This is a genomic window from Specibacter sp. NPDC078692 (assembly GCF_040686835.1).
Classification (GTDB): Bacteria; Actinomycetota; Actinomycetes; order Actinomycetales; family Micrococcaceae; genus Specibacter.
Genome location: NZ_JBFBLV010000004.1, coordinates 1 through 57,671, shown reverse-complemented (window position 1 = coordinate 57,671; position 57,671 = coordinate 1). Strand labels below are relative to the sequence as shown.

Annotated in this window: 49 protein-coding genes and 2 pseudogenes (1 of these 51 running past the window's edge); 28 read left to right on the top strand and 23 right to left on the bottom strand. The window is 61.8% G+C overall.

Annotated elements, in window-relative coordinates; translation table 11 throughout:
• Window positions 1-438: the 5' portion of a DUF998 domain-containing protein gene (locus tag AB0O97_RS04275; protein WP_363880295.1), read on the bottom strand. It extends 285 nt beyond the left edge of the window; the window shows 438 of its 723 coding nt (coding positions 1-438); it begins with the start codon at window positions 436-438; its stop codon lies beyond the left edge, outside the window.
• 245 nt (window positions 439-683) lie between these two features.
• Between AB0O97_RS04275 and AB0O97_RS04270 the strand changes: the two genes are divergently transcribed.
• Window positions 684-1,733 (top strand): NAD(P)-dependent alcohol dehydrogenase, encoded by a 1,050-nt coding sequence (locus AB0O97_RS04270; protein ID WP_363880292.1) that lies wholly within the window; start codon window positions 684-686, stop codon window positions 1,731-1,733.
• A 46-nt stretch (window positions 1,734-1,779) separates the two neighbouring features.
• Window positions 1,780-2,883 (top strand): PQQ-dependent sugar dehydrogenase, encoded by a 1,104-nt coding sequence (locus tag AB0O97_RS04265; protein ID WP_363880289.1) that lies wholly within the window; start codon window positions 1,780-1,782, stop codon window positions 2,881-2,883.
• 30 nt (window positions 2,884-2,913) lie between these two features.
• On the opposite strand, the gene AB0O97_RS04260 is transcribed toward AB0O97_RS04265, so the two are convergent.
• On the bottom strand, window positions 2,914-3,120 hold the full coding sequence (locus AB0O97_RS04260; protein WP_363880286.1) for a hypothetical protein: 207 nt from the start codon (window positions 3,118-3,120) through the stop codon (window positions 2,914-2,916).
• Window positions 3,121-4,167: 1,047 nt separating this feature from the next.
• Between AB0O97_RS04260 and AB0O97_RS04255 the strand changes: the two genes are divergently transcribed.
• From AB0O97_RS04255 to AB0O97_RS04245, 3 genes are all read left to right on the top strand, one after another.
• Window positions 4,168-5,049 carry a VOC family protein gene (locus AB0O97_RS04255; protein ID WP_363880283.1) on the top strand — a complete coding sequence of 294 codons (882 nt, stop codon included), beginning with the start codon at window positions 4,168-4,170 and terminating at the stop codon, window positions 5,047-5,049.
• 285 nt (window positions 5,050-5,334) lie between these two features.
• Window positions 5,335-6,180 carry a serine hydrolase domain-containing protein gene (locus AB0O97_RS04250; protein ID WP_363880280.1) on the top strand — a complete coding sequence of 282 codons (846 nt, stop codon included), beginning with the start codon at window positions 5,335-5,337 and terminating at the stop codon, window positions 6,178-6,180.
• A gap of 162 nt (window positions 6,181-6,342) precedes the next feature.
• Window positions 6,343-7,593, top strand: coding sequence for an alpha/beta fold hydrolase (locus AB0O97_RS04245; RefSeq protein WP_363880277.1), 1,251 nt, complete (start codon window positions 6,343-6,345; stop codon window positions 7,591-7,593).
• Between the two features lie 84 nt (window positions 7,594-7,677).
• Here the strand turns inward: AB0O97_RS04245 and AB0O97_RS04240 are convergent, their stop codons facing one another.
• A complete protein-coding gene (locus AB0O97_RS04240) occupies window positions 7,678-8,235 on the bottom strand; it encodes a DUF488 domain-containing protein (protein WP_363880274.1) in 558 nt (185 codons plus the stop codon).
• On the bottom strand, window positions 8,232-8,486 hold the full coding sequence (locus tag AB0O97_RS04235) for a DUF2945 domain-containing protein (RefSeq protein WP_363880271.1): 255 nt from the start codon (window positions 8,484-8,486) through the stop codon (window positions 8,232-8,234). The genes AB0O97_RS04240 and AB0O97_RS04235 overlap by 4 nt, the downstream gene beginning before the upstream one ends.
• Window positions 8,487-9,371: 885 nt before the next feature.
• Here AB0O97_RS04235 and AB0O97_RS04230 point away from each other — a divergent pair.
• Window positions 9,372-10,517, top strand: coding sequence for an AarF/UbiB family protein (locus tag AB0O97_RS04230; protein WP_363880268.1), 1,146 nt, complete (start codon window positions 9,372-9,374; stop codon window positions 10,515-10,517).
• A gap of 74 nt (window positions 10,518-10,591) precedes the next feature.
• Complete coding sequence (locus AB0O97_RS04225; RefSeq protein WP_363880265.1) at window positions 10,592-10,888, top strand: hypothetical protein; 297 nt, start codon at window positions 10,592-10,594, stop codon at window positions 10,886-10,888.
• Here the strand turns inward: AB0O97_RS04225 and AB0O97_RS04220 are convergent.
• On the bottom strand, window positions 10,882-11,268 hold the full coding sequence (locus AB0O97_RS04220) for a pyridoxamine 5'-phosphate oxidase family protein (protein ID WP_363880262.1): 387 nt from the start codon (window positions 11,266-11,268) through the stop codon (window positions 10,882-10,884). The two genes, AB0O97_RS04225 and AB0O97_RS04220, sit on opposite strands and share 7 nt — an antisense overlap.
• A 310-nt stretch (window positions 11,269-11,578) precedes the next feature.
• On the opposite strand from AB0O97_RS04220, the gene AB0O97_RS04215 reads away from it, so the two are divergent.
• Window positions 11,579-11,905 (top strand): DUF3040 domain-containing protein, encoded by a 327-nt coding sequence (locus AB0O97_RS04215; protein WP_363880259.1) that lies wholly within the window; start codon window positions 11,579-11,581, stop codon window positions 11,903-11,905.
• Between the two features lie 126 nt (window positions 11,906-12,031).
• Window positions 12,032-12,703: a response regulator transcription factor gene (locus tag AB0O97_RS04210; RefSeq protein WP_363880687.1), complete on the top strand. Its 672-nt coding sequence runs from the start codon at window positions 12,032-12,034 to the stop codon at window positions 12,701-12,703.
• Between the two features lie 35 nt (window positions 12,704-12,738).
• Here AB0O97_RS04210 and AB0O97_RS04205 read toward each other — a convergent pair whose 3' ends face one another.
• A complete protein-coding gene (locus AB0O97_RS04205) occupies window positions 12,739-14,430 on the bottom strand; it encodes a GAF domain-containing protein (protein WP_363880256.1) in 1,692 nt (563 codons plus the stop codon).
• 152 nt (window positions 14,431-14,582) lie between these two features.
• Between AB0O97_RS04205 and AB0O97_RS04200 the strand changes: the two genes are divergently transcribed.
• From AB0O97_RS04200 to AB0O97_RS04190, 3 genes and pseudogenes are all read left to right on the top strand, one after another.
• Window positions 14,583-15,053, top strand: coding sequence for a pyridoxamine 5'-phosphate oxidase family protein (locus AB0O97_RS04200; protein WP_256939587.1), 471 nt, complete (start codon window positions 14,583-14,585; stop codon window positions 15,051-15,053).
• Window positions 15,054-15,263: 210 nt separating this feature from the next.
• Complete coding sequence (locus AB0O97_RS04195) at window positions 15,264-15,719, top strand: universal stress protein (RefSeq protein WP_363880252.1); 456 nt, start codon at window positions 15,264-15,266, stop codon at window positions 15,717-15,719.
• A gap of 45 nt (window positions 15,720-15,764) precedes the next feature.
• Window positions 15,765-17,318, top strand: a pseudogene (locus AB0O97_RS04190) (heavy metal translocating P-type ATPase); the annotation flags it as partial.
• A gap of 30 nt (window positions 17,319-17,348) precedes the next feature.
• Here AB0O97_RS04190 and AB0O97_RS04185 read toward each other — a convergent pair.
• The 3 genes from AB0O97_RS04185 to AB0O97_RS04175 form a co-directional block, all read right to left on the bottom strand.
• Window positions 17,349-18,221, bottom strand: a complete 873-nt coding sequence (locus AB0O97_RS04185; protein ID WP_363880249.1) for a universal stress protein — start codon at window positions 18,219-18,221, stop codon at window positions 17,349-17,351.
• Window positions 18,222-18,430: 209 nt separating this feature from the next.
• Window positions 18,431-21,082, bottom strand: coding sequence for a magnesium-translocating P-type ATPase (gene mgtA, locus AB0O97_RS04180; protein ID WP_363880246.1), 2,652 nt, complete (start codon window positions 21,080-21,082; stop codon window positions 18,431-18,433).
• A complete protein-coding gene (locus AB0O97_RS04175; protein WP_363880243.1) occupies window positions 21,060-21,575 on the bottom strand; it encodes a universal stress protein in 516 nt (171 codons plus the stop codon). The genes mgtA and AB0O97_RS04175 overlap by 23 nt, the downstream gene beginning before the upstream one ends.
• A gap of 322 nt (window positions 21,576-21,897) precedes the next feature.
• Here AB0O97_RS04175 and AB0O97_RS04170 point away from each other — a divergent pair, with 322 nt between their 5' ends.
• The 3 genes from AB0O97_RS04170 to AB0O97_RS04160 all read left to right on the top strand — a co-directional run bounded on the left by AB0O97_RS04170 (window position 21,898) and on the right by AB0O97_RS04160 (window position 25,590).
• Window positions 21,898-24,351: a phosphoketolase family protein gene (locus tag AB0O97_RS04170; protein ID WP_363880684.1), complete on the top strand. Its 2,454-nt coding sequence runs from the start codon at window positions 21,898-21,900 to the stop codon at window positions 24,349-24,351.
• Complete coding sequence (locus tag AB0O97_RS04165; RefSeq protein ID WP_363880240.1) at window positions 24,348-24,803, top strand: universal stress protein; 456 nt, start codon at window positions 24,348-24,350, stop codon at window positions 24,801-24,803. The genes AB0O97_RS04170 and AB0O97_RS04165 overlap by 4 nt, the downstream gene beginning before the upstream one ends.
• Before the next feature lie 64 nt (window positions 24,804-24,867).
• Window positions 24,868-25,590 carry a VIT family protein gene (locus AB0O97_RS04160; RefSeq protein WP_363880237.1) on the top strand — a complete coding sequence of 241 codons (723 nt, stop codon included), beginning with the start codon at window positions 24,868-24,870 and terminating at the stop codon, window positions 25,588-25,590.
• Here AB0O97_RS04160 and AB0O97_RS04155 read toward each other — a convergent pair.
• Window positions 25,583-25,708, bottom strand: coding sequence for a hypothetical protein (locus tag AB0O97_RS04155; RefSeq protein WP_363880234.1), 126 nt, complete (start codon window positions 25,706-25,708; stop codon window positions 25,583-25,585). The genes AB0O97_RS04160 and AB0O97_RS04155 overlap by 8 nt on opposite strands.
• A gap of 359 nt (window positions 25,709-26,067) precedes the next feature.
• Here AB0O97_RS04155 and AB0O97_RS04150 point away from each other — a divergent pair, with 359 nt between their 5' ends.
• A complete protein-coding gene (locus AB0O97_RS04150; RefSeq protein WP_363880231.1) occupies window positions 26,068-26,538 on the top strand; it encodes a pyridoxamine 5'-phosphate oxidase family protein in 471 nt (156 codons plus the stop codon).
• A gap of 845 nt (window positions 26,539-27,383) precedes the next feature.
• On the opposite strand, the gene AB0O97_RS04145 is transcribed toward AB0O97_RS04150, so the two are convergent.
• From AB0O97_RS04145 to AB0O97_RS04135, 3 genes are all read right to left on the bottom strand, one after another.
• A complete protein-coding gene (locus tag AB0O97_RS04145; protein WP_363880229.1) occupies window positions 27,384-27,827 on the bottom strand; it encodes a hypothetical protein in 444 nt (147 codons plus the stop codon).
• Window positions 27,824-28,102 carry a hypothetical protein gene (locus AB0O97_RS04140; protein ID WP_363880227.1) on the bottom strand — a complete coding sequence of 93 codons (279 nt, stop codon included), beginning with the start codon at window positions 28,100-28,102 and terminating at the stop codon, window positions 27,824-27,826. Before AB0O97_RS04140 ends, AB0O97_RS04145 begins: the two co-directional genes overlap by 4 nt.
• A gap of 474 nt (window positions 28,103-28,576) precedes the next feature.
• Window positions 28,577-31,837 carry a beta-phosphoglucomutase family hydrolase gene (locus AB0O97_RS04135; RefSeq protein ID WP_363880225.1) on the bottom strand — a complete coding sequence of 1,087 codons (3,261 nt, stop codon included), beginning with the start codon at window positions 31,835-31,837 and terminating at the stop codon, window positions 28,577-28,579.
• A gap of 282 nt (window positions 31,838-32,119) precedes the next feature.
• On the opposite strand from AB0O97_RS04135, the gene AB0O97_RS04130 reads away from it, so the two are divergent.
• Both AB0O97_RS04130 and AB0O97_RS04125 read left to right on the top strand, forming a co-directional pair.
• Window positions 32,120-33,181 carry a zinc-dependent alcohol dehydrogenase family protein gene (locus AB0O97_RS04130; RefSeq protein ID WP_363880222.1) on the top strand — a complete coding sequence of 354 codons (1,062 nt, stop codon included), beginning with the start codon at window positions 32,120-32,122 and terminating at the stop codon, window positions 33,179-33,181.
• A 66-nt stretch (window positions 33,182-33,247) separates the two neighbouring features.
• The gene (locus AB0O97_RS04125) at window positions 33,248-33,889 is read left to right on the top strand and encodes an NAD(P)-binding domain-containing protein (RefSeq protein WP_363880219.1); all 642 of its coding nucleotides are present in this window, start codon (window positions 33,248-33,250) and stop codon (window positions 33,887-33,889) included.
• Between the two features lie 168 nt (window positions 33,890-34,057).
• Here AB0O97_RS04125 and AB0O97_RS04120 read toward each other — a convergent pair whose 3' ends face one another.
• The 5 genes from AB0O97_RS04120 to AB0O97_RS04100 form a co-directional block, all read right to left on the bottom strand.
• Window positions 34,058-35,443 (bottom strand): MBL fold metallo-hydrolase, encoded by a 1,386-nt coding sequence (locus AB0O97_RS04120; protein ID WP_363880216.1) that lies wholly within the window; start codon window positions 35,441-35,443, stop codon window positions 34,058-34,060.
• 137 nt (window positions 35,444-35,580) lie between these two features.
• On the bottom strand, window positions 35,581-37,998 hold the full coding sequence (gene ppsA, locus AB0O97_RS04115) for a phosphoenolpyruvate synthase (RefSeq protein ID WP_363880214.1): 2,418 nt from the start codon (window positions 37,996-37,998) through the stop codon (window positions 35,581-35,583).
• Between the two features lie 250 nt (window positions 37,999-38,248).
• Window positions 38,249-39,010: an SDR family NAD(P)-dependent oxidoreductase gene (locus AB0O97_RS04110; RefSeq protein WP_363880211.1), complete on the bottom strand. Its 762-nt coding sequence runs from the start codon at window positions 39,008-39,010 to the stop codon at window positions 38,249-38,251.
• Window positions 39,011-40,128: 1,118 nt separating this feature from the next.
• The gene (locus tag AB0O97_RS04105) at window positions 40,129-41,799 is read right to left on the bottom strand and encodes an ABC transporter permease (RefSeq protein WP_363880208.1); all 1,671 of its coding nucleotides are present in this window, start codon (window positions 41,797-41,799) and stop codon (window positions 40,129-40,131) included.
• The gene (locus AB0O97_RS04100) at window positions 41,796-42,731 is read right to left on the bottom strand and encodes an ABC transporter ATP-binding protein (RefSeq protein ID WP_363880205.1); all 936 of its coding nucleotides are present in this window, start codon (window positions 42,729-42,731) and stop codon (window positions 41,796-41,798) included. Before AB0O97_RS04100 ends, AB0O97_RS04105 begins: the two co-directional genes overlap by 4 nt.
• 590 nt (window positions 42,732-43,321) lie before the next feature.
• Between AB0O97_RS04100 and AB0O97_RS04095 the strand changes: the two genes are divergently transcribed.
• On the top strand, window positions 43,322-43,861 hold the full coding sequence (locus AB0O97_RS04095; RefSeq protein ID WP_363880202.1) for a hypothetical protein: 540 nt from the start codon (window positions 43,322-43,324) through the stop codon (window positions 43,859-43,861).
• A 571-nt stretch (window positions 43,862-44,432) separates the two neighbouring features.
• Here AB0O97_RS04095 and AB0O97_RS04090 read toward each other — a convergent pair.
• From AB0O97_RS04090 to AB0O97_RS04070, 5 genes are all read right to left on the bottom strand, one after another.
• Complete coding sequence (locus AB0O97_RS04090; protein ID WP_363880199.1) at window positions 44,433-45,182, bottom strand: ABC transporter permease subunit; 750 nt, start codon at window positions 45,180-45,182, stop codon at window positions 44,433-44,435.
• Between the two features lie 11 nt (window positions 45,183-45,193).
• Entirely contained in the window at window positions 45,194-46,123 is a 930-nt protein-coding gene (locus AB0O97_RS04085) for an ABC transporter ATP-binding protein (RefSeq protein ID WP_363880196.1), read from the bottom strand.
• Complete coding sequence (locus tag AB0O97_RS04080; RefSeq protein WP_363880194.1) at window positions 46,120-46,455, bottom strand: PLD nuclease N-terminal domain-containing protein; 336 nt, start codon at window positions 46,453-46,455, stop codon at window positions 46,120-46,122. The genes AB0O97_RS04085 and AB0O97_RS04080 overlap by 4 nt, the downstream gene beginning before the upstream one ends.
• A 144-nt stretch (window positions 46,456-46,599) precedes the next feature.
• Window positions 46,600-46,929 carry an SPW repeat protein gene (locus AB0O97_RS04075; protein ID WP_363880191.1) on the bottom strand — a complete coding sequence of 110 codons (330 nt, stop codon included), beginning with the start codon at window positions 46,927-46,929 and terminating at the stop codon, window positions 46,600-46,602.
• Window positions 46,930-47,112: 183 nt separating this feature from the next.
• On the bottom strand, window positions 47,113-47,955 hold the full coding sequence (locus AB0O97_RS04070) for a CPBP family intramembrane glutamic endopeptidase (RefSeq protein ID WP_363880189.1): 843 nt from the start codon (window positions 47,953-47,955) through the stop codon (window positions 47,113-47,115).
• Between the two features lie 189 nt (window positions 47,956-48,144).
• Here AB0O97_RS04070 and AB0O97_RS04065 point away from each other — a divergent pair, with 189 nt between their 5' ends.
• From AB0O97_RS04065 to AB0O97_RS04025, 9 genes and pseudogenes are all read left to right on the top strand, one after another.
• Window positions 48,145-49,629 (top strand): DUF4389 domain-containing protein, encoded by a 1,485-nt coding sequence (locus AB0O97_RS04065; protein ID WP_363880187.1) that lies wholly within the window; start codon window positions 48,145-48,147, stop codon window positions 49,627-49,629.
• A gap of 23 nt (window positions 49,630-49,652) precedes the next feature.
• Window positions 49,653-52,142, top strand: a complete 2,490-nt coding sequence (locus tag AB0O97_RS04060; RefSeq protein WP_363880185.1) for an HAD-IC family P-type ATPase — start codon at window positions 49,653-49,655, stop codon at window positions 52,140-52,142.
• A gap of 473 nt (window positions 52,143-52,615) precedes the next feature.
• Complete coding sequence (locus AB0O97_RS04055; protein WP_363880183.1) at window positions 52,616-52,810, top strand: hypothetical protein; 195 nt, start codon at window positions 52,616-52,618, stop codon at window positions 52,808-52,810.
• A gap of 57 nt (window positions 52,811-52,867) precedes the next feature.
• Entirely contained in the window at window positions 52,868-53,674 is an 807-nt protein-coding gene (locus AB0O97_RS04050) for a CPBP family intramembrane glutamic endopeptidase (protein ID WP_363880181.1), read from the top strand.
• Window positions 53,671-54,197, top strand: a pseudogene (locus AB0O97_RS04045) (ATP-binding cassette domain-containing protein); the annotation flags it as partial. The gene AB0O97_RS04050 and the pseudogene AB0O97_RS04045, both read left to right, overlap by 4 nt.
• Complete coding sequence (locus tag AB0O97_RS04040) at window positions 54,186-54,599, top strand: DUF4162 domain-containing protein (RefSeq protein ID WP_363880681.1); 414 nt, start codon at window positions 54,186-54,188, stop codon at window positions 54,597-54,599. The pseudogene AB0O97_RS04045 and the gene AB0O97_RS04040, both read left to right, overlap by 12 nt.
• 2 nt (window positions 54,600-54,601) lie before the next feature.
• Window positions 54,602-55,825, top strand: coding sequence for an ABC transporter permease (locus AB0O97_RS04035; RefSeq protein WP_363880179.1), 1,224 nt, complete (start codon window positions 54,602-54,604; stop codon window positions 55,823-55,825).
• Window positions 55,826-55,867: 42 nt separating this feature from the next.
• Window positions 55,868-56,800: an alpha/beta hydrolase gene (locus tag AB0O97_RS04030; protein WP_363880176.1), complete on the top strand. Its 933-nt coding sequence runs from the start codon at window positions 55,868-55,870 to the stop codon at window positions 56,798-56,800.
• Window positions 56,801-56,849: 49 nt separating this feature from the next.
• Entirely contained in the window at window positions 56,850-57,536 is a 687-nt protein-coding gene (locus AB0O97_RS04025) for a hypothetical protein (protein ID WP_363880173.1), read from the top strand.
• Window positions 57,537-57,671 lie beyond the last annotated feature (135 nt).

Here is a 57,671-nt window from a genome sequence, read left to right as displayed (position 1 = left end):
CCAGCGTGTCAGTATCCAGATCCCGGCCAGTGCTGCCAAGAATCCGCTGGCCGCCACGTAGAGATGCACGCTGCCCACGGTTGTTACCTCCAGGATCCCGTCCCCGTTTTCAACATCGGTGGGGAAGAATGCCAGTATTGCGGACGACAGGCCGCCGGCGAGCATCAGCCCGGTTCCCGTTCGCCGATGCATCGTGTCCGGACCGATCGAGTTGATGGCGGCTAATGCACAGACGGTGGTGACGGTCCGGCCAAGAAAATTCAGGTTCATGATCCACCCGAACGGTCCCACGGCCAGATTGCTTTCGGCGTCGCTGATCACACTGTAGTGCGGTGGCAGAAATTGGAGCACCACGTCGACTAGAACGTAGAGAAGGATGCCTGCCATGGCTGCGGTAGCGAACCGGCGTCGAGCGGCTGCCGTGTTTTGTTGGGTCATGACTCCAGCTTTCCATAGTCAGATGAAAGCGGTACCCAATGAAAGCCGCACCTAGACTAGTCATAGAAACATTGACAGGACACCAATCAATCAGGCAAAGGGTGCCCGATCCGCCCTCTGGGGAACCGGCGTGATTGGCACTAGTCTGATCGGCAAATACATCGGGCTACTTCTCTCCTCTTCGGGGTGAGTCTGGCCGCGACCGCGTTGATCATCGTTTTCGCAGAACCCACACCAGGAGAATCATGCTTACCGTCAAGGCCTACGCTGCACCTTCCGCCACCGAAGCCCTGGTACCGAACACGCTCACACGCCGGGATATTGGTCCGCACGATGTCCTCATCGACATCAAGTTTGCCGGGATCTGCCACTCGGACATCCACACCGTCCGCGGTGACTGGGGCCCGCAAAGTTATCCACTAACCCCTGGCCATGAGATCGCTGGCATCGTCACCGAGGTTGGCTCCGCCGTCACCCGCCATGCCGTGGGCGATAGGGTCGGCGTGGGCTGCATGGTCAATTCATGCGGCGAATGCACCCATTGCCAGGCTGGCGAGGAGCAGTACTGCCTGGCCGGCAACACCGGGACATATGGCGCCGTCGACCGCGACGGGACCATCACCCAGGGCGGCTACGCCACCCATGTGGTGGTCACGGAAAACTTCGTCGTCACCATTCCCGACGGCCTTGCCCTCGACGTCGCTGCTCCCCTGCTCTGCGCCGGCATCACCACCTACTCACCGCTGCGTCATTGGGGCGCGGGCCCGGGCAAGAAGGTCGCGATCGTCGGCATGGGCGGGCTCGGCCACATGGGCGTCAAAATCGCTGCCGCCATGGGTGCCGAAGTCACCGTCCTGTCCCAAACCCTGAGCAAGCGCGACGACGGACTCAAGTTCGGTGCCCAGCGCTACTATGCGACGAGCGACCCTGAGACGTTCACCGCGTTGGCTGGCAGCTTCGATTTAATCATCAGCACCATCAGCGCCGCGGTCGACATCAACGCCTACCTGAAACTGCTCACACTTAACGGCACACTCGTCCTGGTGGGTGCCCCGCCGGAAGCCCTCCCCGTCCAGGCGTTCTCCCTGAGCATGGGACGGCGTTCCTTCGCTGGCTCCACCATCGGCGGCATTCGCGAAACCCAGGAAATGCTCGATTTCTGTGCCGAGCACGGACTCGGCGCCGAGATCGAGGTCATCTCCGCTGATCAAATCAACGAAGCCTACGAACGTGTTTTGTCCTCAGACGTCCGCTACCGCTTCGTCATCGACACCGCAACCTTGTCGAATTCTTGAAGGAAATGAACGCCAACTAGCCGCGCAATGACCTCAGGAGCCAGTTATGACCCGAAGCCGTTCTTCCGCCGCCGCTTTCTTGGGCGTGAGCCTCAGTGCCAGCATCCTGCTTGCCTCGTGCACAACAGCAACACAGCCGTCGTCCTTGAGCCCAACATCCAGCAGCATGGTCCAGGGAAGCCAGGTGCCGCCGTCGGGCCTGGGAGGAGCGGAAACCATGGCCACGGGCCTGGCCGCACCTTGGTCAGTGGTCTTTCACAACGGCACGCCGCTGGTGAGCGAACGTGACAGCTCGCGCATTCTGGAACTCGCCGAGGATGGAACCGCTCGCGCTGTCGGAACCATTGAAGGCGTGGAAGCCGCAGGCGAAGGCGGCCTGTTGGGCATGGCCGTCGATGAGCAAGGGCGCCTGTACGTCTACTTGACCACGGCCGAAGGAAACAGAATTGAGAGGTTCACCATCACTGGCGAGCCAGGATCACTGGCCTTGGGGCACGCCGAGACCATCCTCGAGAAAGTCCCTTCCGCCAGTAACCACAACGGAGGCCGTATCGCCTTCGGCCCCGACGGCATGCTCTACGCCACCACGGGCGACGCCGGACAGCGCAACCTGGCCCAGGACCTGGATTCCCTCGGCGGCAAGATCCTGAGGATGACGCCCGATGGCGACGTACCGCAGGACAACCCCTTTTCCGGGTCGCTCGTCTACAGCTACGGGCACCGCAATCCGCAAGGGCTTGCCTGGGCAGCGGATGGCACCATGTTCGCCACGGAGTTTGGCCAGAATACCTGGGACGAGCTGAACGTCATCACTGCCGGCGCCAATTACGGCTGGCCAATGGTGGAAGGGATCGCCACCGCCGAGGGCTTCGCCGACCCAGTCCAACAGTGGGCACCCGAGGGAGCCAGCCCCAGTGGCATGACTCAACTCGATGGCATGCTGTACATCGCTAACCTGCGCGGTCAAGTGTTGCGGGCCGTTCCGGTGGCCGACCCTTCCACGTCTACCGGCTACTTCAGCGCAGAGTTCGGACGTCTTCGAGACGTCACGGTTGCGCCGGACGGGGCCCTGTGGTTTCTCACGAACAACACCGACGGACGCGGGAACCCGAGCGCTGAGGACGATCGAATCTTGGCTGTTGTTCCTTGATGATGGTGCATTCAGTTCCAGAGCTGAACGTTAAGTCCAGATCCTACTGCTCCGATATAACCCCGGAGAATCATCGACCAAGACTATTCCCAAGTCCCAGCTTTCGCCCGAGGCGTCCGCCGCCTTGACTTCCCACAGCCCAGTGTCAACAACGGTCATGCTGGAGGCATCCAGAACCAATCGCAGTGCAGACATGTGGTTCGTGAATTCAGCGGCGCCTGTCTCTTTGTCAGTCATCGGCAGTACCCGCCGGATATCATCATCATGCCCAGAATTCAGGGCAGTCTCCACGGCAGCGATAGCTGTGGCCGTCAGAACAGGTGCCGATACTGTTGGAGCTGGACTAACGGAAGGTTGCTGCGCAGTTGTAGAAGTTGTTGTAGAACTTGGAGTCAAGTCAACCTGCCCTGTTGGAGCATTTTTTGGCGTCATGACAAACCAAACAAGGGCCAAACCAAACAAGGGCCACAAAACAAAGTTCCACAAGACAAAGTTCCACAAGCACAGCTAGCAGCGTCCACCAGCGTTTGTGTTTCGCCAGATCAACACTCACCATAGCCCTCCGCCTTCCAGAAACACCACGGGTCACGAAATACCACTAGTCGTACACGTGTCTGAGGCCAAAGTTAGCCGTAGGAAGCAAAACAGACAAGCCCCTTGACCTTCTCATGAGCCGTCCAATAGCATCCGCACACTATCGCCGGTCCAGTGCGATGTCGACGTCCTTGGGGTGTCAATGATTCGCAAAGTGGTTGGCGGGCTTTAGGGACGTGACGCTGAGTTGGCGCTAATGAAGCGAACACTTGAGCGAGTAGGTAGACGAGATGCCGGTCCTGAGGGAGCGATGGTCATGCTCAACGGCACTAGCGGGTCATGGAAATCAGTACTCGCCGACGCTGTGCTAGTTGCTGCGAAGCAATTTGGGTACGTCTGTTTTCGTCCGGCTTGCGAGCCCTTCTATGGAGGGATGAGTTACTTGCCGGTCAGGGAGCTCATTCGGCAATTGGCGGAGGGGCGGCAGTGATCGGCTGACTCGGAACGCACCTAGGCCTGACGTGGGACTTTATCCTGCCCTTCAGCTTCTGTGTTCTCGGCGTCATCTTGGCCTCACATGTTGCCCCGCAGCCTGCCGTGGAGGGGATTAACTCACTGAGCGGGACAGCCCTACGGTAGGTCCCGCCGTCGCACACCCCCACACGGCAAGCCGCTCCAAAGTTGCTCCTGCCAAACACTTGAAGGGGGCGGGTGGGCGTGCCATGCTGTGAAAACCCTCAGGAGGAAATCATGCAGCGAATCGTGCCCAATATCTGGTGCCAAGGCAACGCCAACGACGTCGGCCACTACTATGCGTCAGTGTTCCCCAAGACGAACATGGACGTGGTGGCGTCCTACCCGGAGGACAACCTGCCGGACTTCCAGCAGGCTCTCGCCGGGCAGCCGCTCGTGGTCGATGTGACCATCAGCGACTACCGGCTCCGACTGATCAACGCGGGCGGGGAATTTCGGCCCACACCCGCCATTTCCTTCATCCTCAACATGGACCCGTTGATGTTCGACGGCGACGAAGCACTCACGCGTGAGACGATCGCAACGATGTGGGATGCACTCGCAGACGGCGGCCAGGTGCGCATGGCACTGGGCGCGTACCCGCACAGCCAACTCTATGGCTGGGTAGAGGACAGGTACGGGGTGAACTGGCAGTTGATGCTGACCGACCCGGTAGGCGAACCGCGTCCCTTCGTGACCCCGCAGCTCCTTTTCACCGGGGAGAGCGCGCAGGCGCAGCAGGCCATGGACCTGTATCAGGGACTCTTCCCGAACTCCGGCCCGGGCATGGTGGTGCCGCAGGGGGATGGCAGCGGGGTCATGTTTGCCGAGTTCACCCTGGATGGCCAATGGTTCTCCGCCATGGATGGTGGAACAATCCACGACTTCACGTTCTCACCGGGCGTGTCACTGGAGGTGGACTGCACGGATCAGAACGAGATCGACACTTTCTGGGATGCCTTGAGCACCGTCCCGGAGGCCGAGCAGTGCGGCTGGCTCGTGGACCGCTTTGGGGTCAGCTGGCAGATTGTCCCCCAGAATATGGCTGAACTCTTGCAGCACCCTGGCGCATATCAGCGCATGCTCGCCATGAAGAAGATCGTTATCGCGGAGCTGTAGGAAACCGTGGGCCCGCCGTAGCCCTGTCATCTGTCCACTGCCGGGGTTAGGATGGCACAAACACCAGCTTAAAACCGAGAACCCGCGGTCATGTGCAGTTGCGCGTTGAGAAAGATTCACCGGAGTCACCATGCCACCAGTTGCGCCGTCCGACCCCGCGCCGTCGTCCGCGTTTTCCAACACCACCTCAACGGCCGGGCTTGACGCCCAAACCACCTCCTCATTTCAGCAGGCGCTCGATGACACGCGCTTAGCACGCGAGTTTCCGGGGGTGATTGCTGGGTCGTGTCGCCACGGGGCAGTGGGACCGGCACCTCCGGCACCCGGGGGAAAGGTGAAACCGAACAACCCTCCGCTACGGCTGCAACCAGGATCGGCAGCCTCACCAAGACCATGACGGCGTCCATTCTTCTGCACCTCGCGGAGCAGAAGAGGCTGTCTCTGACCGAAACAATCGACAAATATGTACCCGGGATGCCTAATGGCAGCACCGCAACACTGCGCCGGCTCGCAGACATGAGCAGCGGCATCCCGAGCTACACCGCAGACGCCGGCTGGCAGCAGCAGGTAGTCAGCGACCCGGACAAGGCATGGACTCCGCAGGAGCTCATCGGCATCGTCAAGGACAAGCCGGCCGATTTCGAGCCGGGACACGGTTGGGCGTACTCAAACACCAACTACGTATTGCTGGGCATGATCATTGAACAGGTCACCGGGGAAAATATAGCGGACGTGTTCCAGGAACGACTCTTCGAACCGCTCGGCATGTCCCATTCGGTCTTCCCCACCACGTCCCAGCTCCCCACCCCGCACCTGAGTGGAATCACCGACCAGGGCATGCCAGCCGGTGAGGTCATCTCCACGCTCGATGACCTCACGACATGGGGTGCAGGGTTGTTCACGGGAACCGGCATTCTCGAGCCTGCCACCCAGCAGGAACGTCACGATTCGATCATCCGGGACTTCCCGCCGTCGTACTGCGACACCGCCCTCCAACACCGCCGGCTATGGAATCGGCATCAGCGACAAGGTCGGATGGTGGGGCCACGACGGGACCATTCCCGGCTACACCACGTCCCTCTTCCACAACTGCACCTCCGGCACCACGGTCATGGTGGTGGTCAACAGTGATGTGACTTTCGACGGCGCGGCGGGGCCCGTCGGCCCTGCACCTGCTGTTTTCGCTGCCCTGCTTGGCGCATTGACCGAACCCTGATTCCGCGTCCGGCGGCCGTGCTGGACAGCTGTTCCCCCAGCCCGCAACGCCGCGGGCATGTGAAAGGACGGACAACCATGAATGAACAACCAGCAGCACCGTTTCGTCGAGGCGCACTGTTTGACAGCGAATTCCACGACGAATTCGGCCAGTGGCCGGTGGCATACATCCCGTATGGCGGACCCACCATGGGTGAGATCACCGCCGTCGCACGTGCCGTAGGTGACGGCGATGACGCTGCATTCCTGGAAGGGTGGGTCGCGGCCGGGGACGCCAAGGTTGCCCAAGCCGAGGCGGCACTTGCCAACGGGCACCGGGTCAGCGCCCGGGACATGTTCCTGAAGGCCAGCTCAATGTACGCAACCTCGTTGCACCCCATGTTTGGTGCGCCCCCGGATCCTCGGCTGGTGGCGGCGTTCGGCAAGCAGATGGCCGCATTTGGGCGCGGGATGGAGCTGAGAGATGTTCCGGTGCAGCAGATCGGAATACCTTATGAGGGTGTCGAGTTGCCGGCTTATCTCATTCCCGCAACCGGGCACGAAAGGCAGGCTCGGCCGCTGCTGATCCTCAACAACGGCTACGACGCCACGATCACCGACATGTATTTCGCCTCCGGAGTCGCGGCCCTTGAGCGCGGCTACCACGTGCTGATGTTCGACGGTCCCGGGCAGGGTGCCATGCTGTACAAGCAGGGGCTGGCGCTGCGTCCTGACTGGGAGGTGGTGATCTCGGCCGTCGTGGACTACGCCGAGACGGTGGAGATTGTTGACGTCTCCCGAATTGCGCTCAGCGGCTGGAGCCTGGGCGGCTACCTGGCGCCCCGGGCAGCCACGGCGGAACATCGGCTGGCCGCCTGCATCGCAGATCCGGGACAGCTGGACCTTGGGGATTCCGTCCGCGCCTTCGCCGGCAAGTTCGGCGCCACTCCCGAGGAAGTCGCCGACCTGAACAATCTCACGGATGAAACCATTGCGGTCATGTGGAAGGCCATCCAGGCGGACCGGAAGCTGCGCTGGAGCATAGTGCAGCGCGGCTTCTGGGCGAACAGTGTTTCTGACCTTCGTTCCTTCATGATCAAGACGGCACAATTCACGCTGAAGGACAGGATCGGCGGCATTCAGTGCCCTACCTTGCTCACCTCAGCCGAGGGAGATCCCCTGGCTGACGCGACGGAAGCCTTCTACGATGCCTTGGAATGCCCCAAAACCTTCATGCGGTTTACGGCAGCGGAAGGCAGCAGCGGGCATTGCGAGATGGGTAACCGGGTGCTGCTCAACCAGCGGGTCCTCGACTGGTTGGATGACACGCTCAGGGTTGGGGCAGGCTGAGCCTTGCAGCAGGCAGGCTGCCCTGCAAGTCCGGCCCGCCTCCGTGGCGTGGCGGGATCTGCTGGCCGAACTCGCCGCGAGGCACTATGGTTTCTTCTCGGTCGCGGGATAGCTGACCTGCAAGTCCGGCCCAACAACGGCTCCTTCACTGAGTTCTGCTGGCTTCAATGAGGCGTGGCCGAGGATGTGGTGCACCTTCACGTCGTGGGCGAGCAGGTGGTCGGTGATGATGCGCCGGTGACACCTCCACCAGACAGCCTCCGAACACATCAAGGCCGTGGTACGTTCTGAACCTAGCTCTTGGAGCTCGGCCAAAGCCTGGCGAAAATCTTCCGACAGGGCGTGGTCTGCATAGTTGTGGAAGCTGCGGACCTGCCACCAGGCATTGACCTCGAACGGGATGACCTTACTAACGGGCCGACGCCCCGTCAGTGCCTCCTTGCGCACCAACGTGATGCCCTGCTCGCGCAAAGCCTCGCTGAGGGTGTCGGCGTTGAACTGCGGATACTTGTTGGATCCCGGCAACTTCCGAACATCCAGCACCTGTTCAATTCCATGTTGCTGGAGCAGTTCCAGGAACTCCTCCAGCGACCGGTTCGAGTGTCCGATCGTGGCGATGGGAAGCGGCGCCTCACCCGTCACTTGCCAGACTTCCCTGACGTCTTTGAAGCAGATTTTTTGCCCTCGATCAGGTGGAGGGCGCCGCCCTTGTGGGCGGCAATATGGTCGGTTTTATCGCTCTTGATCTCGTACTGCGGATCCTTCTCGGACGCCCTGTGGGTATGCCCTTTGTAATCGAAATCTGCGGTGTGGACGTGGGTGATGTGGCCGGAGACCCGGCCGGCCTCGGAGTTCCATGAAACGTGGTCACCGACGGAGAATTTCCCTGACATGAGTGCCCTCCTTCTTTTTCCCATTCAAGCACTTGGGCAAGGAGTAGTCACGGGCTCACGCCGATTACCGGGAAGTTCCACGGCGGTTCTCGCCTCTGCTTTGTTGACTCACCTTCCGGCCCGGGGTTGAGGAACATGTCAGCGCCACCTCTCCGGATCTTCGGAGGATCATGTTGAGTCAAGTCACGGCGGGTGGTTGGCACACTTTCCGAAATTGTGATGACTACTGGTGTCATGTCACTGTCATTCCGGCAGTGGCATGCCGAAAGTGTTGGTGACGGTGTCCTGCAGAAGTTGTCTCGCGCTTTTTTCCAACTACACCGTGCCGAGCGCGTAGGGAACCGCCAATGACGTGGGAACATTCCAACAGGCCACCACATCAAGCCACGATCCAGTGGCTTCTGCCACGCGTGCAGCTTCATTGAGCGCCGCAATGGGCCCGGGGACCCATCAATTCCGACGCCAATTTTGCCCATTTCCTGATTTGCGCTCACTGTACAAACCTTCCCTCGACGCCATGGCCATCTGGCTTCCATCCTGCTGTGCCATGACGCTGCGCCATAACGCCAGTGCATAGGGTCCAACGGCACCATTCCTTGGCGAGGCACGTCGCCGATCCACGGATTCGGGACCTTTGGCTCTGTGGTCCGCCCCGGCGCGGGCATACGCTGGCTGGCATGACATCAGGCTTGGCAATACAGCCGTCTGGGTTGTTTGGCACGCATCCAGCCCACAACATCGACTCTGGAGCAGGCAGGGGCCAACCATTTTGAACGCTACGCGGAAGTCGCAGAAATTCTAATCCGGCACGGATTCAGCTCGTTCGCTCCGTTATTGGGGCTTGGGCAGCTGCATCTGGGGCCCATGCCGCTTAGGACTGGAACAATGGCAACTCCCGACAGGCTGGTTGTGGCATTGGAGGAACTCGGCCCCACCTTCATCAAGCTCGGCCAATTGCTCTCAACACGCCCGGACATTCTCCCCCGGCAGTACATCACCGCGCTGGCACGACTTCAAGACGATGCTCCTCCCGTGGCAACGGACGATGTTCGTACAATTCTCGAGCAGGAATTGGGAGCTTCCCCTGACGTTGTTTTCAGCACCTTTGTGGACACCCCTCTCGCCAGCGCCTCCATCGGCCAGGCCCACGCGGCTACCCTTCACGACGGCACCTCTGTCGTCGTGAAGGTGCGCCGTCCCGGCGTCGTTGCCCAGGTTCAGGAGGATCTGGAGATACTGCAAAACTTGGCTCACCAGGCCAGCCGAAATTGGGCGGCGCTGGATGACTACAACGTGGAGGCCGTGGTCTCCACGTTCGCGGCAACCCTGCGGGCAGAATTGGACTATCTTGCGGAGGGACGGAATGCGGAGCGGTTCGCCCGTAATTTTTCCCACGCCACCGGCATCCACATTCCTAAAATCTACTGGTCAACCACCACCTCCAGAGTCTTGACGATGGAAAGGATCTACGGCCAAAGAATTGATGACAAGCAGGTAACCAACCTGCCCCTGGCAGACAGGGACCGACTCGCCACCACGGCGGCCACGGCAGCAGCCAAGATGATCTTCGAAGACGGTTTCTTCCACGCCGATCCGCACCCAGGAAATCTGTTCGTGGAGGCCACTGGCCGGATTGGACTGATCGACTTTGGCATGGCGGGAGAAGTGGACGAACAGCTCCGGAAGCAGCTCGGCAAACTCCTCCTCGCCTTCAGCCGCAACGACCCCGACCGAATCAGCCGCGCACTGCTGGGACTCTCCGTAAACCGAACTGCCACCGACCGAGGGCGCCTCCGGCAGGACGTGGCACGCTTTATGCAGCAATATCAGGGTCGGAATCTGGGCGAGATCCGGATTGCGCCACTGATCACCGAAATACTGACTATCCTGCGCACCCACCACATCCAACTACCCAGCGGAATTGCCATGCTCACGAAAATGGTCATCATGACCGAAGGCATGGGGGTGGGTCTCAACCCTGGCTTCAACCTCGGCGAAGTGCTCAACCCTACGCCGGGCGGCTGGCTCTAGAACAAATCAGCCCGCAAAAACTGCCTGGACTGCTCAAGCAACTGGGCCTGGATGCGGCCGCCTTTGGTGCAGACATGCCTGAAAGGCTGGAACGCATGTTGCAGCAACTCGACGACGGCGTCGAAGTGCATCTTCGTGCCGAGGAACTCGCTCCGCTCGTTGCAAGGGCCGAACGCATTGGCAACCGGCTGGTGGCCGGCCTGATTCTCGCGGCCTTCATTCGGGGCATCGGCGAACTGACAGCGGCAGACCACCGGCACCTGCAAAACTGGCAAAACACCCTGCTGGCCACAGGCGTTGGAGCCTTGGGTGCCATGGGCGGCTACCTGGCGTGGACGTCCCGTCCCGGGCTCCGCAGCCGCCGTCAATAGCGCTCCGGTTCACCGCCGAGCACCAACCTCCGGCCGTTCACACTCACCGGAGTAATCTCGACGTAGGTCCATTTCCGTGCCTTGGTCCAAGAATCGAGGTGGAGCAAGTCAGCGGTGCCAATCTCCGTCTGGGACTCCACCACCCTGGCCGTCCCCTTAACCACCACGCTCCACGCTTCCCCATCGCCGACTTCGTCGCTTTCCAGCGCCACCAAGGCATTGATTGTCATCTCGGCAAGTTTGGTGCCAGGATTTGTCCTGATCCAAATCTTCTCTGTGGTAGCGACGAAATTAAGCGGAAAATGTCCGGCTGATTGGCGACACTCACGGCCAACCTGCCAAATCGGCTGCCCTGCAGCAACCCCCACGCTTCGTCCCATGACAACACAACCCCGGGCTCTTCATCACTGTTCATAATCCGATCATCATGCCATTCTGTGCTTTTGTGTAGGGCCCAAGGGCCGTGATTACACGCAGCGGTCCGCCAAGGAGAATTTCCTGCAAGAACTTGGGACTTTGGTCCATGGTTTCCAGTCCTCTCACGGGTGATTATGGAAGTATCCCGCAAACGTGCGGGACCGTATGCCCAGGAGGTTGGGTCCCACGAAGAAATGGCGGCCATGCGCCCAAGCACCGAAGCCCACCACAACCCAATGCCAGCCCAGCATCGAAGAATCCGAGGAAGACATCATGGAACTGTCGGAGCACGAATCACGCATCCTCCAAGAGATCCAGCAAGACTTGACGGCCAGCGACCCGCGACTGGCGAGGGTTCTGACCACCGCCACGATCCAGGGACGGGCAATCCAGCACCTGTTGCTGGGCACCGCTGTCTTGGGGCCGAGCTTAGGACTGATGATCTTTGCCCTGACACTCGGTTCGATGCCCCTGGGCGCGGTAGCGTTCACCGCCATGACAGCAGGGGCCTATGTCGCATCGGCCCGATTTCCCCGGTTCCGAACGAAGAGAAGACTTAGTCGAAAATCAGTCAGGTCACAAATCCTGCCGGACCAGTGACCTCATGCTTCGCTTGCCCAGCGCACGCACCAGGCCGGAGAATGGGCTCCTAGACTGGCATGACCATGAGCACGCCGTTCGATTTTGCTTTCACGTCATGATTTTGACGGATCAATCCAGGAGATGATGGAAATTATGGGCATGAAGGTGCAGGCAACACATCCCGGACCCGCCACTGCCATCCGAGTCTTTATACTTGATGACCACGAACTTGTCAGACTGGGCCTAAAAGAAATGCTGGAGGGGAATGGCTTCACAGTTGTTGGCTCTTCCGGCTCAGCGGCGGAGGCCACACGCCTGATCCCTGCGCTTCATCCCGACGTGTGCGTGCTCGACGGGAGGCTGCCGGACGGTACCGGAATTGAAGTGTGCCGTGATGTGCGCTCAGTGGATCCGTCACTGAAATGCTTGATTCTGACAAGCTACGACGATGAGCAAGCACTCCGTGGAGCTGTGCTGGCTGGTGCTTCCGGTTATGTTTTGAAGGAGATTGGCGGCACAGACCTGATCTCTGCCATCCGGCTGGCTGCTGATGGCGGGTCCTTGTTTGATAGTGACCTCAAGAGCAGGGTTATTGCTGGCCTCACCGAACCGATCCCACTGGATCCCCGCGTGGCAGCTCTTACGGCACAGGAGCGCAGGGTCTTGACGCTCATTGGGCAAGGCATGACAAACAAGCAGATCGGCCAAGAACTGTTCCTTGCCGAAAAAACTGTCAAGAATTATGTGTCCTCACTGTTGGCGAAGCTTGGCTTCGAGCGTCGCACGCAGGCAGCTGTCTACATCACACGGAAATAGACTCCGGGGCAAGAGCCTGCCAAATAATCTTGACTCTATGGGCTGCTATTGGCAATTTCACGGTCCAGCGGAACTGACCAAAAGAATCTCGTCCCCTGACTCTCTGAGCCTTCCACCTGAAACACGCCGTCGTGGTTCAGTGCCCGAATCTCCATGTTTGCCAAACCGCTTGTGCCGTGGGGATTCCCGAGTCCACAGCCGTCGTCAATGACCGTGACACTCAAGGCTCCGCCGTTCGCGGAGACCGCAATGTCAATCTGGCTCGCTTGCGCATGCCTGACAGCATTACTGACGCCTTCCGTCACCACGGCAAGCAATTGGCCCGCCAGTTCAGGTGCCACGCGTGAATCGATGGGCCCGGACAGGACGATGCTTGGCGCAAAGGAGAGAGGTCTGGATACTTTGCTGACGACGTTCAAGATACGGCTGCTCAAGAGGTCGGTCCCACCGGACGAGGCACGGAGAGAATAAATGGTATCCCTTAGCTCCTTGATGGTTGCATCCAACTCGTCAGTAATGGCATGGATGCGAGAGAGACCCGCTGGATCGGAAACGAACCTGGCCATGCTCTGTATATTCAGCCCGGCGGCAAACAAGCGCTGGATAACGACGTCGTGGAGATCCTGAGCAATACGGTCGCGATCTGCGTACAACACCAGTTGTTCACGGATGCGATGGGTCTTGGCAAGCTCCAGAGCCAGTGCCGATTGTGCACAGTAGACGGCTGCCATTTCGACCGTGAGTGCCGAAAATCCCTTATCAGTCCTTGCCCGCACCAGTATGAGCAATCCCTGTTCGGCGCCCTTTGTGCCCAGGCGCGCCAGCAGTGCTGGTCCAGCCAGCCCTCCGGCAACGGATCCCAGAAGTTCGGTTGCCTTGCTGAAGGTCGCCGGCCTGCCCGACGTCAGGACGTTTCCCAGCCTGACACTGTCAAGATCCAACAACTGCCCCTGCCGTGCCTTCGAGTCCCTGCCGGCACCCGCAAGAACCTCCAATTGTCCGGCCTCATTGGGCGGACCGGCAATGAGGGCCAGCGTGGATTCCGATGCATCGAGGGCAGCCTCGGCCACCCAGCTCCGGCCAGCAGAGGGAACCTCATTCTGGGCGCCCATCATCCGCACCGCAATCTTTCTGCCGGCCTCCAGCCACTGGGTGCGCAGTTGTGCATCATCGAATAGTTTGGCGTTTTCAATAGCAAAACCGGCTGCGCCCGCAAGCGCGACGGCCATTTCCTGGTCTTCGTCCGTAAACAGTTCTCCGCCATTTTTTTCGGTGAGATACAGGTTTCCAAAAACAAAGTCTCGGACGCGGATGGGAACTCCCAAGAAGGTGCGCATGGGGGGATGATGCTCGGGGAATCCATAGGACGCGGGGTGGTCGTGAAGGTTGGGGAGGCGGATTGGGCGCGGATCTCGGATCAGCAGCCCCAACACTCCGTGGCCTGTGGGCAGGGGGCCTATGAGTTTTGCCAGTTCGGGATCGACGCCTTCCGTTACAAAATGGCTCAGCCTGCCATTATCGCCGATGACGCCCAAGGCCCCGTACTCGGCGTCAACGAGTTTGCAGGCTGCTTGCACAATGTGCCTCAGCACTGCATCCAGGCTGGGCTCTTCGGCAATGCATACAACCGCCGAGAGAAGCCCCTGCACCTTATCCTCGGCCGACAGACGAGGTGACTGGACGGAGGAGTCCGCCGATTCTTCGTTGCTTTGTCTCTGCTGCCTCATATCAGCCTTCCTTTGCATGCCTGGCTGAGCCCCTGGGTGCCGTTGGTTCCCCCCGTTTGGCTCATGCTACGCGGTTGGCAGCCATGCAGCCACGGTTGACAACAGGACTTTGTCCCCTAGCAGTACGAGCCCGAGGATTCTAGGCTCGATTCATGACCAATCAACCAGCCGCCGCACGGATGGATAATCTCCCAGTCCACGATTGTTGGGCCCAACTCCGTAAGGTATCGGTAGGCAGGCTCGCCCTCTGGAATAAGGACCATCCCGATATTTTCCCCATAAATTACACAGTGGACCACGGCACGCTCGTGTTTCGCACCGGCGAAGGGACCAAGCTCACGGCCCTGCTCGAAGACCATCCCGTTGCTTTCGAAGCCGACGGCGTCGACCCTGACACCGGCATCGCCTGGAGCGTGGTGGTCAAGGGATCTGCCGTTCTCCTGTCGTCAACTGACGACATTCTGGACAGCTTTTCCCTGCGACTATTCCCTTGGCATTCAGGCCACAAAGACAACTTTGTTCGCATCCAGCCGACGTCGGTCACAGGACGACGATTCAAGGTCACCCCGCCGGCGGACTGGTGGACTGCGTACGCCAATGCGCCTCACTCGCCGCCTGAATGAGGCGAGGCGCTCAAGCTTGATGCTCGATGCACGACGCACGACGCCAACGGCGATATCCGCCACACCTGTTCGCCCTCGGCCAGATATTGGCGGCCGATTGACGGTTTATCCGGCCACTGCCGAAAGGAACCACCGTGGATCAGAACATCGTAATTGGCATCGGGCACATGACCCGGGACACGTCCCTGCAGATCCCTCGCTAGGGCCCCGATGAACACTCCCTCCACCCATGCGGATCGCATTGTCGTTGGAATCGACGGCTCCGACCACTCCACGCACGCCTTGAGAGCCGCGGCAGGCCTCGCCAGTGCCCTGAACCTTCGACTCGAGGCCTTAACCTGCTGGAACCGGTCCGAAATATATCTTGCTGCGCAGATCCCCGCGGGAGTGTTTGCGGAAATCGACCCGCGGGAAGCGGAGGCTGCCCGCTTCGTGGAGGACGCCGTCGAACGCGTCTTTGGCCTGGAACGGCTGCGGGGCCTGATCACCGACATCAGGCACGGGCATCCGGCCCAGATCTTGGTGCAGGAAAGTGCCAACGCCCGACTGCTTGTCGTGGGCCGGCGCGGACGGGGTGGCTCCCGCGGACTTCGGCTTGGATCTGTGTCGTTCGTATCCATCGCACATGCCCGGTGTCCAGCACTCCTAGTCAGCAGTCAGGAGTAGGCCGCCATCGTCAGCTACCACTGCCATAAGAGAGGGAAGACGTTTATGCCGTTCATACGCCGATATTTCATGGTCGTTGCCACTGTCGGGGTCGGGGTGGTCGTGCTCCTGTTGTGGATCCTCGGCAGCGGGACCGGCGCGCAATGGCTGGCCAGTGTTTTCGCGTTGACGGCCGCCCTTTATAGGGGTGCTGCCATGGTGCGTGACATGTTCCATGGCCGGTGGGGTGTGGATATCCTTGCTGTGACGGCCATCGTCAGTACCGTCGCCGTAGGCGAATACGTTGCAGCCCTCATTGTTGTGCTGATGCTCTTTGGTGGCTCAGCACTCGAAGACTACGCCTCGGGCAGGGCGAAAGCAGAACTCAGCGCGCTGTTGGACCGCGTCCCCCAAACAGCCCACCGGGAAACTCCAGCCGGGGATTTGGAGGACGTTGCTGTAACGCAAATCAAGGCCGGGGATGTACTCGTGTTGAGACCAGCCGAGGTTGTTCCCGTTGACGGGCGTCTGCTCTCCCCAACCGCCTGCTTTGATGAATCCACCATTACAGGCGAAAGTCTTCCAGTGGAGTTGAAGCAGGGTGCTGGGGTGCTGAGCGGATCAGTCAACGGTGTTGCCGCGGTGAGGCTGGCCGCCACAGCCAAACACTCCCAATACAGCCACATTGTTGCACTGGTGCGTAACGCAGCCGCCAGCAGGGCACCTGTGGTTCGGCTCGCCGACAAATACGCTGCACCATTCACGGTGCTCGGCCTCCTGCTGGGAGGACTGGCCTGCCTGCTCAGCGGTGAGGCTGTGCGGTTCGCGGAAGTGCTGGTGGTTGCCACCCCCTGCCCACTCCTGATTGCAGCACCCGTGGCCTTTCTCGGCGGCATGAGTCGATCGGCAAGAAACGGAATCATTGTCAAGAACGGGGGCACTCTTGAACAGCTCGCCCGGATCAGGACCGCAGTCTTTGACAAGACCGGCACGTTGACGCAGGGTCAACCCTCGTTGGAGCAGATCCGGCTGTCAGACGCACCTGTCGCTGCCAGTTCGGATGAAAGGCTGCTCGCTTTGGCGGCGTCCGCGGAGCTGCATTCCTCGCACGTACTCGCCGCATCGGTGGTTTCAGCGGCGCGGGCCAGACAGCTGGTTATCCCCATGCCGTCGGAAGCCGCGGAACACGCTACCGACGGTGTGGCTGCCGTTGTCGACGGGCACCGGGTCTTCGTGGGGAAGCAGGCGTTTGTGGAACAAGTGACAGGCCCCATCGATGCGACAGTCTTTGCCAGCGGGCAACTGGCCGTCTACGTGGCGATTGAAAATGTCTACGCCGGAGCGCTCATCATGAGGGATCCCTTGCGCGACAATGCCATGGAGACCCTGGCCGCACTGGGTGTACTGGGCGTGAGGCGCACCGTGATGGTGACAGGCGATGCTGAGGCGACGGCCCGGCACATCGCCCAGGCTGCTGGAATCACCGAGGTGTGGGCCGCATGTCAGCCAGAGGACAAGGTCAATATTGTCAGGACATTCGCTCCGCGGCCAGTCATGATGGTGGGAGATGGCATCAACGATGCGCCCGTGTTGGCCGCGGCGGACGTTGGAGTGGCCATGGAGCGCTCACGCGCTGGCCACCGGTCCACTTCACCGACGTCCCGGCAGTCGATCCCCCACAGTCCCCTTGGTCACCACCATGGGGCAGTCGATTCGGGCGAGCACCAGCGATCCGATGGCGCCGGGGTTCATGTGCTTCACGGCTTCCCTGCCGCGGCTTCCAACCACAAGAAGTGCGGCTCCTTCCGCTGCGGCCGCAAGGGCCTCGGCTGCGGCCTTCCGGGTGTCCAGCACACGATCCACTGCCAGATGCGGGTAGCTGGCGTCGACAGCGGTGGCTGCTGCAACCAAAATCCGGTCACTTTCGCTTGACAGGTCCACCCCAGACCGGTCCTTCCCCTTCCCCCGTGCCGCAGCTCGGGCGCCGGCGGTGGAATGCACGATGGTCAGTGGCTGCCTCAATGCCGCCGCCTCCCCGGCAGCTACACGCAAGGCGCGTTCCGATTCGGGGCCCCCGTCGACACCCACCACCACGCCGCTTCCTGGCTTGGTGGTTCGCGGAATGACAGCCACCGTGCAGGCACTGCGGATCACCAAGGGCAGGACCACTGCACCGAAGCCTTCCCCATGTGCGCCGCCTGGTTTGTCCCGGCCCACCACCACCATGGCCGCACCGACAGAGAGTTCATCAAGCAGCTCGGCCACTTCACCCTGCTTCACGGTCGCGTGAACGGCTGTTGGAGGAAGTGATGATGAGATCCTAGCCCGTTCAGCATCCAACGCACCCACTGCCGTTTCATGCGCTTCCCGAGCCAGTCTCGGTGTTCCGGGGCCCCAGGCATCCGGCATGCACCACACCAGATTCACGTCGCAGGCCAACCGTTGAGCGCGCAGGACCGCCCAATCCACTGCGGCCGACGATGCCGGTGAGCCGTCAAAACCCACCACGATGGTGCCTGGCATGTGCCCTCCTGTTCGACACGGTAAGGATCCCGTGCTGGTTTCTGCAAACATACTGTGACTTGCCGGGATTGACGGTTTCGCACGGATCCGTGGCACGGTCCCTCCACCCTAGTTCCTGCATGTTGCCCAGCCGAAGCAAATCTGCCGATTCGCACTCGCCGTGGGTATGCACTTCGCCCGAGGATCATGGGGTTGCGATATGGCGGCCATCACCGGGGCACCAGTGGGCGTGGAACGCTGAACCGCGCGGCCCGACGGTGGATGCGGTGGCTGTTTCCCCGCAGGCGGCTTGGGCCAGGCACCGGAAATTCGCGGGCGAAGAACCACTTCTTTGCCGTCTCCACCAAGACCAGGTAAAAAACCACCATGACGAGCAGTGCTGCGAAGAAGAATGGGGGCAACGGGTCGAAGCCCAGGACACTGCCCACGGGCGAGAGCGGCAACAGCACACCCACAATGACCACTCCGAGGGACGCCCACAGCAGCCCGGCCGAGGGACGACTGCGCAGGAACGGTACTCTGCGGGTCCGGATGGCAAAAATGATCAGCGTCTGGGTGGCAATGGATTCAATGAACCAGCCGGCACGGAACTCGCCCGGCACAGCATGAAAGGCCAGCAGCATCAGGGCGAAGGTCGCAAAATCGAACAGCGAGCTGATGGGCCCGAAAACCAACATGAACCGCCGAATAAAGGCAATGTTCCAATGGGACGGAGCCAGGAGCTGCTCCTTGTCCACACGGTCCCCCGGGATGGCCAGCTGCCCCGTGTCGTAGAGCAGATTGTTCAGCAAGATCTGCCCCGGGAGCATGGGCAGGAAGCTCAACACCACGGACGCTGCTGCGGCGCTGAACATGTTGCCGAAATTGCTGGAGGTTCCCATGAGCACGTACTTGATCGTGTTGGCAAAGATGCGCCTGCCCTCACGCACCCCCTCGGCCAGGACTCCAAGGTCCTTGTCCATCAGGACTATGTCCGCCGCATCCTTGGCAACGTCGGTGGCACTGTCCACTGAGATGCCAACATCGGCGTGATGCAGCGCCAGTGCGTCGTTGACTCCGTCACCCAAAAAGCCCACGGACCGGCCTTGCTGGCGCAACAAACTGATGACGCGGGCCTTCTGCTCCGGTGACACTCGGGCAAAGATCCCGGTCTCCCCCAGCGCCGCTGAAAGTTCTGAATCCGAGAGCGCATCAATTTGTGCGCCAGTCAGCGTCCCCCCGGACTTCAGACCCAGATCCCTGCACACCTTTTCGGCCACCCGAGCATTGTCTCCGGTGGCAATCTTGACTGTGATGCCGAGATCGAACAACTCCAGCAGAGAGCCCTTCGCATTGGACTTGGGCTTGTCCAGAAAGACCAGAAATCCGTCCAGGACCAGACTGCGTTCATCCGCTGAATCCATGGATTCCATGCCCACAGCGGTACGTGAAGCAACAGCAACTACCCGGGATCCGGCGTCGTACTCGTGGTCGAGCAGGGCCTGCACCTCCTTTGGGACATGCTCGCAGAGTGGCAGAACATCCTCCGGTGAGCCCTTCGTGACAAGGACCCGGTTACCATCCGCGCCGACCACGAGCGCACTGGTCCGGCGGCGCCGGTGGTCGAAAGGGATGATGTCCAGCCGGTGGTGGTCGGCAGGGACAAAACTACGGGCCCTCGGCGCCTCCCACAGCGCCGCGTCGAGTGGATTCTGTGCCGCGGACGAGACAACCCCGTGGGAATAGTCGGCTTCGGTGGCCACCAGTCCCAGCGTGAAAAGGGCAGCCTCCGTGATCTCCGGGCGGACGGGGAGGGCGGTGGTGAAGCTGATGCGGCCCTCGGTGAGCGTGCCCGTTTTGTCCGTTACGAGCACGTCCATGTCGCCGAGATCCTCAATGCAGACCAGACGCTTGACGAGCACCTGGCGACGGGCCAGCACGCGGGTTCCGGCGGCCAGACAGGTGCTGACGACGGCCGGCAACAGTTGAGGTGTGATGCCGACGGCGATGGCCAAGGAAAACAGCAACGAGTCGAACAAGGGGCGGCCAAGGAGGAGATTGGCAACAAAAATGAGCGTGGTCAGGACCACGGCCACCTGAAGCAGTAGGTACGAGAACCTTTTCAGGCCTACTTGGAATTCTGTCTGGGGGTGGCGCTCGCCCAGCCCCAACGCTATGCGGCCAAACTCGGCCTGACCGCCCGTGGCAACCACAACCCCCGTGCAGCTCCCCGTCTGCACAACGGTCCCCATGAAGACGCAACACGACAAGTCTCCCAACGCCGACTCCCCTGTGACCGGAGCAGGCAGCTTGTCCACGGGCAGTGACTCGCCCGTCAGGATGCTCTCATCACACAACAGACCCTCGCTGTCCAGCAGCCGGATGTCCGCCGGGATGACTGCGCCCAAAGCCAGCCGGACAACGTCGCCGGGCACCAGATCCGCTACGCCGATTTGGCATTCCGCACCGTCCCGAAGGACAACCACGGTATGCGTGACGCGGGAGTGAAGTGCCTCAGCGGCCCGTTCGGCCCGGAATTCATTGCTGAATCCCAGCCCGACGCTGGCAAGCAAGATGACTCCGATGACTGTCGAATTCGTTGCATCCCCCAAGAACAAGGACACACCGGCGGTGACAACCAAAAGAATCAAGATGGGACTGCGCAATTGGCGCCAAAGCACCGGCCATGGACTGGCCTTGTGCGTTCTCAAGGCGTTGGGGCCAACCTCATCCAGCCGCCGGTGCGCCTCGGCAGTGGCAATCCCCCTGTGGGTGAACCCCAATTCTTTCAGCGTCTGCTCGGGCGTCAACCGGGCAGCATCTTCGATGGTGAGCACCTGGGCAGCTGCCCCGGCGGACCTAGATGTTGCCAGTTGGCTCATCGACGTCCTGCCCCTGTGACTCCTGCACTGTCGCTGGCCTCCCCTCGCCCACCAGCTGTGCCCCATGGACCACAAGGACCGGACACCGGGCATGGGCGGCACAGGCGGAGCTGACAGAGCCAAGCAACATGCCTGCGAAACCGCCGTGGCCCCGCGAACCGACAATAAGCATTTGTGCGGACTGCGCCAGGTTGAGCAACACCGGCACCGGTCGGCCGCGACGAACTTCGGCAACCAGGCCAGCCGGCGAATCTCCTTCGAACGCTTGATTCAGCGCTTCATCCAGCACCCGCTGTGCTTCTGATTCGCCATCCCAATCGGTGACGGGATATGGCCCGTACACCGTTTCAAGGTGCCATGCAGAAATGGCCATGATGGTGCATCCAAGTGTGGAAGCCAGCGTTTTGGCCCACCGCAACGCCAAGATGGATTCCGGGGAACCGTCCACTCCGACGACAATGGGTGCCGCCCTGCGAGGTGTCACATCGGTCATGTTCACTACCAACCTTCAGTTGCTTGAACCCGGGTGCGCCCCACAGGGGTGCTGTGTGCACCGGTACCAGGCACGGCCCGGCATCATTCACGCTTCATGTTTGTCCAAGCTGACGGCCCTGCACAGGGTACAAGGGCCCTAACTGCGAGAGCCGCATCGTGCCACTCTAGAAAGAACAGACGTAGGCTTCCTGCGTCGGTAAGCCAGTCACTTGGGCTCGCAGTGAACCAAAGACGATACGGAGTCAACCTTGAAGAGCCAGCTCAACCAAGTCACCACCAAAGGTCAAAACAATGTCCACCCCGTAGACGCCGAACCCGTCCTGGGGCCGTACGAGCTTGAGCTGCTCAACCGATATTGGGATGCTGCCAATTACCTGACGGTGGCGCAGATCTATCTGCAGGAGAATGCCCTGCTGCGGTCCCCCCTTGCGGCGGAACAAATCAAGCCCCGCTTGCTGGGCCATTGGGGAACCAGCCCCGGATTGTCCTTGATCTACGTCCACTTGAACCGGCTCATTCGCAATACCGGAGCCAAAATACTGTTCATGGCCGGCCCCGGCCATGGCGGCCCGGCTGTGGTTGCAAATCTCTATCTCGAGGGGACCTACTCCGAAATCTATCCCCGCGTCAGCCAGGACCCTGAGGGGCTCCGGCAGTTGGTTCGCCAGTTCTCCACCCCCGGCGGCATCCCCAGTCACGTCGGCCCGGCAACACCCGGGTCCATCCACGAAGGCGGCGAGCTGGGCTATTCGCTGGCCCATGCCACGGGAGCAGCCATGGATAACCCGGAACTTATCGTGGCCTGCGTGGTCGGCGATGGAGAAGCCGAAACCGGCCCACTTGAGGGTGCATGGAAGGCTCCGTCCTTCCTCAACCCGAGCCGGGACGGCGCCGTGCTTCCGATATTGCACCTCAACGGCTACAAGATCTCCGGCCCCACAGTGCTTGGGCGCCAGTCCGACGAGCAGGTCATGGCGCTGCTGCGCGCACACGGTTGGGACCCCGTCGTCGTCGCCGGCAACGACCCCACTCTGGTGCACCCCCAACTGGCAGAGGCTGTGGAGAACGCCCACGCCCGCATTGTCCAGATCCAGGAGCAGGCGCGCCAACGCGGAGCCACCGGCCCCGCTCCCTGGCCGGCGATCATCCTGCGCACGCCCAAAGGCTGGACCGGTCCGGAGGTTGTCGACGGAATTCAGGTGGAAGGCACGTTCCGCGCCCACCAGGTCCCGTTGGCCGGTGTCCGCGAGAACCCCGCCCATCTGGCCCAGCTGGAGGCCTGGCTGCGCTCCTACAAACCCGAAACACTCTTTGACGCTGCCGGCCGGTTGGTGCCGGAACTGGCTGCCCTGGCACCGCAAGGTGACTTGCGCATGGGCGCCAACCCCTGGGCCAACGGCGGCACGGACGTGTCTCCATTGCCTTTGCGTCCCCTCGAAAACTACGCCCTTGATGTGCCTGTGCCGGGGTCCATCAAGCACGAGACCACCAGGCCCCTGGGTGAAATGCTCCGCGACATTTACACGGACACCTCCCAGGATCCCCGTTTCCGGCTGTTCAGCCCGGACGAGACCAACAGCAACAGGCTCGGCGCCGTCTTCGAAGTCACCGACCGGTGCCAGATGGAGGCTGTCCGGGACGGTGATGACCATCTGTCCCCGGACGGGCGCGTCATGGAGGTCCTCTCCGAACACCTCTGCCAGGGCTGGCTCGAAGGCTACGCCCTCACCGGACGGCACGGACTGTTCGCCACCTATGAGGCGTTCGCCATGGTCAGCGCCTCCATGACCATCCAACACGCCAAATGGCTCCAGCACGCCCGCGAACTTCCATGGCGAAACCCCGTGCCCAGCCTCAACATCCTGCTCACCTCAACCTGTTGGCGCAATGACCACAACGGCTTCAGCCATCAGGGACCAGGCCTGATCGACACCGTCCTCTCACTCTCGGGCACCGTCATCCGCGTCTACCTGCCACCGGATTCCAACACCTTGCTGGCCGCAGCCGAACACGTCCTGCTCAGCAAGGACTACGTGAATTTGGTGGTGGTGGACAAGCAGGCCCACCCCCAGTATTTGAACCTCGACGACGCCCGCAGGCATGCTGCTGCCGGTGCCTCGATCTGGCACTGGGCAGGAAACGACGACACGCCCAGCGGAGAGATCACCCACCGGAGCGCGTTGTCCGGCACTGAATCCTCCATCACCACCCCTGACGAGCCAACGGGGGCAACCGAACCGGACATTGTCATGGCCTGCGCCGGCGACGTCCCGACAGAGGAGACTTTGGCCGCCGCGTGGCTGCTCCAGCATCATGTCCCGGAGCTGCGGGTGCGCGTTGTCAACGTCATGGATCTGCTCGTGCTGCCTCCACGCGACACGCACCCCCACGGGCTCTCCGCCGTTGACTTTGAAAGGCTGTTCACCACTGACGGCGAGGTGATAGTTGCCTGGCATGGATATGCCCGGGCGTTCCACCAGCTTCTGCATAGCCGCCCGAACCCGGGTCGGTTCCACGTCCGTGGCTACAACGAGCAGGGCACCACCACCACCCCGTTCGACATGGTGGTCCTGAACCGCATGAGCCGGTACCACCTGGCCCTGGAGGCGCTGACCCGGGTCAACGGCCACTTTGACGGAGCACAGGAATTGGCAGAGCACTGCCGGCAGATGCTTGGCAAACATGAAACCTACATTCGCGGGCATCTGGAAGACATGCCGGAAATTCGCGACTGGGTCTGGACCCCGCCCCAGGACCGAAGGAATGCACCTTGACCACCGAACCAGGACCCCTCACGATCATCGTGGGTGTCGACGGATCAGACTCATCCATCGAGGCGCTGCGTCAAGCCCTGTGGTTGGCGAAAGCGCTCAACGCAAGTGTGACGGCCTTGACCTGTTGGAACTACCCCAGCGCCTATGCTGCTCCCTACGCGTTGGGCGGATTCGATTTCAAGGGGACAGCCCAAAAAATCCTCGACACCGCCGTCGCGGATGCGTTCGGCCCGGACCGGCCCGGGAATCTCACAACCCGGCTGGTCCAGGGACCAGCCCGGCCAACACTGATTGAAGCCAGCAGGCATGCCTCGCTGCTCGTTCTTGGGCGCCGTGGCATGGGCGGTTTCAAAGGCCTGTTGCTGGGCTCCGTCAGTGCAGCCTGCACAGCCCACGCCCACTGCCCCGTGGTCGTCGTCCACGCGCCAAAAGTGGACGAACACCATGCATAGGCCGCCGGCGGCCCCACCCTTCGCGGGCAAGCTGCCGCAAGGGGCCGCCTGCTAGTTTGGGCCCATGAGCAACTTAACCGGATCCCACAGCAACGAACCGCACACGGCCAACATTGCGGGGCGCCTGAACTGGCTCCGGGCCGGGGTCCTCGGCGCCAACGACGGCATCGTTTCAGTGGCCGCAACGGTGGTGGGCGTCGCGGGTGTGACCAACACGCCCACCCCAATTCTTGTGGCCGGCACCGCCGCCCTGGTGGGCGGTGCCGTTTCCATGGCCCTGGGCGAGTATGTATCCGTGAGCAGCCAGCGCGACAGCCAGCGGGCATTGGTCGAAATGGAACGCCGGGAGCTGGCCGAGGACCCGGGGGCGGAGTTGGCAGAACTCACCGGCCTTTATCTGGCCAAGGGCCTGAGCGATGCGACAGCACAGCAGGTGGCGCTCGAACTCACTGAACATGACGCCCTGGCCGCCCATCTCTCCGCAGAGCTGAACATTGACGAGGCTGACGAGGCCAGCCCCTGGCAGGCTGCCTACGCCTCGGCCGCAGCCTTCACCATCGGCGCCATACTGCCGCTGATTGCCATCCTGCTGCCACCCACCGCATGGCGGATCCCGGTGACGTTTGCCGCCGTCCTGCTGGCCCTTGCCCTCACCGGCACACTGAGCGCCGCCATCGGGGGCAGTTCCAAGACCACCTCGGCCGTGCGCCTCGTCATTGGCGGCGCTCTGGCCCTCGCGGCGACTTATGGAATTGGCAGCCTGCTCGGGGCAAGCGGGGTCATTTAGCGGCCTTTAGGGCCAGTGCCGGCTTGGGGCACAGCGCAACCGCCTCGCGAGCATCCTCTAGATCGTCCACACCAATCTCAACGATTGTGCGCTCGCCATTGCGCGCCTGCCTGGCCATGGGGTACCCCAGTCATCTCGGCCCAACAGCTCCGGCAGCACTTTGGTGCACAGCCTGCGGCCGTCACACCTGGTCCAGTCAATGTGGAGTGTTTCGCACATGATGCTCCGGCGGTGGTGCGTGCGCAGTTCCCCACGAGGTGGGCGCGTACGTCGTCGGAAAATGTCTCCAATGCGGTGCCGACCAGCCGGGCCGTGCCATCCGGATGGTGGCAGGCTCGCCTACCGACAACTCCAGCTTGCCGGGCACGGTGCGTGGCTGGACGAACGTGTGACGGCGGCACGCAGGAGCACCAGGGTGCTAAAGTTTGGGCCTTTGTGCCCTACCTTGGCTTAACCGTCCCTCCGTAGGATCGTCACATGAGAGATGACAAAGTGGCACCCAAAGCAGAATCCCTGACAACCCAGCAATGCTGGAAGCTCCTTTCCGACACGTCAGTCGGCAGGCTTGCCGTGATCGTTGGCGGGAAGCCGGACGTCTTCCCGGTGAACTACAAGATCGACGGCGAATCCCTCCTGTTCCGCACGGGCCCCGGCACCAAAGTTGATGCCATCAATGACGATGCCAGCGTCGCGTTGGAAGCAGACGCTGTCAGCGCAGAATTTGGCCTCGCGTGGAGTATCGTCGTCAAAGGCAGCGCCGAAAGCGTGCCGGCGGACGGCTCTGAACTTAACGCTGCAGTTCGTGGATTGTTTCCATGGCAAGGGGTGGGAAAGAGCCATCTCATTCGCATTGTGCCGGACACCGTTACTGGCAGGCGTTTCACGATGGATGCTTCCATGACGTGGAACCTTCCCTTGAATGACGCAGTCCGGGCTGGGCTCGAATAGGCGACTCCCGGGCATTCCACCCGGGAACTGTCTCTGCCTGTCTCCAACGGGACTTGGTAACCCTCTGGCCGCTGGAACCTTGGAGAGGATACGTCCTTCGCATCGGCAGCGCTCTCTGCTGCGGGTGCCATGGACGGTCCGCAACACGGCCTGGTTTAGCCCAACTGGACAAGTCCACCGCAAGACTGCGGCCAGTCCACGTGGGGGAAGGGTCACATCCCTCTCCCACGGCCAGTACTGTCCCGCTCCGGTCTGTCCCGTCCCGGTGGTTGCATCCCGCCCACACGGACGTGGTCGGCGATATCCCGCGCGCCTGCCGTTGCATGTACCCGGCCGTGCCCGCACCGCTCACATCCTTGGTTCTGTCCGCGCACATCCACGGTGCGTCACCCAGCCGCTGGTCGCAACTGAGCCCGGCCGGGAGTCGCCGTCAGGACCGCTGCGATCATCATCGCCGAGGTACCCGCTAAACCGTCACCCGCGCCGCACACCTAGCCTCGTACGCACGTTTAGCACCGGCTGCCCGTCATGCTCGCCATGTCTCCGGAGGGGTCGCTTTTTCATTTTCCGGAGCCAAAGTTGCCAACCAGAACACTCAGGGTCCGCTCCACGCCGGCTGCCGCCAAGGCGGCGTTGACGCATCGGGAGGTTGATCCAGTGTTACGTCTCATTGACGCCCCTGGTGAGGCAGTGTTCGACTTTGCTGCCGGCCATTTCCGGCGCGCCCCGGCCAACTGAGGCCACCAACTACCTGAACCCAGTTTCCACGGCCGCTGTTCCTGGCCTCCCCGTGATCACGGACGTGGGCAAACGCCGGGCGGGAACAACTTGGCGGGGCTGAATCACTACCTCGAGAAGCCGGGCCCACGGTCGGGAGCCGCCCTGTCACGTTCAACGGCAACGGCGCTCCCAGCGACTCCCAGCAAGGCAAGGACCAGGGCCAGTTCCACAATGCCGAGCCCAAAGTAGACCGCCTGCAGGAATGAGTACCCATGGATGACGGCCAGCTCCACGAAGATCCAGATCAACATGCCAAATCCGGCGACGGCCGCTGCCAAAAGGGACCACTGGCGGTTTGCGAGCAACGCCAGTGCGGCCAACAATTGGGTGCCGCCGACCACCAAGCCGAGGATGAGTCCCGGGACCACGAACGAATGGAACGGGCTGCCCTCCAAAGATGCCAGGGGCATTCCGGCGCCGTTGAAGACCAAGGCCATCACGGCACCCACAACTGCGGAAAATGCCCCAAAAAGGAAGAGAATGACGAGTGTTGCCCGGGCATGCTTCATGATGCTGGAGCCTTTCCAATGGTTTTCGATGCCTGTGCGGCAAGATTCCCGCCCGCGGGCTGGGCACAGGTCACTTCTCCGGACAGCATGATCGTTTCCCGGTCGGTGACAGGGAGACACCCCGGCGGTGCGACCATGGCGGATCCGGTCTGGTCCAGATGGCTGTCGGCGGCCTTGGAGGCACGGCCGGCGACGAGGGATGCGCCCCCAAACTGCGTGTCGGCGGCTGCTGCACTGCCGCGTGTCCGCGACTGCGCCCGAAACCATTCACACACGCACTGTCAAGAAACGGCCGCACCTGCCGCCCCGGCCAGATGTTTGTGAACCAGAGGAATACGACGGCGGCGAACGCCGCAAAGATGTACCCTCCCCTTCGCCCGGCGGCACCCATTCGTGCCCTCCCCTGCCGAAGCAGGGAAAGTCGGGCTGCTTCTTCAGTCATGCCTCCCATGGTGTCCCAATCTCCGCTGGTCCCCTAGAGGCGAAAGCCCCGGTGGCACCGCCAAAGATGGCACGGCAACACAATCTGGCCACGTCTTGGCAATGGCAGAATCTGCCAGAGAGCGGTCGCTTCCTGCCGCCCGGGCGCTGGCCCGCTGGAACACCTGCCGCAACTGCAGTCCCGGAGGTCACCAGCTGGCGGCTGCTCCGGTTCTGGTTGCCGCTTCCCCTTCGGCGCGCTTGCCAGCGCGTCACTTCGCCTGGGCACGTCGCACCGGAGGCCGGGCGACGTGCCAATGACGACGTACTCAACGGTGGAGCACTGTGGATTCCCGGGTTTCCAGCACCATGTTCAAGCTGTCGCCAGGCCCAAGGACGTGCTCCTGGCCTTCAATGTTGATGTGGATAGGCGCGGCCCGGCCTGCGGCGAGGATCATCGAGACGTTGTCTGCAGTGAGCGTGACGGCAATTTGCTGGCCGCGGAAACAAAGCTGGAAAGATGCGCGTGAGAGCTCATTCGGCAGCAGGGGATGCAGCCACAACGTGTCCCCACGCGTTTCCACCCCTCCATAACAGCGCAGCACCATGTCCGAGGTCCCGGCCATGGCGCCGAGGTGCACGCCTTCCCTTGTGCTCCCGCCCTGGGTGTCTGCAATATCGCATTCCAGGCTCTGGGTGAAGAGTGTCCAGGATTGTTGCCGGTCGCTGCGTGCCAGGACCCAACTGTGCGCCAGCCTGCTCAAGGTAGAGCCATGGCTGGTACGGGCCAAATAGTAGCTGATGGTCCGAGGAACCATATCGGGTGGAAACAGGTAGCCAAGCCGGTCGAAAACTTCCCTGAGTTCCTCGGCAGACAACAGGTAAAACAGCATGAGGACATCGGCCTGTTTGGACAGCTTGTAGTTGTTGGTCGAGTCCCCTTCCGCCTGAAGTATGAGATCCAGGCGGGCAATATCACCGTATCGGTGACGATAGCTGGCCCAGTCAAATTCCTTCAGCTCCTCATACCCTTCAAATTGGCTGATGACACCGTCGGCGTGAAATGGCACCCGCAGCCGGCGGCTGATCCTGTCCCATGCGGCGAGTTCCTCCGGCCCCACGGAGAGGCGCAACTGAAGGGATCCGCCGTCGACCGCTGAGACAGTGTCCATCGCTTCCGCGGATTTCACCAGAACCCATGATGCAAGCACGTTTGTGTAGGCATTGTTGCGCACGCCCTCGCCGGGCTGGCCCGGGTAACCGTCATGGAATTCATCAGGACCCATGACCGCCGTGATGTCGTATCTGTCATCCACCGAGGAGGATGTGGCCAGGGCGGCGAAGAATCGGGCAACTTCCACCAGTAGTTCGGCACCGTACCGGGCCAGGAATGCGGTGTCACCGGTGGCCTGAAAGTACATCCAGACGTTGTAGGCAATGGCCAGGCCACTATGCCGTTGCAGCCGGGAGTTGTCCGGCATCCATTGCTGGTCCCGAACATTGAACAGTGCGGATGGTGTCTCTTCCCGGCCGTCGCTGCCGCTCTGCCATGGGAACATGGCCCCAACGAAACCCGCCGCCCGGGCCGCCGCCCTGGCCTCGTCCAAGCGACGGTACCTATACAGCAGGAACGACCTGGTGAGGTCCGGGCGCCTGAGGGTGAGCATCGGAAATACGAACAGTTCATCCCAGAAAATATGTCCCCTGTAGCCTTCACCATGCAGTCCCCTCGCTGGCACGCCGGCGTCCAGGTCGGGTCCGGCTGAGGCGACGGTTTGCAGCACATGAAAGGTGTTGAGGTTCAGCGCCTGGCGGTGGCTTGGTCCGGTTCCCAAGGCCATCCCAAAAATACCCCAGAGGTCGTCCCAGGCGATTTTGTGGGCCCGCAGTAGAGTCTCCGGCGCCGCCGTCCGCGCCATCCGCGCGCTCGCAGACAGCGGGGCAGTTGACAATGCCCGGTCGCGCGAAGTAGTTGCCGCCACAGTCCTTTCTATGGTGACAGGCCGTCCCGGCTCCACGGCGAAGTGGATGGAGAACCCGGCCCTGACAGCATCCAGGAGCGGCCGGCGCCTGACCGTGACCGGCTCCCCCACGGCATTTCTCAGGCGCGTGCGAAGGGCCATGGCAATGGCGATGCCTGACTGCATGGTCCGGGATTTCCACAGGACGGTTTCCTCATCTAGCCGGCTGCCGCCAATGGCCATGAGGTGGTCACCGGAGAGGTGGCTGTCAGCTTCGGAGTTCCGGTTGCCCGCAGCTGCCTTGATGGCAGAAACCACCTCCATCTCCCCCACCCAGTCCTCGGCTTCGACGGTTGTTTCAATGACAGCCAGATGGGGGTCAGCCATTGACTGGAACTGCCGGGACACCACACGTGTGGTCCTGCCGGCGGAGTCGCGATAGCGGTTGCTCCGAGTCAATATCCCGTGCCGGAGGTCAAGGGACTGGTGGTGGCTGAGCATCTCCGGCTCCCCCGGTTGCAGCAGTGGACCGCCAACCGGCTGGATGGAAAGAAATGTCCAATCAGGGGCATTGACCATGTGCTCGGCTTCATCAATCCGTCCGGCCAGCTGTGTCACGGCGCGGTTGTAGACACCTGCGAAGTACGTTCCCGGATAGTGGGTTTCGTCGGCGTGCGTGCCGGGAACGGATCCCCGGGTGGCCCAGTACCCGTTTCCGAGTGCGCACAGCGTTTCTCGCTGGCCTTCCTGGGCTGGATCGAAGCCATCGAAGCCCAGCAGCCATTCGTCAACGACCCCATCTTTGGTCCATGGTTCATCTTCGGTTTGGGCTGGCGGTGCCCAATTGGTGGCACTTGCCGGCGGCCGCACCAGTGACAGGGCGCTGAGGTCTTTGACGACGACGTTCGCCCCGGACTCCAGCAGGCTTCCGTTCCCCGTGCCCCTGTCGACACCAACGACCAACGCAAAGCCGCCGGATACCCCGGCCTGGACACCCGCCGAGGCGTCTTCCAGGACGACGGCGTCCGCCGGCCGGACATGGAGACGCCGGGCTGCCTCAAGGAACATTGCCGGGTCCGGTTTCCCCGGCAGTTCAAGGTTTGCCGCATCGGTTCCATCCACGAGAACAGTGAACAGTTCTGTGATGCCTGCTGCAGCCAATATCGCCCGGCAGTTCCGGCTGGCCGTGACCAGGGCAGTTGGCACCATGGCACCGAGGAGCCGGCGCAACAGCGCCAGCGCATCGGGGAAGACGACTGCCCCTGGCGCCTTGATGAGTCCCCCGAAGATTTGTTGCTTTCGGGCGGCCATGCCGAAGATGCTCAAGGTGCCCGGTGCGTCGCCGGAATCGCCTTCGGGTGCATGGATTCCCCGATGTGCCAGAAAGGTCCTGATGCCGTCTTCGCGACTCCGGCCGTCAACGAACGTCCGGTAGTCCCGTTCAAGGTCAAAACCTTCGCCCGAGTCACTAGACAAGACTGGCAATACTTCATCAAAAAGCGTCTTCCATGCTGCCGCATGCACCTTGGCGGTGTCCGTGACCACGCCGTCCATGTCAAAAATGACGGCACCGTAGCCACCTGCCGGCGCCGTCCTGTTGTGCGCCCGTGAGACATTCCGGAGTTTCATGTCCTCCACCATTCCCGTTTCCGCGTGTTTTGACGCCCGCAAGCTGCCTCCGGCCCTATGCCGCCTGGGCGGCAATGCTCATTCCTATGTTCCCTGCAAATGCCCGGGCTGCACAGGGCACAAGGTCCCACCTTGTCCGCGGGGGTCCGGCTGCCAAATGGTTCATATGCGGGCACTTTGGCCCTAATCACGGCGCCCGTCCGGCAGTAGCGTCGATGGTGCGGGCCGGATCTCCTGGCCAAGTGCAGTCCCACGCAGCAGCACCCATCGAGAGGACATGTCATGAAAGCTCTGGTTTACCAAGGCCCAGGCAAGAAGGAATGGAAAGACGTTCCGATGCCCCGGCTGGCCAACCCCGGTGACGTGATAGTCCGCGTGGACACCACCACTATTTGCGGCACGGACCTGCACATCTTAAAGGGCGATGTTCCTGCCGTCACGCCGGGCCGTATTCTGGGCCATGAAGGCGTTGGCACAGTCGCGGAGATCGGATCAGGCGTGAACGACTTGGCGGTCGGCGACCGCGTCATCATCTCCTGCATCAAGTCCTGCGGGCACTGCATCAACTGCCGCAGCGGCTTGTATTCACACTGTCTCGGGGACGAGGGTGCCTCCGGCATTGGCTGGGTTTTTGGGCACCTCATCGACGGAACCCAGGCCGAATATGTCCGTGTGCCCTACGCCGACAACTCGCTGCACAAGCTGCCCGACGGCGTGAGTGACGTCCAGGCTGTCATGCTCTCTGACATTTTGCCCACCGGATTCGAGATTGGGGTCCTTGCCGGCCAGGTCAAGCCCGGTGACGTGGTGGCGGTCATCGGTGCCGGCCCCGTGGGGCTCGCCGCCATGATGACCTCGGGGTTGTGCGGCGCGGCCAAGGTCATCGCCCTTGACGTGGACAAGGGCCGACTGGAGCAGGCCAGAAAATTTGGCGCCACAGACGTCGTCAACTCCGGCACCGAAGACTGGAAAGAGCAGGTCTTTGCCCTCACCGACGGGGCCGGGGTGGACGTTGCCATCGAAGCCGTCGGGCTTCCGGAAACGTTTGTGATGGCAGTGGACACGGTGCGCCCCGGCGGCCATGTGGCCAACGTCGGCGTTCATGGAAAGTCCGTCGAACTGCACCTGGACGAGCTGTGGATTCGCAATATCACCATCACCATGGGCCTGGTTAACGCAAACACCACGCCCATGCTGCTCAAGCTCGTTGCCTCGCACAAGATCCCTGCCGAACAGTTCGCCACCCACTTCTTCACCTTCGATCAAATGCTGGACGCCTACGAAACGTTCTCGAATGCGGCCACCACCAAGGCCCTCAAGGTCGTCATTTCACGCGCTGGCTGAGCGCCGCGCAGCAAGCAGATCCGGTGGGAAATAGCATTTTCTCGCCATTGTGAAAGGAAGAAAACCATGTCCCAGGTAACCATCATCGGCAACGGACACATGGCCAGGGCCATAGCTGTACGCATGATCCATGCCCGCCATTCGGTCCAGATCCTTGGCCGTGACGGAGAAAGAACCCGCGAGCTGGTCGAAGACCTCGGTGCCGGCGCCACGGGGGGCGGAGAAGAAGCAGTGGTCGAAGGCGGCATCGTCTTTCTGGCAGTCCCCTATGAGGAAGCAATAAACGCGGTGCTCCTCTACGGAGAAACCTTGGCCGGCAAGGTAGTGGTCGACATCAGCAACCCGGTCAACCTGGCAGACTTTGACTCAATGCGTACCCCCGCAGGGACATCGGCAGCAGAGCAGGTTGCCCTGCATGCTTCCAAGGAAGCTTTGGTGGTCAAGGCATTCAACACCTGTTTCGCGGCAACCCTTGAAGCCGGACAGGTTGCCGGACAGCCCTTGGACGTCTTCATTGCAGGCGACTCACAGGAAGCCAAGCTCAAAGTCAGCGCCGTCGTGGCCGCATCCGGCCTACGTCCGATCGACGTCGGCCCCCTCCGCCGGGCGCGGGAACTGGAGGCCATGATGCTGATGCTCATGGGATTGCAGGTGGACCCGGAACATGAGAACTTCAATTGGGACACTGCAATCAAGCTTCTTCCGTGATCTCCTGGAGCGGGAGCGACATGACTGCACAAACCAGTGAGCCCGATCGCGTCGTCAGTGGTGCCCGATCCGGCCACTCGGTCAGGGCCTTGGGGACAACCGCAACATCACGATAGCCACAGCGGAAGGCGGGACCCGACGGCGGCCCCGCCTTCCGCTGAGCCGGGCTCAGTGCGGATGCGCCAGGGAGACTGTTTCCAGATACTCTGCCGCCCGTGCTTTCCATCCCAGTTCGTGCTTGATCCGCAGGCGCAGGGCCTCGGAGGCGTTAGGTTCACCGTGGACGATGTAGCTCATGCGCGGCGCTTCCGGGGCATTCCGCAACCAGGCCATGATGGCGTCAGCATCGGCGTGGGCCGAAAACGCCTCCGTCTGAAATACTTCCGCCCGGACGGCGATATCCTGCCCATAGATGCGCAGCTGGCGGTTCCCTGATGCCAGCGAAGCTCCCCGAGTTCCGCCGGCCTGGTATCCGGCCAGCACAATCGCATTCCTGCGGTCCTGCCCATAGCTGGCCACGTGGTGGAGGATCCGTCCGCCGGTGAGCATGCCGCTGGCGGAGATGATGATCATGGGCCCGCCACGGAGATTGAGCAGCTTGGACTCATCCACTGTCCGGGTCATGGTTGCCAGCTTGTACATCTGGCTAAACTCGGCGTCGCTGATCCGGTGCTCGTCGCGGTGCCGCTGGTACATGAGCGAGGCATCGATTGCCATCGGACTGTTCAGAAAGATCGGGACCTCCGGGATCGCGCCGCGACGCAGCAACCTCGACAAGCTCAGCAATATGCTCTCGGCCCGCCCCACTGCGAACGAGGCAATCATAATCACACCGCCACGCTTGAGCACCCGGTTGACCAGTTCCCCCAACCCGTCGTCGGCGTTTCCGGGCGGGTGCGAGCGGTTTCCGTACGTCGATTCCGTGACAAGAACATCCACCGGTTCCAGTCCCCGGGGTGGGTACATCAGGGGGTCGTCCGCCCGCCCCAGATCCCCCGTGAAATGGACGCTGTGCCCGGCGATCGACAAATGGATCTGCGCGGCACCAAGAATGTGACCAGCGGGTAGCAAGGTCGCGCTGATGCCCCCGCCAACCTCGAAGGGCCTGTCAAAGTCGTGGGCCCGGAAGCTCTTGAGCGAGCGCACCGCGTCCGCAGCCGTGTACAGGGCCACGGGCGGGGTGTGGATGGAAGAGCCCCTGTGTTCGGCGTAGTGGGCTTCCTCCTCCAGCAGGTGCCCGCTGTCTGGGAGCAGCAGGGAGCACAGCTCCTGGGTTCCCTCTGTGGCGTGGATGGGGCCGCGAAACCCGTCACGGACCAGTGCCGGCAGATATCCGGTGTGGTCAAGGTGGGCATGGGTCACAATGACGGCATCGATTGACGACGCCGGCACGGGCAACCTGGCCCGGTTTCTGTCCCGGAGGTACTTATAGCCCTGAAACAGGCCGCAATCCACCAGTATCCGCTGTCCTGGCGCTTCCAGCAGGTACTTGGAACCAGTGACGCTCCCTGCACCGCCGAGAAAACGCAACGTTGGGCTTTGATCCTGGTTCATGTCGCTCCCCTGCTTGTCGAGTGGCCGGCACCCGCCGCCATTAGGGAAAATCCCGACGGCGGGGCGATCCGGCATTGTGCATTAAGGCTAGGCACCTGGCGCAGGAGCGCCTAGGGCATTAGGACCCCACCCGGAGCTCACTGTCCGGGCGCTGCCGTGGTTTGAAGTTCGTGCTTCGCTACGACCTCGGCCGCCGCGATGATGGGGACGGTGCGCAGGAAGCTGTCCGGATTCAACGAGATGGAATCGATGCCCTCGGCAACCAGGAACTGTGCAAAGTCCGGGTGGTTGCTGGGGCCCTGCCCGCAGATCCCAATGTGGATGCCTGCCGCATGGGCTCCGGCGACCGCTGCACTGATCATGGCCGTCACGGCCTCGTCGCGTTCGTCAAAGAGCTGCGCAAGGGCAGCCGAGTCCCGGTCCACACCGAGCACCAGTTGCGTTAGGTCGTTTGAACCGATGGAGAAGCCGTCAAACTTGGCGGCAAACTTTTCAGCCAGGACAACATTTGCAGGGATCTCGCACATCATGTACACCTTGAGCCCGTCCTTACCTCGGATAAGGCCGTTCTCGGCCATCACCGCCAGGACACGGTCAGCTTCGCCCAGCGTCCGGCAGAACGGCACCATCACGATGACATTCATGAAGCCGCAGTGGGTGCGCAGGCGCCGGATGGCCCGGCATTCCAGCTCAAAACCGGGCCGGTAGCGCGGATCATAGTAACGTGAGGACCCCCGAAATCCGATCATCGGATTGGATTCCTCCTCTTCAAAGGCTGAACCACCCACCAGATGGGCGTACTCGTTGGTCTTGAAGTCGCTGAACCGGACCACCGCCGGGGCGGGGTAAAAGGGTGCCGCCAGCTTGGCCAGCCCGCAGGCCAGGGTGTGCACAAAGTAGTCTGCCGGGTCGTCATAGCCGCGCGTGAGTTCCTTGATCCTGGCCCGGTCGGCCGGATCCGTAACCCGCTCCGGGCGGGCCAGGGCCATCGGGTGCACCTGCACCATGTCGTTGATGACGAACTCCATGCGCGCCAGCCCTATGCCCTTGGCCGGCAGGCGCCACCACTTGAACGCCTCGGACGGGCTGGCCAGGTTGAGCATGACGGCCGTCCGCGTGGCCGGCATTTCGCCAAGGTCCACATCGTCTTGGGTGTTCGCCAAGAGCCCCTCATAGACGTGGCCGGCGTCCCCATCCGCACAGGAAACCGTGATGGCCTGCCCTTCCGCAATCACGCTGGTGGCGATTGAGGTCCCGACGACGGCGGTGATCCCCAGTTCCCGGCTCACGATTGCCGCATGGCTGGTTGCCCCGCCCTTGTCGGTGACAATGGCCCTAGCCCGCTTCATGACCGGGACCCAGTCCGGATCGGTTTGTTCGGCAACCAGCACTGATCCGTCCACGAAGCTGCCGATGTCAGCGGCGCTCTTGATCACGCAGGCCGTGCCTGAGGCAATGGAATCGCCCACGGCGGCGCCTTCGGCCAGCAGCCGCCCCTCCTCGGTCAGCCGGTGCGTGGTCATCATTGTGCCGCTCCTGCGGGCCTGGACGGTTTCCGGCCTGGCCTGGACGATGAACAGTTCTCCGCTCACCCCGTCCTTGGCCCATTCCATGTCCATCGGCCGGCCATAGTGGTTCTCTATCTGGACGGCCCACCTGCCCAACTGGACTATCTCGCCGTCGTTCAGGCAAAAGGAGACCTGTTCCTCATCGCTTGCGTCAACCATGAGTGTTCCCGCACCACCGTCGGCAGAGTAGGTAAGTTTGCGAGCCTTGGAACCGAGTGTCTTCTCGATCACGGGTGAGAACGCCTCGGTGTCAAGGAGTGGTTTGAAGACCCCGTATTTGTCCGGGTTGACCATGCCCAGCACCACAGTCTCGCCGAGTCCCCAGTTGGCGCTGATGACGGCGGCCCTCGGGAAGCCGGTTTCAGTGTCGATGGAGAACATGACTCCTGCGGCGCCCACATCGGAGCGGACCATGAGCTGCACTCCCACTGACAGCGCCACCTCAAGATGCCCATAGTTCATGATCTCCCGGTAGCTGATGGCCCGGTCGGTGAACAGGGAGGCGTAGCAGCGCAGGCAGGCATCCACCAGTTGTTGCTCGCCCCTGACGTTCAGGAACGTTTCCTGTTGTCCGGCAAAACTGGCGTCGGGCAGGTCCTCGGCAGTGGCGCTGCTGCGAACGGCGACGGCGGGGTCCGCCTGTCCGGTGCGCACAGCAAGCTCGCGGTAGAAGGAACGTATGTGCTGGGAAATCCCGGCAGGGAACTCGCCCGTGAGGATCAGCTCCCGAATCTCAGTTCCAATGGACCGCCAGTTGGTGTCGCTGCCATCCCTGATGGCGAGGATCCGCTCCAGCTTTGGCGCCATGTCGTTCGCAACGATGAACTCCCGGTACGCGGACGCAGTGAGGGCGAAGCCGCCGGGCACCCTGACCCCTTCAGCGGACAGCGCATGGAGCATCTCACCTAGGGATGCATTTTTTCCACCAACGTCGGCAACGTCCTTGATGCCAACGTCCTCAAGCCAGACAACATTCACTTTGTTCACCGTAATCAGCTTTCCTTTTTCAGTCTCCCGGGCGCTCCGCCATGAGCGTCCTTGGGCCAGGTGCCCACGCAACTAGTCAACCCCCGTTGGACGGTGCCCGGATAGGGGCCAAAGTCACCACTGTGCGGCAATGAGATGAGTTTCCTTGCTGCCGCTCGTCAGGTGAAAAGACGGCTGAGCCAGTGCTTCTCGGGCAAGGAATGCGACGGCGGCGCACCCAGCAAGGGGGCTGCCGCCGTCGTACTCGGCATTAGACGGCTGCCCATCCCCCGTCACTTGCAAGGATGACCCCGGAGACGTTGGCCGCATCATCGCTCAGGAGCCACGTGATGGCGGCTGCCTGTTGGTCCGGGGTGGCCAGAGGAGGGACGTTAGCCTGTAGGAAGGGCCCGATCCGCTCCGCGGCAAAGGGTGAGCTGAATGGCGCCTCGATGTTGGTGGCTACAGGTCCGGGTGCCACAGCGTTGCAGCGGATGCCCTGGGGCGTGTAGAAGAACGCAGTGCTCTTGGTGAACCCATTCACGGCATGCTTCGAGGTGGTGTAGGCCGTCCCGGCGGCAGACCCTCGGAGTCCGGCCTCAGAACTGACGTTGACAATGGACCCTGAACCGGCCTCGAGCATGAGTGGAAGGACCGCTCGGGTCAGCCGCATGACGGCAGTGACGTTTACGCCCATGACCCTCTCCCAGATGGCGTCATCAATCTCGGCGGAGGGAAGAAAGCCGTCCATGATCCCGGCAACATTGGCGAGCGCGTCCACCCGTCCCGCTGCCTCAGCCAGCACCGACCTCACGGTGTCTTCCGAGGCAATGTCCCCGGCGACGGTGACGAGGTCGCTGCTGGCAAGCTCACGCCCCAGCTCTGCCAACCTCTCAGGCAGGACATCCGTTGCGATGACGCGGGCACCCTCGTGAATCAGCCGGACGGCCGTGGCCCGGCCAATGCCGGATCCGGCACCAGTGACCACGGCGGTCCTTCCAGCAAAGCGGCCGGCAACAAATGATTGGTCCATGGTTGTTTCTCCATCTCGTAGTAGCTGGCTTCGACGGCCAGCGGTGACTGAGCCGGCATGGTGGCCGGCGCTGCTTGGGGGTGCGTTGTGGTCAACGGCGCCGGGCTGTGGCTATGGCGGTGATGAGTCTCCCCTGAAGCTCGGATTCTTTAACCAAGTGTCCGCCGACCGAGTGGCATTGGGAGCAGAAATAGCAAACTTCCAAAGTACCTTCCGGCACCCAAAGGGGTATCCAGGCGCAATCAATAGCGATGTGGGCATCCGTCCCACAGCCGGTGCACCAAATGGGGTTGTTGGCCCGATCCTGACCCGTTGCCTCGGGACTGGTCTCCTACGCGACGCTTTCCTCGTCAGGCATGGCCATCATCCTTTCTGGATTCCCTCAGCCACAACGTAATGCCCACTCTAGGCAGCAACAACCGGCACAGATAAGGTCCAAAGTCCCTAATGTGGCCGCCACGTCGGAGGATGATCCGGCGTGCGGATCACTCGATTTTTGCGCCGATGCCACGGTGAAATAAGGAACAAGCCAGATGCCCCACACATGGAGGGAAAACCTACGTAAAACGCTTCTACTCCTCCTCACGGTTGCTCAGCAACACCATGACAACCCACCCCAGATGGACCACCGTCAACAACAAGGCCACGCCCCCGTGACAGCCATAACCACATTGAGCCCGGCACCGGCCCCACTGGCATGCACCCCGCCTGAGGCAGGAATTCGAGACATCAAGAAGGGGCCGCTGTCATCACTCAGCAGGCCCAACGCAAAGAACCCCGTAGACCGCCACTTCAAGAGAGTGCACGGCTTGGGTGATTTATTTTGACCATCGCCTGCTCAACGGGGCTGCGAAATCCTCCCGTAGTGCCAGGGAATCGTGGCCGAAACACTGGGCGTCCTCAACCACACTGGCGCCAACGGCGCCCATGCGTGGGCCCTGTTTCATCTCAAGGACGCCATCTGCGACGAGGTCGCCCGACAAGACTCATCACAAACATCCCCGGATTGCCTACAGCGCCCGGCGCACTAGCCTCCGCCTTCCCGAATCTTGGCCCTGACAACACGAGCGGGAGAGCCTCTTTACGGCCACCCACAAGCCGGCTCTGTGGATCGAAGGTTACGCGCCCTGAATCAGGTCACGCCGTGCAAAGCGCAGGAGCCCAATAGCCCACAGGAGTAGCGCAATCCCTGCCAGCACCAGCAGCGGCAGTGCCGAAAGGGTCTCCGATGGCAGGCGCGGTGTTGCTGTGAGGGGGGTGTTGTTGATGATTTGGGAGGGAAGGCTGAACAACTCACCGAAGACGCTGATGATGACAAGGATGCTGAAGTAAGCCCAGGACAGTGCCAAAGCCTGGCGCGGGATGGAAGCAAAGAACACAACGGCAACACCGGCCGTAAGCAGGACCCCGGGCCAATAGGCAATTGACGCCCCCAAGAGCACCCACAGCTGAGATGAGTCGGACTGCGAAACCCCATACGCAGCCCCCATGACTGCGCCGCCAAGAAGAAGCATCAGCGCCGACCCCAGCACGGGCACCAGAAGCCGTCCGCTTGCCCAGCGAAGGCGTGAGACGCTGCCCGCCAGCTGCGGCTCAGCACGTCCGGAGGCCTCCTCCACCCTGAGCTGAAGAGTGCTCTCAACGACAAAAGCACTCGCCACGATCGCGTTGAGCATCACCAACAGCCCGAGGACACTATTGGTGATCGACTGGCCCTGACCCGCAAACACCTTACTGAATACCGGGTTCGTTCCCAGCAGATCGACCATCGCCGACGCCACCGACCCGTACAAGAGGGCCATGACCACCACGCTGGCCAGCCAGCCGAGGATCGTCCCCCGCTGCAGCCGGATCGCTAGCCCGAACGTGGTCTGTAGGAACCGGCCCGACACTGGAGGACCCGGACGGTTCGGCAGAACACCGGAACCAAGGTCCCGCCGCGCTTCAACCTTGAGCGCGATCCAACACAGCAGGACTGCGCCAACAACGAGGAGCGCCAAGGGCCCCCACCGGTTCACCCCGAATGCGCGCATCTGCTGGCCCCACCCAATCGGAGACAACCAGGAAATCCAGCCCGGCGTTGTCACCGTACCGTTCAAGTCGCCGATCGCACGCACCACATATGCCACCCCGATCACGGCTGCAGCGAAACTGTTCGCCCCACGGCTGGTGGTTGAAATCTGACTTCCGATCGCGGCCACGCCAAGAAAAAACAGGCCCACCCCGGCCAGGGAAGCACCCAGGACAAGGCTGCCCATGACGGGCAGGGTCAGGACCATGGCGGTCCCGGCGATTCCTACGCCGACCACGACATTGAACGCAGCGACGACGAAGTAATTGGCAAGGGTGTAGGAGTGCCGGCCCAAGACGTTGGCGCGCAGGAGTTCTGTGCGCCCGTCTTCCTCATCGGCACGGCCGTTGCGCGTCACAAGGAAAACCGTGGCAAACGCCAGCGTGATGGCAAGTGTCATCCAAATCTTCAGCACCAGAATTCCGCCCAAGGTGTTCGCCGCATACGCAGTTCCCGTCAGTGCGGCCACCGACGGCGTGTTCGCGATGGAGGCATACGCCTCGCGGTCTGCCGATGTGGGGAAGGCAGCACGTTGAGATTCATAGACGAGGGGAATCATGCCCACGAGCACTACCGCCCACACCAGAAGACGCAGCCAGTTGCGTCGGGCGATGAAGAGCACCATATCGGGTAAGCCTTGCAGCGAGGATCGGAACCGGAGTCGGCCCACCACGGCGTCTCTGCGTCCACCCGTTGTCCGGGCAGTGCTCGCGGTCATGGGACGCTCACCCCGTCGGCGGCCAGCTCCGTGCTGTAGTGGCGCAGGAATAATTCCTCGAGCGACGGCGGTGAGGCGACCAGGGCCCTCGGCTTCCAACGGGCGAGAACAGCAAGGACCGCACCCAGATCCGCATCCGCGACGGTGAACACGGCCCGCCCTCCCTTCTCGACAAGCTCGTTCACCCCTGGCACGAGCGACAAATTGGCCGATGGGTCGTCAAGGATCACCGAGACGGTACTCCGCTGCAAGTGGCGCAATTCGGCAAGTGTGCCGGATTCGACGGTCTTGCCCTGTCGAATGATGGTGACGGTGTCGCACAGGTTTTCAACCTCGGCGAAGATGTGGCTGGAGAGCAGCACGGAGCGTCCCTGTGCCTGGACATCCCGGATGCAGGCACGGAAGGCGGCCTCCATGATCGGGTCAAGCCCCGAGGTTGGCTCGTCGAGGATCAACAGTTCTGCGTCCGACGCCAGCGCCGAGACGAGCGCCACCTTTTGCCGGTTGCCTTTCGAGTAGGCCCGCGCCTTCTTGGATGGGTCGAGCTCAAACCGTTGTAGGAGTTCGTCCCTGCGTGCTTTGTTGGCCCCTCCCCTAAGTCCACCCAGGATGTCGATGATCTGTCCGCCGGTGAGGTTCGGCCACAGGTTCATGTCGCCGGGAACGTACGCGATCCGGCGGTGCAGGTCGACGGCGTCGCGCCAGTGGTCTCCGCCCAACACGCGCACAGTGGCTGCCTCAGCCCTCAGCAGCCCCAGCAGGATCCTGATCGTGGTTGACTTCCCCGAACCATTCGGTCCCAAGAAGCCAGCGATCTGCCCGGTCTCGACCCTCAGGTCCAGCCCGTCGAGGGCAAGCTGGTGGCCAAAGGACTTCCGCAAACCAACAACTTCGATGGCGGGGTTGAAACGTTCCGACTTGGCAATTGACATGGCGTTCTCCACTTCAGCACGCGGCGAGCCCTGTGCAAACGTGCAGCAGGACACGCCTCCTCCATGAAGGCTACGGTGCTGCGGTACGCCGTCGACAGGGCCAAAAGTCACCATTTGCCGCCCGGGCGCCGCTAAGTATGCAGTCCTGGGCCCAGGCAGGCCACAGGAGTCTGCCCGGCAGCCCAGCAACAGTTTTGCGCGTTGAATCACGGCATGGCGGAAGCCGCATTGGACACCACCGAGCTTCCCCCTGCCGCGGGACACCCGGGGAACTCGCGGTGCCGACCTTCCTGGGATCGCACGCCCATGGCGTCGCCCCACGGGGCGCCCGCTCCATCACCAGCGCATCCCTGTCAGTGGCTTCCCGTTCATACCGGCAGCCACGACGGCCCGTGCAGCACCGGCATCGAGCCCGGTTTGGGATACGATCGCTGCCGCTTGCCTCCGGGGCCAACTCCGTGACGGGCCCCAGGCCGGTGGCTGCAGGGCCTGCAGAATGGGGGACGTTTGGCCCTGTTGGACCATGCAGCGTTCAGCAAGACTTGGGTCATCCGCATGCCACCGCACGTTCGCCTAAAGGGGCCGCTAAGTTGAGCATCGCCGTTGTCTTTGAATCCATGTTTGGCAGTACCCGCGAGATTGCCTTGGCTATCGCTGAGGGGCTGGCGCCTTACGGGGTAGTGGTCACGGCCAACGTCAACGACCCGCGTGCTATGGAAGCCGTTCATTCAGCCAACTTGCTTGTCCTCGGAGGCCCGACCCATGTGCACGGCATGAGCCGGCCGTCTTCGCGTGAAGAAGCCCTGGCGTGGTCGCAGGACCCGAAGAAAGATCTGGCGCTAGAACTCTCGACACCAGGGACTGGCGTGCGTGAATGGCTCAAGGACATTGGCCACGTTCCGCACCTGAGTGCTGCCTTTGACACCCGGGCGGACATGGCACGTCTGCTTTCCGGGGCGGCGTCCGGCCAGATCCAGCATGCCATGGCGAATCAGGGCTCCCGTCAAGTCATTTCGCCTGAAAGCTTCCTTGTAACGAAGGAAAGCAAACTTGCCGAAGGCGAGCAGGCCCGTGCCCGCAATTGGGGCACCAGCGTGGGCAGGGCCATGGAGCAGTTCATCCATCACTGAGGCACCGCAGACAGCAAGCTGTCCGTGAAAGACCTGTCCGCAGCCAAGCCGATGTCTACGGCGTGACTGACAAAGGGGGCCTGCTTCGAGTGCGAGTCGCTTTGGAGCTGTTTGAGCATAAAACCAGCAGCTTTGGCGCGTGCAAGGTGGGTCCCCATAATCTCATCTCCCGGATAGCCTGCAACGATGTGGCCGGTCTTGGACCCGTCGTTGAGTAACTGCGGACGGACAACGGTTCAGTCGCGGTCTGATTCACGAATAGCCGTGGCGGTGGCTATCGGTTGGCCAATCACCGGAAGGCCCTATCCCAGGAGGCTGACGCCGTCCGCACCCGCGACGGCTTCTTCCATCACCGCATTGCCCGTGAGTTCACCAGCGACCACGGTCAGCCGCTCATTCGTGATTCCCAGCTTTGCCGGATGATTCGCGAGAACAGCTACGCAGCCACCCCTGTCGCTCCAAAGACAGCCATTTTCGTCCCGGTACCGACCTCCCTGGCTCTCGGACGCCGAACGGGTGCACCCATGCTCGCCACAAAGTCACATGCGATCCAGGGCGGTTGCGGCCAGGATCAAAGTTCCTTCCTCCGAAAGAGGACGACGGCGAGCCCGACCGCGGCGACAGAGACCACGAGCGAAGACATGACCGGCCAGAACGGGAAGTTCGCCTGGGCTCCGCTGGCCAACTGTGCCGCCCGCCCCGACAGGCCCGCCGGCGAATAATCACTGGCCGGCTTCCAGATCGCCCCGATCGAGAACATCACGAAGACGCCCAAACCTGCCCCGGCGGCTCCTGCCCCTGAAGGAATCAGCACAGAGAACAGCGTCATCAGGCACAGGTACGTCACAGCCATGGCAAGCCAGACGAGGGTGGAGGACCACAGGGCCCCTCCCGGCGCCTCGCCGAAGACCACTGCGGTGAGGCCCCAGGTCACGAGCGTCCCGGCCACCAACAGCACCGCCAGGTACAGCGCGTGGACCACGGTCTTCACGATCACGAACGCGGTCCTGGACACCGGTTTCGTGAGCACCAGCACGGCTGTTCCACTGCGGCGCTCGGAGGAGATGATGCCCCCGTAGATGATGATCAGCGCAAAGAGGACGATCTGCGAGAGGTTCTTGATCCACTGCCCGTAGGAGTCGAATGCGGTCGGTTCAGGTAGCTGGAGCGACGCAAACTGGCTCCCGCCAACGGCCGCCAGCAATTGCGGCGTGTACTTCACCAAGACCGGACCGGTGGCGGCAAGGAGCAGCATGATCGAGGGCAGAACGTAGATTCGCCAGGTCCGCAGGATCTCAAGTGCTTCCTTGCGGGCAAACATCAAGGACTTCCTCATAGTCCGGCCTGCCCCACAAGATCCACAAACACTTCCTCGAGCCCCATCTCCCCCGCCTCAAACCGGACGAGTCCGGTGTCTTGGGCCGCGACGAGCCTGGGGATGTCATGCTCGGCGCTGTGCACATCCGTCACGGTCACCTCAATTGAGCCTGTGGCGCCACTTACCACTGTCACTGCCCACGGCCGTTCAGCGATGGCCATGGCGAGCTTGTCGGCACCCTCGGTCACCTCCATGACGATCTTGTGCCGGCCATGCCGCGCCTTGAGCTCGTGGATCGGCGCATGCGTGAGCACCCGCCCACGGTCCAGGACGGCGACTGAGTCGCAGACCCGCTCGACGTCGCCGAGGATGTGGGTTGAAAAGAATATTGTTGTCCGTCCGCGGAAGGAGTCGATCAGTTCCAGGACGTCCTTGCGCCCGATCGGGTCCAGCGCGCTCGTGGGCTCATCGAGCAACAGCAAACGAGGGGCGTTGACAAGGGCTTGGGCGATTCCGAGACGCTGCCTCATGCCACGGGAGTACCCGCCGATCCTGGTTTTCACCCCGCCCAACCCGGCGGTGTCCAGCAGCATCGCAGTCCGCTGTGTCAGGACACGGTGTTCGAGCCCGAACAAGTCACCGGCGAAGTGCATGAATTCCGTCGCCGTCATCCAGTGGTACAAGGCAGGAACATCAGGCAGAAACCCCAGCTGCGCCCGAACGGCGTTTCCTGTTGTTGACACGTCGTGGCCCAGTACGCGGACGACCCCGGATGTGGGGCGGGCAAGTCCCGTGACCACGCGCAGCGTCGTCGTCTTGCCGGCGCCGTTGGGGCCCAGGAATCCAAAGACCGAGCCCTCCTCCACAGTGAGGTTGACGCCGTCGAGCACGCGCTTGCCCTTGTAGACCTTCTTGAGCTCCGACACCTCCAGGGCCGCACTCATTGCGATTCCCCGGCCCCGGGCTGCTCATTGCGCGTGCCATAGAGTTCATCGGCGATTGACGACGCCGGTTTGGCACCGGTGCCGGGCGTGGTCCAATAGTCCTCGGGTGGGGAGGCTTGCCGCCGGCCGATCACCAGGTACACGATGGCTCCGAGCAGGTTGACAAGCACGATGATCGCAAGCCACACCCACCTGTTGCCGAAAACGACTGATTCCCGGGGTCGCCGGGCGAGGTCCACCAGGGCAATGACGTCGAGGATCAGTTGCACAAGTGCCAGGACGCCCAGAACCGCCAGCACTGAGGGAGGAAGCGAGCCAAGGTTCAGGTTCATCACGGTCTCCCATCAATCAAACGTTCACTGTGTTGACCATTCAGCGCCGCCAGCAGCCACTCCCGGACATGGCCCTGAAACGGCCGGTCCACCTATACGGCGGAGGGACTCTGGGGGCCCCTCCCTGTTGAAACGCGGGCACCGTCAGCGTGACGGCACTGCATGCTGGTGGGCGTCGGTGCTGGGCCTGAGAGCCAACGCCGAGGCTATGACCACCACGGCGCCCGCGATCCACGAAGTCCATGCAGCCCCCGTCTGGCCGGTGTAGGCACCCAACCAGGGTGCGAGGACCAAAACGGCGCCAAGAACGACTTGGGCTGTTTCCACCCACGGCATGCCCGGGGATGCCAAGTTCACCACTCCGCTGGCGGCGATCACGACACCCAAGAAGACCATCAGCAAAACTGAAGCCGTGGTGTTTGCGGTCCACAAGGACCACCGCAGCCACTGCACCTGCACCTGCGCCTGCAACAACCGCTGTCCAATCCTGCCAACGAGTCCAATTCTTCACCGGAACCTGCCTCCTCAATTCTGGTCCCACTGGTTTGCGGAACACCATCATCCTCGTCTCCTAGTCACACCATCACCACGGCACAAAGTCCCCTCTTGGCGCTTTTCCCGAGATGTGCGCAGGGAAGACAGCATCCGGGCACCGAGCTACTCGGTGCGCAGGGCACGTGCCCGCCCGACGGCTAGCGCTACGACGACAGCCGCCGCCTGCACCATGACCAGGGTGCTGCTTGCGGCGGCAAGGGTCACCGGTCCCAGATCGCTTGCGGTAAGCAGGTCAAAGCCGCCGTGGAAGAGCACCACCGGCACGATGCTCCACCGCCCAATCTTCGCCAGCCAGCCCAACCAGAAAGAGCCGGCCACCATGGCAATCACCCAGCCGACGGCGGCCCAGCCCATGTTCCGAAACCCCGGGTTGAAGATGAATTGTGGAAGGTGCCAGGCTATCCATGTGCCGGCAACCATGAGTGAGGCTGGGACGTAGCCAAAATGGCCGGTTAAGGTCGGCATGAGCCAGCCGCGCCAGCCGGTTTCCTCCCCGATGCCAAACGTCAGGACCCAGACAAGCAACACCAGCACGGCCGAAGCACCCGGCAGCTGCGAGGTCAACCCGATTGAGGACATCGTGTCCAGGGATCCGCTCGCCATGCGCTCCACCAGAAGCCCGACGCCGACATACGCCAGTATCGAGGCAACCACAACGGCCAGGGCCCGTCCAATGCCGGTGACAGAGAACGTGCGGCGTGCCCAGGACCCGAATCCGCCGTCCGGCCGCAAGACGAGGGTCACGGCAATGGCGCCGAGGGCGGGCCCCATCGAGCCCAGGTAGAAGTTCCACGGCATGACCATCGTTGGCCCGCTGAACACCAGCGGCAGCCAGGCCAACCAGCTGAAACCGAAGGTGACGGACACAAAGGTGGCCACTGCCCGTCCCGATGGCTGCCTGCCGTGGCCGGCATTTTCCGGTGCGTGGAATGCTGCGTCAGACATGCTGGGATCTCCTCGAATGGAACTCGTTGGGCTTCCATGCCAGCATTGCTGGCCTTTGCACGCCAGAGGCCTTGGTCCCGGGATGGGGCGGGGATGCCCGGAATGGATCCAGTACCACTAGGTCCTTCTCCTCTACTGCCGTTGCGCAGCGCAGTGCAGAGTGGAAATCAACTGACGGGGAGCGAAGACATGACAAGCACTGCAAAAATTGACAACGGAACACCGGACCCAAGAAAGGTCGGTGGTGGAGTGGCGGGCGGCATCGTGGCACTTGTGCTGGGGATTCTGCTGGCCATGCTTGGTGTGGCCGGCATCGCCGGTGGTGTTGCCGCCGCGACGGTGTCTGCCGGGCAGGGACCGGACGGATACCTCAGTTCCCCGACACGGGAATTCACCACCACGTCCTACGCCCTTACCTCTCCGCCAGCCAGGATCGGCACTGACAAGGTTCCCTTTGACCTTGGCAACTTCCGGCTCAGCGCCACATCCTCCAAGCCCGGCGGGCAGGTCTTCATTGGCATCGGACCCAAGACTGACGTCGACCGCTACCTCAGCGGCGTCAACATCAGTGAAATCACCGGCGTCGAGTCAGCACCTTTCCGGGTGCAGTACCGTGATGTGCCCGGGACCGGCGCCGCAACCCCGCCGGGTGACCAGGGCTTCTGGACCGAGTCCGCGTCCGGACCGGGGACCCAGGAAGTCACCATGGACCTGCGCAGCGGCAACTGGGTTGTGGTTGTCATGAATTCTGATGCCGGGACCGGCGTCACGGTCAATCTGCAGGCAGCTTTCCATTCCTCATTGCTGGGCACCATCCCCCCGGCACTTTGGATTGGCGGACTGGTCCTGTTGGTCCTAGGTTCCGGTTTGGTGGCCCTCGGCGCCATCATGCTGGGCAGAAGGACTCCGTTGCCGGTGCAACAGCCTGCAAATGCGCTCTCTGCCCCGGTTGGGGTCTACCCGGCAAGGCTCGTCGGCCGGCTGGACCCGCCGCTGTCCCGAGGGCTGTGGCTGGTCAAGTGGCTACTGGCGTTTCCCCATTTCTTTATTCTCTTTTTCCTGTGGTTCGCCGTCGTCATCACCACGATCATTGCCGGCTTCGCCATCCTCTTCACCGGCCGGTACCCTCGCCCGCTCTTTGACTTCGTTGTCGGCGTCCTGCGCTGGAACTGGCGCGTCGTTTTCTACACCTACTCGGCGCTGGCCACTGACAAGTACCCGCCCTTCACCCTCGCATCCACCGACTATCCCGCCGATTTCGACGTCGACTACCCAGAGCGCCTCTCCCACGGGCTTGTGCTGGTCAAGTCGTGGCTGCTCGCCATCCCCCACCTTGTCATCGTCGGCATCTTCAGCAGCACCGTGTGGTGGTCATGGCCCGGAACGGACAACTGGTCTTCCAGTTACGGGCGCACCGCCGGTTTCTCCCTCCTTGGCATACTGGTGCTGGTGGCGGCTGTGGTGCTCCTGTTCACCGGCCGCTACCCACGGACGATCTTCGACCTGGCCATGGGAATCAACCGGTGGATCTACCGTGTTGCCGCCTACGTCCTGTTGCTGAGGGACGAATACCCGCCGTTCCGGCTGGACCAGGGACCCTTCGATCCCGAGGAAACCATCGTTCCCACCGGCGGTTCCGCACCCATGGCAAACCCAGAGCCGCCGCGACAGTGATCGCAGCAAGCCAAGCACAGAATGTGCGTCCCCCGGGGGTCAAGTACGGGCCGGTTCCCGTGGGGCTGACGAGCGAACAGGTGGCGCGCCGGAACTCGGACGGGCTGACGAACAAGACCTCACAAGCTTCCAGCCGCAGCCTGTGGGAGATCGTCCGGGCGAACGTCTTCACACTGTTCAATGCGATCGTGGCCGGGAGCTTCATTCTGCTGCTTTTCCTGGGCCAGTGGCGCGACGCGTTGTTCGGATTCTCCGCCGTTGGTAACGCAGTGATCGGAGTGGTGCAGGAATACCGCGCCAAAAAGGCCCTCGACCGGCTCGTCGTCATCAACACCCCACGTGCCCGGGTGATTCGAGACGGCACGGTGCAGGAGATTGCTGTGGAAGCCGTCGTGCGCGACGACGTCCTTGTTCTTCGGGCCGGGGATCAGGTTTCCGCCGACGCCGTGATGCTTGATGGCGAGAGCCTGGAGATCGATGAGTCGCTGCTGACAGGCGAGGCAGATCCGATGCTGAAGTTCGCGGGCGAGACCGTGCTCTCTGGCTCAAGTGTCCTTGCCGGTCATGGCAGGGCCCAGGCCACATGCGTGGGCGCCGATTCCTTTGCCGGCCGCCTGAGTGCTGAAGCCAAGCAGTTTTCGCTGGTCAATTCTGAGATTCGGAACGGCCTCAACAGGGTGCTGCGATGGGTCGCGTGGGCGCTGCTGCCCATCATGCTCATCGTTGTCAACGGCCAAATGCACGCCGAGGGAGGCTGGACAGCGGCCATTGCCACAGGCGGCTGGAAAACCGCGTCGGTCGGTGCCGTGGCGAGCGTTATCGCCATGGTTCCGCTGGGTCTTGTCCTGATGACCAGCGTCGCCTTCGCTGTCAGTGGTGTGCGGCTGGCCCGGCAAAAGGTGCTGATCCAAGAGTTGGCAGCCGTGGAGGTGCTCGCCCGAGTCGACGTCATCTGCTTGGACAAGACCGGCACCCTCACCGAAGGTGCCGTGAGGTTCGACGCCGTCCACCTTCCTGGCGTGCCCGCCGGGCCGGGAGCAGGACACCAGCACGGCTGGCGCCACAGCCTGGGCTGGTTCGGGGCCGATCCCAACGCAAACGCGACAGCCCGCTGTCTCACCGAAGAATTCCTTCCTGACAACACACTCCTGGCCGTGGACGCCATTCCGTTCTCCTCCGAACGCAAGTGGAGCGCAGTTACCTTCAGCGCCGACACTGCCGCCCCGGGCACGTGGGTGCTGGGTGCGCCAGAAATTGTCTTGGCCCGCGGACCGCAGTCCGCGGCACCCGAGGAGGCAACCGCCGTCGTGCTTGCCACAGCCAAGGAACTGTCCTCGGCAGGCATGCGGACGCTCGTGCTCGCACACAGTGCGGGGACGGCTGCCGGTCTCGGGGCTGGAACACGCCTCCCGTCCGGTGTGTCGCCGGTGGTGTTGCTGACCTTTCGGGAGACGGTCCGCCCCGACGCGGCCGACACACTCAAGTTCTTCCGCGACCAAGGAGTGGGCGTGCGCATCATCTCCGGCGACGACCCCCATACGGTCGCAGCGGTCGCGCGCGAGGTTGGCATCCACGTCGAGGCAGGCTATGACGCCCGCAAGCTCCCCACCGACCCCGAACTACTCGCGGACGTGATGGAGCAACAGCGGGTGTTCGGCCGGGTCACCCCGACACAGAAGAAGCAGATGGTTCAAGCCTTGCAGCAACGGGGGCACGTGGTCGCCATGACGGGCGACGGCGTCAATGATGCACTCGCGCTCAAACACGCCGACATTGGCATCGCCATGAACACCGCCGCTGCAGCCACCAAGGCCGTGTCCCGGCTGGTGTTGCTAGATGGACGGTTCGACCGGCTCCCCAACGTCGTGGCAGAGGGCCGTCAGGTAATAGCCAACATCGAACGGGTTTCCATGCTGTACCTGAGCAAGACCGCCTACGCGGTTGCGATATCCGTGGTCTTCGGAGCGCTGGTGTGGGAGTTCCCGTTCCTGCCCCGCCAGCTGTCCGTCACCGACGGACTGACCATCGGGATCCCCGCGTTCTTCCTTGCCCTGATGGTCAACAAGAGCCGCTACCGTCGGGGATTTCTGAAACGTTCGCTCTCCTTCGCCGTCCCTGCCGGTCTTATCCTCACGGCAAGCGTTGTGGCGGTGAATGCGTGTGCGGCCTTGGTCGGTGGTTTTACACCCCAAGACGTTCAGGGCTCATCCGTCATAACGCTCTCGCTCATTGCGCTGTGGATCCTGGGGGTCGTGGCCCGCCCGCTGACTATTGCGTGTGCGGGCGTTGTGCTGGCCATGTGCGGGGTTCTTGTGGGCCTGTTGACGATTCCCCTGCCAAGGGACTTCTTCAATCTGGCGGTGCCACCGCCAACGCTGCTGATCATCACGCTGATTGCCTCAGGCGTAGGAATTTTGGCCGTGGATATCCTGGGCCGGATCCGGGCCAGGGTCAACGCCCGTGCTGGCAGCGGCGTCCCCCAGCGCAAGGCCCCATGGGCACTGGGGCACTAACGCTTGGCTGCCACCATGAGCGCCAAGGCATCGCCCACGTCACTGACCCGCACACAGTGCCCTGCAAAACTTTCGCACTTCAGACAGGAATAGTCCACGCTGACATGCCCGGCAACGTGGCTTGGGCACGGCGCCACAGACTCTATGAGCAGCAGCTGGTCCGTTCCGCACTGGTGGCACCACGGGCGGCCCTCCGAGACACAAACGCTCAGCAAATCTATTGTTTGAGGCATCGAACAAACACCCTTCCATCAAGCACAGCCGAACAACACGCAGGTTTATGTGGCCCCGCAATCCATGGGCGGTTCCTTGATCGTGACATCGCGCAGCCGGTAGGGATAGAGCCCTTCGACCCCTCATTGCCAGCACCCATCAGGGACCTTGTGCCCTAGCTGGCACAGCGCAGTTGACATGTACTAAGAGGAAGGATCCATGCCGCACCACTGCGGGCTGCCCAGCACTCGGAGGATATTTTGACCAATGACAGCCGGCGGCGAAACAGCCCAGCTCAGATCGTCTCGTTCATTGTGGCTGTTGTGGGCGGAACCGCAGCAGTCATCGTGCTCACTTACTGGATGACCAATTCTTGGGCAGTAGGCACCACCGCCGGTGTGATCGCAGGCGTGTTGTCTGCCTCCATGCACCCGGTGCTTTTTCGGAAGCGCTGAGCTTCAGTCAACGGCATTCCTGAACCGCATCTGCGGTTCACCCATCGAAGGAGTCACATGCGCACGCTTCAGGACACCAAACCCATCTGGCACGCACTGATCTGGATTGGGATCTATATCCTCGCTGTCAACCTCGGGGACAACGTCGGGGCGATGCTGGACTTCCCGGAACTCACGAGCCTGGTGCTCGTTGCTGTATCGGCCGTTCTTATCGTCTATCTGCGGGGTGGTGGCCGGCTCTCAGCCTACGGAGTTCGGTTGGTGCAGCCAGGAACACCGCCACTCACGCTCTTCTACGCTCCACTCTTCGCGATCGCCTTTCTGGAGTATGCCAAGGGATTCGCGCCTGACCTTGACCTGCAAATCATCCTGTACGCGATTCTCCTGATGGCAGCCGTCGGATTCATCGAGGAGCTCCTGTTCCGCGGCTTCTTGCTCCAGGCACTGAGGACGCGCGGCAACCTGAATCGCGCAATCCTTATTTCGGGAGTCACCTTCGGCCTCGGCCACATCGTCAACCTCTTACGCGGGTACTCGCTCACCGACCAGGCTCTGCAATTGGTGGTGGCCGTGCTCGTTGGCATCGCGCTGGCATACTGCGTGGCACTCACCGGAAGCATCATGCCTGGCGTTGCCTTCCACATCTTGTTTAACATCAGCGGCACGATCACCGCACACTCCGTGCTGTGGGATTCCGTGACGGCAGGGATCATCGCGGTCGTGATGATCCCCTACATCCTGTTCCTGCGCCATAGCCTCACCAAAGCCGGAGCGGCGATCGTCACCATCCCCGCTTCGACCGCCGCGGCACAAATGGATGTAACTGCAACGCCCACCACTAGGACAAAGCGGGGTGCACCATGAACGAAGCACTAGTACATATTGACGGATTCAGAATGGACTTCGAGGACACCAGGGTTATCCGCGATTTATCCTTCGACGTCAGGCAGGGCGAAACGTTCGGTTTTCTGGGCAGCAACGGTTCTGGCAAGACGACGACAGTGCGGGCGCTGCTTGGCATTTACCAACCACCTCGGGGACACTGCACATCAACGGCAAACCGTTCAGCCCGGAAGATGGCAGCCGTTTGGGCTACTTGCCGGAAGAGCGCGGCTTGTACAAGAAGGAACCGGTCATTGAGATCATGACGTATTTTGGTCGGCTCAAAGGAATGGACCGTCGCGCCGCCAGGGCCTGGTCCCTTGAGTTTTTGGAACGTGTTGCACTGGCAGACAAGGCCAAGCTCCGACTCGACAAGCTCTCTGGCGGGCAGCAGCAAAAGGTCCAGCTGGGGGTGACGATCATGAATGACCCGGAACTGCTGATTCTGGACGAACCCACCAAGGGCTTTGACCCGGTCAATCGGCGCCTGCTCATGGACATTATTGCCGACCAGAAGAAGGCGGGGGCCACCGTCGTCATGATCACCCACCAGATGGAGGAGGTTGAACGGCTTTGCGACCGTGTTCTTCTGCTGAAGAACGGCACCGCCGAAGCCTACGGAACCATTGATGAGGTGCAGAACCGCTACGGCGGAAGGATGGTGCGGCTCAAATATTCGGGCCAGATCCCAGAGTCACCACACTATTCGGTGGCGCTGGAACAAAAGAACTATGCGGAACTGGCCCTGATCGACGAGGAAGATGAGTCCCTCATTTTGCGTGGGCTGCTCGACGCCGGAGTGCGTGTTCGCGGCTTCACCGTCACCAAGGTGTCCTTGGACGATATCTTCATAAAGATCTATGGAGACCAGAACGTGGCATACCAACGCGAAATGGCGGGAGTTTGACCATGGCACAGCACAATCTGGGCACCGTGGTCTCCTTCGAGTTCTTCCGGACCATCAGCAGGAAGCAGTTCTGGCTTGGAACCTTGGCTTTCCCGGCAGCCATTGCCGTCATTCTCGTGCTTACCGTCATCAGCAACACCTCCACCAGCAGCACCAGCGACGCTCAGAAGAGCGCCCAGTTCAGCGTCACCTACACCGACGCTTCCGGCCTTGTCACGGACCAGAGCGCAACCATGTTCGGTGCCGTTCAAGCCAGCAGTTCCGACCAAGGCATTGACGCCGTCAAGGCGGGTACAACGGATGCCTACTTTGCTTTCCCCGCGGATCCGGCCGTGGAACCCATCCACGTCTATGCAGTTGATCAGGGGATCTTCGAGAACGGGAAATACGCTGCTGTCGCGCAGGAGATGCTCAGTCAGTCCGTACAGGAAAAGATCGGCTCGCCACAACTGGCCAGCATCGCCCAACATCCCGCGACAATCAACGTCACGACCTATCAAGGATCCACCGAGGCCGGGGGTCTCAATTCTGTGGTTCCACCGCTGCTCTTCATCTTGGTCTTCTACGGGTTGATCATGTTGTTGGCAGGACAGATGGTGAATTCAACGCTGGAAGAGAAGGAAAACCGCGTTACGGAAATGATCCTCACAACACTTAAACCGTCAACCCTGATTACCGGCAAGGTCATCACCTTGTTCATGATCGGACTGTTGCAAGCCCTTGTCTTCGCCCTGCCTGTCGTCGTCGGCTACGTGTTCTTCCGTGACCAGTTGAACCTGCCGTCCTTGGATCTCACACAACTGGTCTTTGACCCGGTGCGCATGACCATGGGGTTCCTGCTCATGCTCGGAGGATTCTCCCTGTACACCACCACGCTTGTCGCCGTTGGGGCAGCCATGCCGACCGCCAAAGAGGCCGGCAGTTTCATTGGTGTCATGATGGCACTGATCTTCGTGCCGCTCTACGTGATCGGCCTGGTTGTCTCGGCCCCGCACGCGGTCATCGTGCAGATCTTCACCTACTTCCCGTTCACCGCACCAACCACCGCGCTCATCCGCAACGGACTTGGCACCTTGGGGATCGTTGAGTCGATCATCGTCATCGCCATCCTGTTCTACTCGGCAGCAGCCATGCTCCGCCTGGCCGTCAGCATTTTCCAGTACGGGTCGATCTCTTACACGAAAAAGGTTCCGTTGCGCTCCGTCCTGTCCAGAAGGGCGGGGTAGGTGGGACATGCCCAACCCGACACGATGTTCGACTGAGCGTGCATGAGAAAACTGCTGAAGGTACTGGCGATCGTCGGGATGTCCGCCGTCGTTCTTGCCGCGACCTCGACTATCACTAATCTGGCGTTGGGTGCTTACGAGCTGGCAACCGCACAACCGTATGGTGAGCGTGTCAGCATCGAGGGCGGCGAAGTCAATGTCGCTGTGACCGGAACAGGTGAGCAGACCGTGGTGCTGCTTGGCGGCTACGGGACCGCCTCACCGGCGTTGGACTTCACACCCTTGATCAAGGAGCTCAAGGACGAGTACACCGTTGTTGTCATCGAGCGGTTCGGATATGGCTACAGCGATAAGGATGCCACTGATCGAACTGTCGAGAACATCTCCACCGAGCTGCACGAAACCCTCAATGCGCTTGGCGTGAATGGATCCTACATCCTGATAGGCCACTCGATGGCAGGAATTTACAGCCTCGACTATGTGAACCGATTCCCCGGTGAGGTATCTGCCCTCGTCACCATCGACGGAACCGTTCCCGAGGCTTTCGCGGTTCCACCAAAAACGGGTCTCGGGCAACGGTTTCTTTCGACAATTGGCTGGGTGCGGTGGATGAGCGCACTCAATCCGCAAATCACGGCACCCGCGGCCCCGGCCAATACATACTCCCAACAGGAAATCGAACAGATCCGCCTCATGACCATCTGGAACTACGCCAATCCGACAGTCATCGATGAGAACAACAGGTCCGCAGAGAACTTTGCCGCAGTGGCCGGCTTGGCCTACCCGAGAGAACTTCCAGTGCTGGCGTTCGTGTCACGACAACTCATTGACGCCAACACCCAGTGGCGTCCAGCGCACGAACAGCAATTGGAAGCACTGGAGCGTTCGGAACTGGTGGTGCTCGAAGGTGGCCACTATTTGCATTGGACGAATTCAAAGGAATTGGCTGAGTCTCTTGACGCGTTTCTCGGCTGAACGACAGCAAATGGGTTTTCGTGGCAACGTCGTTCGGGCGTTGAGGGCCGTGTCCGCTTCTAAACCCGCATGGTTCTTCGCCGCAGTGTGGATCACTTCCGTCCTAGTGCTCCTCGTCGAAGGGCAAGCTATTCCGGTCGGTGGCATAGGAGTCGGCATTGTCCTGCTGGTGCTCTGCCTGTTTGTGACGGCAACCACTGAACCCGAACACATGGCGACACTTGTTGCTGGGCCAGCACGCCGCAGGGTGTGGGCGCAGCTCGGGCTGGCGGCAGTGATCATCTCACTCACCGCATGGAACAACCTTGCCTATCACAACATCGTCGAAGAAAGCTTGGCCATCCCGTTGTGGACACCGCTGGTCGAATGGCTCAAACGTCTAGGTGAGCAATGGTTCGGTGAGGGGCTGGGCACCTTCCTAATCAATCCCGTCACCTACGTCCTTATCCCGCTCATACTGCTGCTGCTCGCTGGTGCGCGCCTCCCGACACTGGGATTCTCCAGAGGCCACCGGGTAGGTCGAGCCCTACTGATCTGCTGTGCCGTGCCACTCGCGTGGATTGCCTACATCCTGATCAGCGGTCAACTCTCGATCGTAAGGCTATTGGGTAGCTTCGCGTCCAACTTCATGCAGAATGGCTTCCTCGAGGAGTTCCTGTTCCGTGGAATTCTCCAAACGCGGCTGCGGCTTCTCACCGGGCCGGGTTGGGGGTTAGCGGCCAAAATGTGTGTATGAAAAGTGGCTTTTGGCCAGTAATCATATGGGATGCAGGGCCTTGTACATGCTTTGAAAGCATGTATGGTGACAGTTCCCAAGAACCACCCCCGTTGTGGTGTATGTACTCAGAAGCTTGTGAAGAATGGTTCGACC

Excerpts from the sequence above, each read along its gene's own strand:
- AB0O97_RS04210 (WP_363880687.1), top strand. The coding sequence starts at position 12,032 with ATGGAAATTATGGGCATGAAGGTGCAGGCAACACATCCCGGACCCGCC.
- AB0O97_RS04245 (WP_363880277.1), top strand. The coding sequence starts at position 6,343 with ATGAATGAACAACCAGCAGCACCGTTTCGTCGAGGCGCACTGTTTGAC.
- AB0O97_RS04065 (WP_363880187.1), top strand. The coding sequence starts at position 48,145 with ATGACAAGCACTGCAAAAATTGACAACGGAACACCGGACCCAAGAAAG.
- AB0O97_RS04090 (WP_363880199.1), bottom strand. The coding sequence starts at position 45,182 with ATGTTTGCCCGCAAGGAAGCACTTGAGATCCTGCGGACCTGGCGAATC.
- AB0O97_RS04225 (WP_363880265.1), top strand. The coding sequence starts at position 10,592 with ATGCCTGAAAGGCTGGAACGCATGTTGCAGCAACTCGACGACGGCGTC.
- AB0O97_RS04215 (WP_363880259.1), top strand. The coding sequence starts at position 11,579 with ATGGAACTGTCGGAGCACGAATCACGCATCCTCCAAGAGATCCAGCAA.
- AB0O97_RS04130 (WP_363880222.1), top strand. The coding sequence starts at position 32,120 with ATGAAAGCTCTGGTTTACCAAGGCCCAGGCAAGAAGGAATGGAAAGAC.
- AB0O97_RS04260 (WP_363880286.1), bottom strand. The coding sequence starts at position 3,120 with ATGACTGACAAAGAGACAGGCGCCGCTGAATTCACGAACCACATGTCT.
- AB0O97_RS04145 (WP_363880229.1), bottom strand. The coding sequence starts at position 27,827 with ATGAAGCATGCCCGGGCAACACTCGTCATTCTCTTCCTTTTTGGGGCA.
- AB0O97_RS04255 (WP_363880283.1), top strand. The coding sequence starts at position 4,168 with ATGCAGCGAATCGTGCCCAATATCTGGTGCCAAGGCAACGCCAACGAC.
- AB0O97_RS04035 (WP_363880179.1), top strand. The coding sequence starts at position 54,602 with ATGGCACAGCACAATCTGGGCACCGTGGTCTCCTTCGAGTTCTTCCGG.
- AB0O97_RS04030 (WP_363880176.1), top strand. The coding sequence starts at position 55,868 with ATGAGAAAACTGCTGAAGGTACTGGCGATCGTCGGGATGTCCGCCGTC.
- mgtA (WP_363880246.1), bottom strand. The coding sequence starts at position 21,082 with ATGAGCCAACTGGCAACATCTAGGTCCGCCGGGGCAGCTGCCCAGGTG.
- AB0O97_RS04125 (WP_363880219.1), top strand. The coding sequence starts at position 33,248 with ATGTCCCAGGTAACCATCATCGGCAACGGACACATGGCCAGGGCCATA.
- AB0O97_RS04100 (WP_363880205.1), bottom strand. The coding sequence starts at position 42,731 with ATGTCAATTGCCAAGTCGGAACGTTTCAACCCCGCCATCGAAGTTGTT.
- AB0O97_RS04205 (WP_363880256.1), bottom strand. The coding sequence starts at position 14,430 with ATGAGGCAGCAGAGACAAAGCAACGAAGAATCGGCGGACTCCTCCGTC.
- AB0O97_RS04265 (WP_363880289.1), top strand. The coding sequence starts at position 1,780 with ATGACCCGAAGCCGTTCTTCCGCCGCCGCTTTCTTGGGCGTGAGCCTC.
- AB0O97_RS04200 (WP_256939587.1), top strand. The coding sequence starts at position 14,583 with ATGACCAATCAACCAGCCGCCGCACGGATGGATAATCTCCCAGTCCAC.
- AB0O97_RS04195 (WP_363880252.1), top strand. The coding sequence starts at position 15,264 with ATGAACACTCCCTCCACCCATGCGGATCGCATTGTCGTTGGAATCGAC.
- AB0O97_RS04070 (WP_363880189.1), bottom strand. The coding sequence starts at position 47,955 with ATGTCTGACGCAGCATTCCACGCACCGGAAAATGCCGGCCACGGCAGG.
- AB0O97_RS04050 (WP_363880181.1), top strand. The coding sequence starts at position 52,868 with ATGCGCACGCTTCAGGACACCAAACCCATCTGGCACGCACTGATCTGG.
- AB0O97_RS04120 (WP_363880216.1), bottom strand. The coding sequence starts at position 35,443 with ATGAACCAGGATCAAAGCCCAACGTTGCGTTTTCTCGGCGGTGCAGGG.
- AB0O97_RS04160 (WP_363880237.1), top strand. The coding sequence starts at position 24,868 with ATGAGCAACTTAACCGGATCCCACAGCAACGAACCGCACACGGCCAAC.
- AB0O97_RS04185 (WP_363880249.1), bottom strand. The coding sequence starts at position 18,221 with ATGCCAGGCACCATCGTGGTGGGTTTTGACGGCTCACCGGCATCGTCG.
- AB0O97_RS04235 (WP_363880271.1), bottom strand. The coding sequence starts at position 8,486 with ATGTCAGGGAAATTCTCCGTCGGTGACCACGTTTCATGGAACTCCGAG.
- AB0O97_RS04080 (WP_363880194.1), bottom strand. The coding sequence starts at position 46,455 with ATGAACCTGAACCTTGGCTCGCTTCCTCCCTCAGTGCTGGCGGTTCTG.
- AB0O97_RS04150 (WP_363880231.1), top strand. The coding sequence starts at position 26,068 with ATGAGAGATGACAAAGTGGCACCCAAAGCAGAATCCCTGACAACCCAG.
- AB0O97_RS04270 (WP_363880292.1), top strand. The coding sequence starts at position 684 with ATGCTTACCGTCAAGGCCTACGCTGCACCTTCCGCCACCGAAGCCCTG.
- AB0O97_RS04105 (WP_363880208.1), bottom strand. The coding sequence starts at position 41,799 with ATGACCGCGAGCACTGCCCGGACAACGGGTGGACGCAGAGACGCCGTG.
- AB0O97_RS04040 (WP_363880681.1), top strand. The coding sequence starts at position 54,186 with ATGGACATTATTGCCGACCAGAAGAAGGCGGGGGCCACCGTCGTCATG.
- AB0O97_RS04220 (WP_363880262.1), bottom strand. The coding sequence starts at position 11,268 with ATGGGACGAAGCGTGGGGGTTGCTGCAGGGCAGCCGATTTGGCAGGTT.
- AB0O97_RS04110 (WP_363880211.1), bottom strand. The coding sequence starts at position 39,010 with ATGGACCAATCATTTGTTGCCGGCCGCTTTGCTGGAAGGACCGCCGTG.
- AB0O97_RS04135 (WP_363880225.1), bottom strand. The coding sequence starts at position 31,837 with ATGAAACTCCGGAATGTCTCACGGGCGCACAACAGGACGGCGCCGGCA.
- AB0O97_RS04230 (WP_363880268.1), top strand. The coding sequence starts at position 9,372 with ATGGCAACTCCCGACAGGCTGGTTGTGGCATTGGAGGAACTCGGCCCC.
- AB0O97_RS04085 (WP_363880196.1), bottom strand. The coding sequence starts at position 46,123 with ATGAGTGCGGCCCTGGAGGTGTCGGAGCTCAAGAAGGTCTACAAGGGC.
- AB0O97_RS04155 (WP_363880234.1), bottom strand. The coding sequence starts at position 25,708 with ATGGCCAGGCAGGCGCGCAATGGCGAGCGCACAATCGTTGAGATTGGT.
- AB0O97_RS04175 (WP_363880243.1), bottom strand. The coding sequence starts at position 21,575 with ATGACCGATGTGACACCTCGCAGGGCGGCACCCATTGTCGTCGGAGTG.